Below are 57,671 nucleotides of genomic sequence, written 5' to 3' on the forward strand. Positions count from 1 at the left end.
CTGAATCCACCAAATTTTTGGAGCATCCCAATGTCACCACATTAACTTTGTCTTTCTTTAATCCTTTCGTCTTCAAAATATTCTCCTCTTTAATTTACATCTACAATAAACTGTGTCAAACCATAAATTCAAATGTCCAAGATTAACTAAAATCAGGCGGTCAAAAGAACTTAAAACAGTTATTGTTTCAAGTTGCAAAGTTAATCAAATAATATAGGAATTGTTTCAGATGTGATGAATTACAATCAATTCCTTCATAAGACGTTTAGCTTGTCAGAATATATAATATCTTTGCACCGCCATGGAATCTATTATCAAAAAAAGCATAGTTTTAATTCTTATAGTGAGCATTTTCGCATGCCAAGTGGACAGCAATTGTAATACTTTAAATGTAGATTATGTAACTTTCAATACTGTATCTCTTAATGCGAATGCAGAGGAAATCAACGTTCAAGTAATTTTCGATAGTATTGTGAGCCCGCAAACCGATAGTGTTTTTTTCTTGGAAGATACTTTACAAAACTTTCAACTCCCGCTGAGCCCTGTAGAAAATCAAACTGATTTCTTTTTCTACTATGGCCCCTTTATTGATACTATCAGATTTACCTATGAGAAGAGAAATACTGTTGATTCTCCTGAATGCGGAATCGATATGCAGTATTTTGGCATGGATACTGCTTTCCAAACTTTTGATTCTCTTATTATTGTGAATGACACATTAAAAAGCACTTTAAATGCGCCTAATATTAAGTTGTTTATTTTTTAGTCTTATTAGCTTTTCACTTTTAGGGCAAGTCCCTAACAGTAGTGCTGATATAGATTCTACTGAACAAAGAGTGGTTGAACCAGAAAGACCGAAAGTACCCAAATCATTCTTTATTCCGACAGGAATTAGAATTGGTACAGACCTGGTTGCGCTAGGAGTCAATGCATTTGGCGATAATAGGCAGCGCTATGAAGTGCAAGCTGATATAGATTTTCACAGAATATATTTGATTGGTTCGTATGGGATCAATAAATACCAAACTAAAGGAGAAGGATTTGAATATAGCAATGATGGAAATTACTATAGAGTTGGCATAGAAGCTGATTTTCTAAAATTTGATCCAGATCACAACACGCTAACTTTTGGGCTTAGATACGCTAGAGCTAATTATTCAGAACTATTAACCACCAATCTTGTGAGTCCCATTTACGGGCCTTACCAAGAATCACTAACAAATGAGGCTGTGAGTGCAAGATGGTTTGAAATGACAGCAGGTTTAAGAGTCATGATTCTAAAAAACCTTTATATGGGTTATAGTTTCCGTATTCAACTTAATAGAAGAATATTCAATGCTAATGAATTTCGATCATATGACATTCCAGGGTTCGGAAGGGCTGAATTCGATAACAGATGGACTTTCAACTATTATTTAACCTACAGGCTTGCTTGGAAAGAAAAGAAAGTAATGGAGAGAAGCCGTTAAACCCGCTTAAAAAATGAGTCAACAAATTCCATTTTATTAAATACTTGCAAATCTTCCACTTTTTCACCGACCCCAATATATTTAACTGGGATTTTAAATTCTTCGGAAATTCCAATTACCACACCACCTTTCGCAGTTCCATCCAATTTCGTAATAGCTAAAGAAGTAACTTCCGTGGCTTTGGTAAATTCTCTAGCTTGAATCATCGCATTTTGACCAGTAGATCCATCTAAAACCAATAATACCTCATGCGGAGCTTCAGCAACAAATTTTTGAATGACTCTTTTGATCTTAGATAGCTCATTCATCAAATTCACTTTGGTGTGCAATCTACCTGCAGTATCAATAATTACGATATCCGCTTCATCTGCCACACCTTGTTTTACAGCATCATAAGCTACAGAAGCTGGATCAGTATTCATTCCATGAGAAACGACCGGCACTCCTATTCTATCACCCCACATTTTCAGTTGATCAACAGCAGCAGCTCTAAATGTATCTGCAGCACCTAAAATCACTTTTTTACCTTGCTTTTTGTATTGTGCTGCTAATTTGCCAATGGTAGTCGTTTTACCTACCCCGTTAACACCTACCACCAATAAAACATAAGGCTTCTTTACATTTGCAGGAAGAGAAAAGTCCTTCAAATCTTCTGTATTATTTTCAGACAAGAGCGAGGCAATCTCCTCTCTCAGGATTTTGTCCAATTCACTTGTTCCTAAGTACTTATCGCGAGCTACCCTTTCCTCTATCCTGTCTATAATTTTGACGGTGGTATTTACTCCTAAATCGGAGCTGATTAGAATTTCCTCCAGTTCATCCAAGACATCCTCATCTACTTCAGATTTACCAACTACAGTTCGCCCAAGTTTAGAAAAAAAACTTTCCTTGGTTTTTTCCAGACCTTTATCTAGGGACTCCTTTTTTTCTTTGGAGAAAATCTTAAAAATACTCATTTTTCTATGGTTTTAGAGGTATTGGTAATTGAGGCTTACAATAATACGAAATAAATGGACTAAAGTAATTACAAAATGGAAAGAGGCAGAAGTGTATAAACAAAAAAAGTCCCTGAAGAGGGACTTAAATCAATTTAACCTTAAAAACTACAATTATTTTTTAAGTGCCTCTTTGGCCATATCCAAAGGTACCATTTCCTCACGGAAAGTATATCCTCCGTTTTTTGACTTCACCGCCTTGATTACTTTAGCGTAACCTTTAGCATCTTTATCCTTTAAACTTGCTACTACTTTCTTAGCCATGATTACTTAATTTCTTTGTGAACAGTATTTTTCTTCAAAATCGGGTTGTATTTTTTCAACTCCAATCTTTCTGTAGTGTTTTTTCTGTTTTTAGTCGTGATGTAACGAGATGTACCCGGAGCACCACTTTCTTTGTGTTCAGTGCATTCTAAAATTACCTGAACTCTATTTCCTTTCTTAGCCATTGTGCTTTATATTTTTGAGCAATAGAAACTTATACTAATACATTACCGTTTTGACGTGCTTTCTTCAATACGGAAGTAATACCATTTTTGTTAATGGTTCTTATTGCATTAGCAGATACTTTTAAAGTGATCCACTTGTCTTCCTCAGGAAGATAAAACCTCTTTTTTTGCAAATTTGGTAAAAACCTTCTTCTGGTTTTATTATTTGAGTGAGAAACGTTATTCCCCACTTGAGGTCTTTTTCCGGTAATTTGACAAACTCGTGCCATATCTATCTAATTATTTTTGTTGTCGATTTCAAATTGGTCTGCAAATATCGGCAATATTTTGATAATCACAAACCTTAGCCTAAAAATACATCCTAATTTTTTTGGAATTGCAAGGGATTGCCATCCTCTTTTGTTAGATTTACATTTTAAGAGAGTGCAATTTACTAATTTTTAAACATTAAAGCTATGATTGAAGAAATCAAGAACAGTCAACAAGCCATTGACATGGAAAATAAGCACGGAGCTCATAATTATCATCCGCTACCGGCCGTTTTAGCCAAAGGTGATGGAGTTTTCCTTTGGGATGTAGAAGGAAAAAAATATTATGACTTTTTATCTTCATACAGTGCGGTTAACCAAGGACACAGCCATCCAAGAATCTTAGAAACCCTTAAAAAGCAAGCGGAAACTTTGACTTTGACCTCAAGGGCTTTTTACAATAATATTTTAGGGCCATTTGAAAAGCATATAACCGAGTATTTCGGATTTGATAAAGTATTGGCCATGAATTCTGGTGCTGAGGCTGTTGAGTCTGCTTTAAAAATTGCTAGAAAATGGGCAACTGAGAAAAATGGAGTAGCACCAAATGCTGGGAAAGTGATTGTTGCTGAGCAAAACTTCCATGGTAGAACTACTACAGTTATTTCTTTCTCAAGTGATGAAAATGCAAAGAAAAACTTTGGTCCTTATACTCCTGGTTTCATAAAGATACCTTATAACGATACTGAAGCTTTAGATAAAATTTTACAGGGTGAAGATAATATTGTTGGATTCTTGGTTGAGCCTATTCAAGGAGAAGCAGGAGTTTATAGACCAGACAATGATTACTTGAAGAAATGTAAAGAAATCTGTCAAAAGCATAATGTATTATTTATTGCAGATGAAATCCAGACTGGAATTGCCAGAACGGGAAGTTTACTAGCTGTTTGCGGTGATTGCACTTGCCAAGGACATTGTGAAAAGCAATCGACCTATGTTGAACCTGATATTTTGATATTGGGAAAAGCTCTTTCCGGTGGCTTTTACCCAGTTTCTGCAGTATTAGCCAATGACCACATTATGGAGGTTTTAACACCAGGAACTCATGGTTCTACTTTCGGTGGAAACCCATTAGGGGCTGCCGTTGCACTTACTGCGCTAGAAGTAGTAAAAGATGAGAAGTTAGCACAAAACGCACGAAAGCTAGGACAGCTTTTCAGGGACAGAATGCAGAAATTTGTAGATTCTTCTGATATGGTCAACCTTGTGAGAGGTAAAGGACTTTTAAATGCTATCGTAATTAATGATTCTGAAGATAGCTCAACAGCTTGGGATATATGCATGGCTTTAAAAGAGAATGGTTTATTGGCTAAGCCTACTCACGGAAACATTATCCGATTTGCACCACCATTGGTAATCACAGAAGAGCAAATCAATGAATGCTGTGATATTATAGAGAAAACGATTAGCGGATTTAAGAAAAAGTAAACTCAATTATGGGTGGACTATAAAGAGGCTGTTAGAAAATTTTGCTTTTCTGACAGCCTCTTTTTTTTGGCATCAGTAATTCAATTTCACTTTATCAATGCTAAGCTCTTTCTCTTTTTCATCATACTCTAAAACCACAATATATCCTGCTTCAGAAGGTAAGACTTTAAACCTCTTTTCTTCCTCTGCTTCCATTAGATCAATAGTATCTGTTGAGAGTTTACCATCAGCGATAAAAACATTGCCGAAAACATATTTATCTGATTCCTTCTTTATTTCCAAGTAGTCTTGGTACCCGATACTTATGACATCTTTATCTGTACTACTAGTTGTGAATTCATAGTCATAACCGTTTAAAGCCTTCACTATCATGGCCAACATTTGTGGACTAAACAGGGCAGCATTAGGTACTGATATATTGTTCTCAGCTTTTTCTATGGTTTCTATATTGGTCAAATTAAAATCCTTATCAAATTTAAAAATCATCATGTCTTTCACCACAATATCAAACCCAAGTCCTTTAAATTCTTTGTCATATTGTTCTCCTATGGCGTAGAAGTTGCCCATGTTGTCTTCCACAAAGTCGTGAAAAAACACATATCCAAAATCTTCAAATTCACCTTTTTCATCGACTTTAAAAAACTTTCCAGCATCTTCAGTCCAGGAGATATAATTTTTACTTACTATTTCCCCAGAGTTATTGAGCGTATACTGAAATAGCCCCAAGCTCTTACTGGATATGATATTACTTTCTTTATTATAGTAATATCCTAATAAATGGAAGTTGCCGCTTTCATCAACTCTAAATCCATTAATAGGAGATAATTTATACTTACTATCATCTAGAGATTTTCTAAATAGTGGTTTTCCAGTCTTAGAGTCAAGAACCATTAAATTTAAATTAAAATCTTTGCTTAAAAGTCCATCTTTTTCCATGATAATGTTCATCATGATATCTTCATCTCCATAAAGCATGGTAGGAAAGAGATGAGTTTTCAATTTAGGATCACTACTATAATTCCAATTTTTACCTCCTTGAGATGAATAATAATCTATACTATATCCATAGTTTTTATTTTTCACAGTTCTGAAATCGGCAAAACCAAAATCTTTCAAGGGGAATAAAAAGATTGCCTGAGCACCTTTACTGCTCTGCATCTGGCGGAACTGGGCCTTTTCAATCTTACCTACTTCTCGATCTTCCGCACTTAGTAGCTTAGCTGAATTATCTAACTGTTGCAACATCACTTTATCATTTTTATAATCATAAAGCTTTAGCATAAGCGAATTACCATTATATACAGCATCCATTAGAAAGAGATGTTTTGAACTTTCAACGGTATGTTTACCCACCTCATTCAGATTTTGATCTAGTATCTGTAGTTCATAGTTGTAAGTCTTTCTATTTATTCTGTCAGTTTTATAAAATAGATAATGACCAACTACAATTTCATTATTAATAATTGATCCTGCATTTCTTAACTGAACTTCTACTATATCTTGAATCTTCTTCTCTTGCGCTTTGGCGCTTATCGCAATGATGAAGAAGCATAATGTTGCATAAAGTCTAATTTTCATTTTTTCTGATTTTATTAAAATTAATTACCGGGTTTTTAGTTTGTATTTGTTTAATGTGCTCAAAAAAGCTTCATCTTGGCTCAGGAACCTGCAATTTTCCAAGTGAAAATAATAGATGAGCATTTCCAATTCTGAAAGTCTAATTCTATTCAAAAAAGTTAAAAATTCCTTGTAAGAAGCTTCTTGATGTGGACCAGGAGACGCTACATATTTGTTTAGCTCATGGGATTTCTGAGCTTCGTAAATCTGATCAAACAAATTACTAATTCTCGTCAACAAATGTTTGTTCTCAGGTTGTTCTTGTAATTGCTTCAATGAAAAAAACAGTGCTTTTCCAAAATCATTTTGAGCTTCCCAACTATCAATAAAAGCTAAATCTAGGTCTATCCCGGATTTAAAAGCCAGAAGCTTACTTTGATTGAATAATTCATTGGTAGTATCTGCTTTTTCATCATTGATAAGCTTTAGACGAGCAATTCGTTCAGCTATATCGGGATGAGATTTTAAAGCATCAGTATCTTCCTCAGTGGGACCAGCAGACATTGAAAATATGTCGCTTTTGTCTAAAATCCATTTTTCTTTAAATGGATAATCTTCAAATCCCAGCGTGTTGGGGTAACTGATCGCTGGAAACTTGTATAAATCAATGGAATCTAAAAGATTTAAAGTGCTAAAAGAATACCGATGGTCATAATCGGCATTGATGATCAATTTCAAGGCCAGAGAATCAGCGCTAATCTCTTGTTTTCGACTAAACTTCATTTCTGTTAAATACAGCGTTTTAAGAAAAGTTTCTAACTGTTCCCTTCTATTATATTTCTCTTTATCAATAAGATCAATTACATTTTTAAACTCTTTTGAATCCAACCTTTCTAACGTGCGATAGGAGGATATATCAACGTCCTGTCTGTAGTCATGTCCAATCTCGTGAGCAATAATAAAAGCCAACGCTCCTTGATTCCTGATTTTTCTAAGCATTCCGAGAGTTAGAATTATAGTTCCACCGCCCATAGAATAGGCATTAGCAATAGGAGAATTACTAACGAGAATGGTGTAGTTCTTATCGTCAATTACTTCATTGGATGTGCCGAATTTTTGAAGACAATTGTCTATGCAGTCATAAATTAAGCTGTCATAGACAAATGAACTGTCACGGAAGGCTTTTTCAATATTCTTTTCTCGAATCTTGTAGATTTTTTCATAAATAGAAAAGTCACTATCCTCTAATTTATAATTATTTAATCGCTCTTGGTGTTGGCTTTTTATCTGGCTTATTATACTGTCAGAAAAATGTAAAGACTGTAAATCTTGCCCCTGTGCTATACAAATGAATGCACTGAATGAGAGTATAAAAATATATCTTATATATTTAGCAGGAGAGTTGATTTTGGTAAACTTCAAAAAACTAAAATATTTTGGGTTTATTTAATAACTCTTGTAAACATAGTAATAATATTTTTGAACGGCACGAATAGCAACAATAAGTTTTAAGAGCGATATAAGGGTGGTTTGGGATGTCTTATTTCCCTATTTCTATTAAATGTTTATAGGTTGCCTTCTCAAACATCCCTACAAAATTTAGTATGACAGTAGTAGTCGAGCTTTTCAGTCACTGTTTTATTGAGAGATTATATTTTTCAATACTTTCTGAACCCCTACGAGAAAATTTGATATATAAAGATCAATTTCATTCATTTGGTTATTAAGCTAATATCATCATTTCTTTCTAATGATTCAAGACTAATTTCCAGGTTTCATATGAGGGCCTTTCTCTTCCTTCTTCATCTAACAAACCCGTATCCCTCCAAATTCGTCCCAGATCTTTAACTTCCTCGGGAAATGTTTCCCAAAGTTCATCAAAATCTCTGTGGGCCCACCAAATCACATATTCATAATCGTGGATTTGCGCCTGCGTTAATAATGCCTTCAGATAATCATTTTGTTCGGATTCATTGCCCGCAATAAAAAGATTCACGGCTTCAACTGATAAATCTTCAGCCAAATGGTTTGTTTCTGCTATTGCAATCGGTCTTTCGATCTTTTCATGCACGAAGTCGAATGCTCTCTTAAATTCTTGCTCCGTTTTTAAGCCTTTAAAAAAAGGATAAAAACTAATACTTACTAATTCCATAGTGTTAGCATAATTAGCTATTTCTTCAATAAAACTATCTGAATCGGTAACATCAGGCTGGTAAAAATTATGCAAAGTAATCGACTCTGAAATTTGAAGCGCTGGAAATTCCTCTTGAATTCTTGCCCTAATATTAGCCATTAGCAATTTGTAAGCATCCCATTTTTCAGGGGCATTTTTCAATAGTTCGTTGACCTCTATGGCCAACAATAAATAATCGGGATTTAGTTGCTCAGCGATATATTGTAAATGCTTAAAGTAAGCATCCTCAATTTCTTTATCATTTAAGGCCGCATAGTCCGGAATGCTTCCATCATAATCAAAAGCCAAGTCACTACGTGAACTGTTCAACAAACTTACCGAAACGGTGAGTTTGGCATTGGGTAATTTCTTGGAAGCTCTAGAGGCAATATCATTTGTAAATTCAGACGGTAAAGACAAATCATTGATCCATGCATTCCACGGAATATTAGAATCAATATGTTCCGAATAGATATCAGCATTTTCTCCAATGAAGTCATAAGTATTTTCAATAGATGCTACAGTTGGGGCGTAGGGCCAGGTACTAAAACCCATCTCAAAATTCCTGGAGCCGAATTCACAGAAAAATTCTTCATTCTCACAATCCGCTAATGGATTTTCATCATTATTGCAGGAGAAGCCCAGCATCATGATGATGAGTATCAAAAATAGGGTTCCTTTATAATTCTTCATCCTTCATCGTTTTAAGGCACGTTTAGCTCTAATTCAGTTTCTGAGGCGTATATTTTACCTTTAAGTTATCTATCATCCGCCAGCTAGAGGTATCCAAATCTTGAATCTGCCAAGTAGCGTCTATTGACCCATTTAATTACATTTATATGCTACTCTGTTGCTATAATTCTCTGCTTCTTGTTCAAAAAAGTTACAGTTATGTGTTGGTCCCGCGCCTCTATAGGCCAGAAAAAAAATTGGGCCATTTAAATCGAAGTAAATGTATTTTGAAAGCTTTTTATATATGGTGTTTTTGGATTTTAAATTTTGATCAAAAGAGTATAATAGTGCATTAGCTCCGACCATTCTATCAAATTGAAGGATGTGGGCGACTTCGTGAGCGTAAATACTGTAAAATGTATCATCAGAAAAGTCGCTGCTCATGCCGATTGAGCTTACTTGGCCAGTTGCACCTCCGGTGCCGATTGAAGAAGTAAAGTTTTGATTGGACTCAAAATAGAAAATGCCAGTCTGTAATGATCTTTTTAAGTCTAACTTTGCATTCTTGCCAACAACCAAAATACCATAGATAGAAGAAGTGAAGAGTCTTCCCCTGAATTTATTTTCGTAAGGGTAATATTCTAAGCGAGTAATATAAAGGTTTAGATGCATTCGTTCAAACATTCTTTGGCCTTCAGCAGCGTTTTGTATGATTGAGCTCCCGACAGCGTTAACTAGTCTTGCGGGCCATGCATATGAAATATTGCGTTGTTTTTGTACTTGATGTGTTAATGATAGCCCAACATGACTAACAGCACCTCCAATAGCCCCCTGGTAAAATCCTTTGGTAAATGCTTGAAAGCCAGATTTCTTCCCATTGTTATTAATTAATCCACCGACCCCGCCAATTAGTCCATTAAACCCAATATTGAATGCAGCCAGCTGGGCTCTTTGATTTCTGAATTCCTTGGATTGACTTTGAACAGTGGTTGATGATACCAATAAAAACAATACTAGAGCTGTCCTTTTCATATTTCACTAAGTTACTGTGCATTCGAATGTAATAGGTTTTTGTCCACCTATATCGATTTGGTCAAAAACGGTTCAACGAATAAATTCTGTAGGCCATGGTGTAAAGTAAAGATATGGATTTTTATGATAATCCGAATTCGGCTTATTTTATGGTAATTACTACTGCTTTATCCTATCAAAATAATGTATAAGTGCCTAAAGGTATGCGGTATGTTTATAGATCCTTATCAGCACAAAAGCCCTTATATCATCGCCAAAAGGAATACACTTAAAACGGCTAAGCAATACAATCCAATCAAACTATATAGCCATACTGCTGTCGCTTTTTTCAGTTGTGAAACACCATTTATAGAAATCCCAATAAGTGCAAATAGTTGAAGGCCGTGCATCCCCAAAAAATGGCTAATCCTTAAATCTCCCTGACCAATCTTCCAATCCAATATTGGGATATGGAAAGTTGCTATCGCATCGGGAGAAGCTAAATGACGGTTCAGTCCAATCATGGCACCTCCGATAAGGGAGGAAAATAACAGTAACAACAAGCCAAGGCGTATGAAATTTCGCATATGTAGTGATATGTCCATAGGTTTGCTTTTCTTCTTAAAGTATAATGTTATGATCCAAATAAGAAAAACGGTATTAACGACAATCAATACGCCCATTAATTGAAAAATCACAGCACCTGAAATACTGCTGATATTAAAATGAGATTTAACTCCTCTAGCTCCTTGCATTACGATTAATGCCAATTCTAGTAAGATGACAATCGAAATATTCCGAATTAGCTTGCGCTTCCGTTGATCCTCGATGTTTAATAAATCCACCACCCAAATAATACTCATAAGATAAATCCCCACCGAGAGGCAAAATTTTGCTGGCTTGTACCATGTATTGAGGGCATTTACTTCACGCAGATCAACCAACGGAAATAAGAAGAAAATACCTGCCAGAAGTAAACATAACCAAGATGCCTTCCACCAAATGGGGTATTGAGTTTTCATTGTGGAATGAATCGTGTACAGTTGCTCTCTCATCTTAAAAAAGGCTGAGTTCCTTTTGTTTTTTCTTTGCCGCCAGGTAGATCAACCAATATAATAACACCCCAGCCGGCCCTGCCATAAAAGTTAAGATCAAAGCAGGAATTATCAGTAGGTGATGGATCGAATGCTTTTGTGCGTGATGCACTATCCAGGTTCCTAAGAAAAGATCAAATGCCAAATAATGCACCCATCCTGCCAACAATGATTTGTCATTTTCAAATAGTCTTCTCACTTCCTCCAGTGAGCCAAAACCACCATCTGTTACTCCCCATGAGCTGATCATAAGATAGACATAGAGCACCGCAATCATCAGCATAATAGCAAAGCCGGAAATGTATTTTGTTAATTTCCATTTAGGGACAAAAATGAGTAGGATCCATCCCAGCATGGCCAAATAATTAGCGAAGGGAAATAATAGTTTGGCGGTCATATTGTTTAGGTTTGATAGTTTGATTTAGTAACTAAAGTAGCAATTTATGCTTTCTCGGCAAACTGATACCCTTCATTAATTGCAAAATCTTAGGATAATTCAGCACAATACTTTCCCAGTGCACTATCTTTGGTTGCTAGCTATGAAAAGCAAGCATAAATTACGGGCTATTTTGCAGACACTTTGCTACAGGGTGGTGAGCAAATGGGTTTTTATATTATGTTATGTGTATTTATCGCTTCTTCTTAGGTGGCTTGCAGTCAAAGCAAAAGTTACTGAGTTCTCCAATTTCGTTTTTGACTTTTTGATGTTCAAGGTCTAATAGTTCGGCTTCTCGTCCAAGGTCAGTTGCTTTCAAGACTCTCGCACTTTCAGCATTCATTTCTTCTTGAAGGTTGTCAAATATTGGCTTGAAAAAGTTTGCATTAGAGAAAGTACCCTTTTCTTCATACATTCTTTGTCTGAATTTCCTTGAATAGAGTTCAGTCAAATCAAAACTGTATTGTCCAAATTTTACAAGCTGAAGTGCAGTTGTCGAATCTGGAGCAGTGATTACAGCAGCGCTTCTATTAAAAGTAGTTTTAACTTTTGAATTAAAGTTTTTGGTGAACAGGAATTCAAATGAACTCATTTGAAATGTGAAATCCATGTTCGAGCCAGAGTAGATAGAGTAAGATGTCAAATCCGGACTAATTTCAGTTTGTGGAGATTGAAAATCACTGAGTTGTAGTTGAAATTCAGGTGTCCAATCTTCAATTGTCTGACTAAATCCAGTTGAAAGTGTTATGGCGAAAAATAAAAAAATTGCTAGTTTCATTGAGATGACTTTTGTTACACATAACGCCCCTGTATAAATTCGTGGCTGATTAAAAGTATAAAAATTTCAGTTAACTACCGAGGCAATCCTACGGATTGCCGGGCTGTCTACAAAGAGCTGAAAGAACAATAACCTACTAACAGCCCTGATTTATTACAGAATGTTAACTGCAGATGTTTTTACTGACTCCAATCAAAATTTATTCAAAAGACTGAAAGAAGGTTAAATTAAATAATATAGTTAAAATACTGGCGACAACTAAGGTTACGACTGCCATCCGATTGTCAATTCCGAATAGCTTTCTAAGGTCTACCTTCAGTAGATACCACAAAGTTGCAGAATAAAAAAGTGTGAAGGTTATTAGTAATGGTGCTGAGGTTTGAGGATAATTTTTATCAATATAGGATGTCCCAAATGATCCTAGGTTCAAGTATAAAATGAGAGTCCAAAGCTCAGTAATAGCCAAATACATTAGAAATGAGGAGAACAAAATCCAGCCTATTTTCCACTTTCTCCATAACATTAAAACAGTAACCGGAAGTATGATAAGATTTATATTTACTAATGAACTGAGCTCCCAGTCAACCATATTATACCAACTGTAAATTGTTATCAGTGCATAAAGCACTGTGATTTTTTGTACAGTATTTTCTGGATCGCTCTTTTTGTTATATTGGTCACTTCCTAAATCTTCATTCATATTGTTGAATTGAATTTAAATTTCTTTTTTCTTGATTTACTACTTCCTTATAACCTTTGGATGTCCCCACATTAACAAAATCAGTGTTTGTGTAGTATTTTGCAGGCAACGCCACTGTATAAATTCGTGGCTGATTAAAAGTATAAAAATTTCAGTTAACTACCGAGGCAATCCGCAGGATTGGCTTATTAAATTAACTTTTATAAATAAGTCAATCCTGCGGATTGCCGGGCTATCTACAAAGAGCTAAAGGAACAATAACCTACTAACAGCCATGATTTATTACAGGATGTTACATGGCGTTTCTCACCATTTTCTCAAGTGAGACTGTCGTTAGTTGGCTGTTTACATCAAGCTTTTCGTTAATTCTAAGAAATTCTTTGTTATCAAGATCGTCATACAGGCTAACCCAGAATTTTTTATATGTGTCAGTCCGACCAATCATGTCATTTTCTCCTTCTGTGCTAGAGATTGTCAAGAAGCTGAAACTTGCGTTAGAGGCAAATCCCACTATTTGATTCTCTTTCAGGCTATTTGTTAACCACTGGATTAGAAAATTGTATCCATAAAATCCAGTTTGTGGAACATCAATTACAGTATAAGTGTCAGTTCTTGAGATTCGTAGTTCTACCAAGTTTAATTCTAAACAGCACTCATCAGCTTCCCTTACTTCCTCTTCAATCTGTTCAGATGTTGAATTTATGATTACATATTTTTTGAAATTTTTGAAATTGATATGTTTACGTTCCGTTGTTTGCTTTTTTGTTGATGACGATTCACTATCAATAAATTTGGTAAGATAGTTAACATCAAATTTATGTTCTAAAAAGAGAATGAGGAGCTCAAAAGGGAGTAGTAAAAATCTTATCAGTGTCCATAGGCGTCTAAAAGGAAGTGAGAGCGTTCCAAGAAGACCTTTGCCAATGTCCTTCGGATATTTGATAATTGTTACAATCAGAGCAACAATCCCAATTATGATTAAGCCTTCAAATACGTATTTCATTTGCGATGTGCAGGTATGACATGTAACAAGTGAATATAGTCACCCCCTGGTGACTATATATCTATTATACTATTGTTAAAAACCTAGCGGGAATTTTCAAATGGGAAAATACTCCCTAGGTTTTGATTTAGATTAAAGGTATATAGATTTTATGAGATACTGAAAAGGAAGGATTCGCTTAGTTTTTTTAAAAAAAAACAAAAAACCTGAAAAATCTTGGCGAAGGCTATTGCTAAAACAGCTTTCGCAAGAGTTTTTCAGGTTTAAAATTATATTGTTAATATTATTTATCTACTTCTTCTAATAATACTTCCACCGCTTTCTGAAGCTGGCTGTCTTTACCTTCCACTAATTCACCTGGCATATTTTTTACTTTAACATCAGGCTCAAATTGGAAGTTTTCCATATAATTCCCTTCCATATCAACCACACCAACTTGCGGGATACCAAATACAATATTGGGATTGATTTGTCTTTCCCACCATACCGCAGTTGCCGTCCCCGGTATGGGCATCCCGATTGTTTTGCCTATACCTAGCGCTCTGTAAGTCACTGGAAAGAAATGAGCATCTGAATAATTTCCTTCGCCAATGATTACTGCAGACGGTTTTTGCCATTTATTCTGCGGTTCAGAGCCGATATACTGTCCGCGTGGCATCAGTTTTACATATTGCTCGCCACTTAAAAGTGTAGCAAGGTCGTCATGCAGCCAGCCACCTCCATTAAAGCGCGTATCTACGATTACTGCTTCCTTCTCATTATAGCGACCCAATAGGTCTTCAAAAACTTCTCGATAGCTAGATGAATTCATACCTCTAACGTGCACATAGCCTAATCTTCCATTAGATAGTTGCTCTGTAGCTTCTCTTCTGGATTTCACCCAACGATCGTATAGCAAATTGTATTCTTGTCCTGAGCTGAGCCCCTTTATTTTCACCGTCTTAGTATTGGAGCCGCCAGCATCTGTAACTTCCAGCACGATATCTTTGCCAGCTTTGTGGTTTAGTAGAGGATAATAATTTTGCCCCGCAGCTAGTCGTTCACCATCTATTTTAGTGATAATCATTCCCCCTTTGATGCCTTGTTCAGCCATTGAAAGTGGAGATTTATCCATTACATCCGCAATTTTAATTCCTGCAGCAGTATAGTTCCAGTCTTGATAAATACCCAATGAAGCTGTTTCTGTTCCTTCACTATCGTTAAAATAGTAGCGGCAACCTGTATGCGAGCCATTTAATTCTCCTAGAAGCTCGGACATCATTTCAGCGAAATCACGGTCATTATTAATGTGCGCTAATTTTGGTTGGTATGCAGCTTTCATAGCATCCCATTCCACACCGTGTAAATCCTTTTTGTAGAACTTGCGCAATACTTGTCTCCACATGTGTTCGAATAGATAAGCGCGCTCCGCTTGTGGATCTAAGTACATCTCTGCGGCATAGCTTACCGGCTTGGAAGTGCCACTCTTTGTCTCCACTTTATAGATTGATCCACCCGCCATTACAAACAGATTTTCCCCTTTCTCATCTATGGTAAGAGAAGCTCCCCCACCCTTGAAATTTCCGATCGTTTTCGTTTTTTTCTCACGGATTTCTAATTCCCATAAATCAAAGCTATTGTCTCTACTAGACAGATAATACAACTTTTCGCCATCAGGAGATAGTTTCATGTCCGAAATAAATGAAGAAGAGATAGTTAAGCGATCAACACGATCATCTAAATTATCCCATTCTATTTTGACATCTGCAGATTCTTTCTCCTTCTCTTTACTTTTCTTTTTCTTGTCATCTTTATCCTCATCACTCTCCTCTTCCTTTTGCAGTTCTTTCCAAATCTCATATTCATCCTTGCTCATTTGCGCTTGATCATATGCTTCTTTGGTTAAATAAACTGCATATACATCGCCTGTCGATCCCCAACTTCCATGAGAACGGAAGCCTTGCTTATCAGAATAGTAGGCAATCACTTTTCCTTCATTAATCCACTGACCACCAGCTTCGGTATATCCACTTTCAGTAATATTTTGCACAGATTGTGAACCATCTGCTTTTACCAGTCCAACTTCCGATACCCAGCGTTTTTTGTCAATGAAATCCACGGTAAACCATTTGCCATCCGGAGACCACGCATAGTATTGATCACCGTCAGAATAGGAATAGTTTTTATCGCCAGATAAAACAGTTCGGGTTTGACCCGAAGCCAGATTAATTACCTTTAAAGTTGTTCTGTTACTGAGGTAAGCTACTTCCTTGCCATCTGGAGAGTATTGAGGCTGAAAAGTTTCTTCTTCATTCGCTAGCAACGCTTTTTCGTCTAAAAGTGAAGCAGCATAAAAATAAGGTTCCTTATCATTTTTAATGCTAGTTTCGTACAAATTCCAGCTACCGTTTCGCTCGCCAGCATATACTAATTTCTTCCCGTCAGGATGGAATTGAACAGATCGTTCTTGCTCAGGCGTATTAGTAATTCTTTTGGTTAGCCCGGTTTCTGTACCGGTTACAAAAACTTCACCTCTAACTATAAAAGCAATTTCCTTTCCGTTAGGGGATAGTGCCATTTCACTAGCTCCCGAATTTAAAGTTTTTAGTTTTTCAACGCTTGCTTGTTCATAAGGAATTCTAACTTCTTTTTTTATGGCTTCAGCGCCTTCTTTCTGCGTGTAGATTTCTCCCTGATACGTGTAGCATAAGGTTCCGTCATTAGCTAAGCTTAGGAAGCGAACAGGATGCGTATCAAAATTAGAAATCTTCTCAGGAGCAGCTTCACTTCCCGGCTTTAATTTCCAGACATTAAAGGTACCTGATCTTTCGCTAAGATAGAAAATGCTTTCTTGATCGTTGGCCCAGATGGGATTTCGATCTTCGCCTTCAAAGTCTGTTAATTGCTTATGGCTTTTATCGGCAGCCGTATAGACCCAAACATCACGTGCAATAGAGGAGGTGTGATGTTTCCTCCAGTAGTCTTCATAGCCCTTCAAGTCCATATATAGTAACTGACTACCATCTTTTTTAACATTTACAGCATCTAGCGGAAGTGGGATTTCCATTTTAGGCATTTTTCCTTCAAGGCTCACACTATAGAGCTGTGAAAAGCGTCCATAAGGAAATTGTGCATTTTGCGCATTCATCTTTCGGCCGGAAGTGAATAAAATTGACTTTCCATCAGCTGTAAAACTTTGTGGGATGTCATTGGCCGAATGAAAAGTTAACTGCTTAGTGCTACCATCTTCAGTATTGTATAGGTACACGTCATAATTGCCTTGCCGATCGGAAGCAAAAGCAATATGTTTACTGTCAGGTGACCAAACCGCTTCATATTCGTAGCTGTCATCAATACTTAGTGGTATAGCTAAAGCTTGATCTTTTGCTACATAGTACAAATTGCTCTTATAGCTAAATGCGATTTTTTCACCATTGGGTGCTATTTTGGCATATCGCATCCATTTCGGGGTCGATTGACCCAGAACTGCAAAGCTAGTTCCGAAAAGTAATAGAATTAGTAGTTTTTTCATCTTGTGCTAGTTTTTAGATAATGATAATTGAATATAGTTATTTTTTCAGGTGACTCAGCTGTTTTTTATTGGAAAGGAGAAATGAATACATCAACCTAAGTTATTTGATTTGAAAAAGATGGGAATGCATTGGTTTCCTTTCGGTATTGCACTAATTTTGTTGAAATTTTAGAATCATGTCCGATAGATATAACCAACGCGGAGTTTCTGCCTCCAAAGAAGATGTTCACAATGCCATCAAAAACCTTGATAAAGGACTTTTCCCGCAGGCTTTTTGCAAAATCGTGCCCGATCACCTGACAGGTGATGAGAATTATTGCACCATTATGCATGCTGATGGTGCTGGAACCAAATCCTCTTTGGCTTATATGTATTGGAAAGAAACAGGAGATATTTCTATTTGGAAAGGCATTGCTCAAGATGCCATCATCATGAATATTGATGATTTGCTCTGTGTAGGATGCACTGATAAAATTTTACTTTCTTCTACTATCGGAAGGAACAAAAACCTGATTCCGGGCGAAGTGATTTCTGCTATTATCAACGGCACGGAGGAAGTTTTGCAGATGCTTCGAGATAATGGTATGAACATTATCAGCACCGGAGGCGAAACTGCTGACGTGGGAGATTTAGTGCGTACCATCATAGTAGATTCTACGGTTACTGCTCGAATGAAGAGATCAGAAGTAATTTCCAATGACAATATTAAAGCTGGACATGTGGTAGTAGGCTTGGCTTCTTATGGACAAGCCACTTATGAAAGCGAATATAATGGCGGAATGGGAAGCAATGGTTTAACCTCGGCTCGTCACGATGTCTTCAGCAAGGATTTGATGGCGAAATACCCTGAAAGCTTTGATCCTTCGGTTCCTGATACTTTGATTTATACGGGTTCTAAAAAGTTGACAGATGCTGTGCAAGGTGTTGATTTGGACGCGGGAAAATTAGTATTATCTCCGACCAGAACTTATGCACCAGTAATTAAGAATATATTGGGTGAGATGCCAGGTAAAGTGGCCGGGATGGTGCATTGTAGTGGTGGAGCGCAAACCAAAGTGCTTCATTTTGTAGAAGGATTACATATCATAAAAGATAATTTGTTTCCAACTCCTCCTCTTTTCAGAATGATCCAGGAAGAGTCAGGCACAGATTGGAAAGAAATGTACAAAGTATTCAACATGGGTCACCGTATGGAATTGTATGTGGAGGAGGCCGATGCTCAAAAGATTATTGATATCTCAAAGTCATTCAATATTGATGCTCAAATCATTGGTAGAGTGGAAGCTTCAGAGCAAAAACAGGTGACGGTGAAAAGTGAGCATGGGGAGTTTGTGTATCATTGATTTGCTTCTACTAAAGCAAAAAGAGTTTTCAATAATTAACTTAAAGGCATACCTTTCTCTGGGAACGGTTTTGGCTGACTTGTGAAATTACCTATTGAGGAAAACGATAAAGCCCATGCCAACTTCAAGCAAAAATTGCAGGCTTTTATCTGGGCGATCAATATAGGTTTGATTATCAAAAATATTATGACCGGTTTTTTTGCTCTCCAGCATACGGAGGTATAAATTGAACCTTATGAACTTAAAAAAGCAAGATCATTTGCAGAACTAAATAGAGGAAAGCTTCTCAATGATTACATAATTTAAGTAATAGTACTTGTTGAGTTATTTAACAAAAGAGGTCAAAATCGCTTTTATATTTATGTATTTTTATATATTTTCGAATTATTTCTATTTATTAACAGTAAGTCTTCTTTTCAAATGGGTAAGTTTATCTTAATATCACTTATAGTATTTTTTCATTCTTTTTTTATTATGTGCCACATTGGTTACTCTGAACATAGAATAGATGGGCTGGTAAAAAACACTACTGACCTTTACAGATTATCTTGCGAAGCAGCTACTGAAGCGGTGGCGAATGGCCTCGGTGCTGGAGGAAACATTATCGAGGATGTTCAAATGCAACAAAGCTATTTTTTTAAATATACTTTGCCTTCTGACGGGAGAATAGAAGCCTACTATGTTCAGGCAACAGAGGGCACTCTTAATTTATATACTGATTGTAGTGCTGAGCCAGTTATTAGTAATCCATATGAGTCTATGGAAAGCGATGTTTACCCTGCTGGAACTACTTTGTACCTTGAGTGGATTTTTGGCACTAATGAAGGTGCTTTAGATCCCACTATTGTTGAATGGGATTTGCGTTTTACATCTTTTGAATCTGAAGATCCTATTAACTCTAATTGTGAAGATGCGACAGAAGCGGTGGCGAATGGGCTTGGTGCTGGAGGAAATATTATCGAGGATGTGCAAATGCAGCAAAGCTATTTTTTTAAATATACTTTGCCTTCTGATGGGAAAATAGAAGCCTACTATGTTCAGGCAACAGAGGGCACTCTTAATTTATATTCTGATTGTAATGCTGAGCCAGTTATTAGTAATCCATATGAGTCTATGGAAAGCGATGTTTACCCTGCTGGAACTACTTTGTACCTTGAGTGGATTTTTGGCACTAATGAAGGTGCTTTAGATCCCACTATTGTTGAATGGGATTTGAGTTTTACATCTTCTGAGTATTTTCCTCCTACCGGCTTGTCCTGCGAAGAGAAGATAGAGGCACAAGTAGGAACAAATACAATCACTGATGCGAAGGGAGATTCACCATACTATTACAGGTACGTAATGCAAAATGATGCAAGTGTTACTGTTTCGATGGATAGTAAAACTACCTTGCAAAGTAGCGTGATTTTAGAATCCTGCGAATCTAGCCCTTCTTTTTATTTAGATTCTAGTAATGATTATACTTCCGATCCAATTAAAGCTGGTACAGAAATTTTTATAGTTGTTTATTTTCTGGGAGATGAACCAAGTTTAGACTGGGAATTATCCTTAAATGAACCGGACCAAGTGATTTCCTTTGAAAGCCTAGATGCAAAAATATATGGTGATTCAGATTTCCTGTTAAATGCAGTATCTAGTGAAAACCTTGACGTATCGTATACAAGCTCCAACTCAGAGGTTGCTGAAATTGAAGGCAATATACTAAAGATTGTGGGAGTGGGAACAAGCATTATCACAGCCTATCAACAAGGGAATGAAACGATTTCTGCAGCCGTTCCAGTAAGCAGAGAACTAGAAATTTCTAAAAAATCGCAAATTGTTAATTTTACTTCCTTTGGCGAGGTGATTTACGGTGATTCAAATTTTATGTTAAATGCAGAATCTAGCGAGAATTTAGAAATATCTTATACTAGCTCGAATTCGGAGGTTGCTGAGATAGAGGGTAACATGCTTAAAATTGTTGGGGTGGGGTCTAGTACAATTACAGCCTATCAATATGGAAATGATACGGTTTTTACAGCCGATCCGATAAGCAGAGAGTTGGAAATTTCTAAAAGATCTCAATCAATCTCCCTCATTGAGTTTTCTACAATAGCGTATTCAGATACTGTTATAGTATTACAAAGAAAAACTTCTGCCGGCCTGCCAATAACTTATGAAAGTTCAAATAGTAATGTTGCCGCAATTCACGAGAATAGCATTAAAATTAAAGGAGCTGGTGTTTCTACAATATTGGCTTTTCAAGAAGGTGACTCTAATACGCTTGCCGCCCCGAGCTTGGAGCAAGATTTAAGAGTAGATAAAGCTGACCAAAAGATTAGCATCCAAGAGATTCCTGATAAAAGTATTGGCTCAGATCCTTTTAATGTTAAAGCTTACTCTTCCAGCGAACTAGAATTAGATTATTCTGTTGATGGCCCTGCTAGTATTGATGATAGTACTATTGTACTCTCAGGAGCTGTGGGCGTTGTTACAGTGACGACTATCCAAGCGGGGAATAATAATTACAATTCTGCGGAAGCAAAAGTTAGTTTTGAGGTATTTGATCAATGTCAAGATTTAAAATTTGTAATTTCAGGTATAGAGTCAGTAAAATGCCAGGGTGATTCGACCGGTTCAGTACTGCTAAATATTGAAGGGGGAAGCAGTCCATTTACGTTCTTACTGAACGAACAAAGCATAGTTGAAGAAGACCTATTAAGGCTCCCTGCAGGAGATTATTCCCTTACAATAAGTGACTCTAATTCTTGTGAAAAAAACAAACTTTTTACCATCGAGCAACCAGAATCCCTGGTTATAACAGGTATTATTACAGAATCAAGCTCTCCAGAAGGTAATGGAAGTATAATTGCAAATGTTGAAGGTGGTACTTCTCCCTATCAGTTCAAGTGGAGCACTGGAGCAGAGGGTAGTGAAATTTATGATTTAACTGCTGATACATATACTCTAGTTGTGACTGATGCACAAGGATGTACAAAAACCGAAACTCTTGAAGTGGGCAGTATAACTGGTATGAGCAATCCGGTAAAAAAATCAATTAATATTTATCCAAATCCAACTTCAAACATTGTATACCTTGAAACTCACGAAAATGTTTTAAAGGTAAAATTATTTAATAGTTTCGGACAGCGAATAGACCTACAGGCATCAATGAATAAGCTCTCGAATAATCTATTGGTGCTGGACACAAATTTTCTACAACCAGGAATATATTTTATCAATGTCTCAGGGGAAATGCATAGGTTAATAATTGAAAAATAACTAACTTTTAAACAACATTTCAGATGATATTTGTTGCTTCACTAAAATAAATGTTAGATCGTTACCGTTTTATTATAATTTACCTAACTTGAAAATAAAGAATAAGATCAGGAAATGTTCAATGGACTCAATTATTTAAATAAATACAAAATCTTTGCCAGTTAGGATATCATGGCAATATAGTACTCGCCCCATTGAAATAATGTTAAATTTATTATTGGTTTTGAAAAATTATCCTTCCCATCCCAACATCAAGGAGGAACTCCATACTTTCATCGGGATTATCTACATAGGCTTGGTTGCCAAAAATATTATGCCCAATTTTCTGGAAATTTTCAGCCATTTTAATATTACACAAAGGAGAGTTATTGATTCTAATAATAACAGGAATTTCTTTTGGCGGGAGCAAAATGTTTAAATTACCAGCCCCAACAGACGCTGTCACCCTACTATTCATCTTCCAGTCTTGACCACAATCAATGGAGATAGCACCAAAGCCTACTTCAGCAATAATTTCTTTGGCTAAGGCGTAGTTTAAATCTTTCACCTCTATACTACCAAAATTGACTTTTACAAAAAAAGTATCCATCGCAACGCTATTCATCGATGCATCATTGTAAGATAGTTTGACGTCTGCACTGGCAGATTTAATTTTCAACCGCTGAACCGCTAGTTTACTTAAATCTACATTTGCTTCACCCATCAAATAGTTCAAATTCAGATCAAAAGTCTGATGCTGTGATAAATTAATTTGCCATATATCATGTGGCTGATCAGGAGATGAAAAGAAACTACTAGCAACAGATTCAGTGAAGTTTAATCCCATATGGCTCTTGCAGGTTAATTCTGCATCAACTTTCTGACTGTTGTGTGTTTTCTCGATCTTGAAAGAACTAGCCGCTACGTCATTTTCACTAGCCCCAAAGATTCGAACGGGTATTGCGTCATCTACCGCAGTCAAAAATGATTTTCCTGCTTTAGTAGACACTTTCAATTCAATTCTGTCAATGTCCTTGGATTCAGCAAGTTCGAAATGCTTGTGTAATTGTTGCCCAACAACAGTTGAAGTAATACAAGAAACTGATGCAAAAAATAATAAAATTTGAAAAGCCTTAGCCATAATGGGAGTATTACGATGGCTTTAAGCAATAAGTTGTCTATTAAAATAAAAAAACCACTACTTTTTAGAATAGTGGTTTAGTCAAAAATAGATGTGCAATAATTACAGATTACACTTCAATGTATCTCTTTCAAGTGAACTCAATTAAAAAATTCTTTCACTCTATCAAAAAAGCCCTTATCCGCTTTAGTAGGATTTGGCTTAAAGTTATCAGATGTCCTCATACTTTCTAACATCTCCTTTTCATCGTCAGTGACTTTCTTAGGCGTCCAAACATTCACATGAATTAATTGGTCTCCTCTTCCGTAACCATTTACATCACCAACTCCTTTTCCTCTTAATCTTAAGATCTTGCCGGACTGAGTCCCAGTTTCAATCTTAATCTTCACTTTACCATCAATCGTAGGTACTTCTACAGTAGTTCCTAATACAGCGTCTACGAAGTTTACATATAGATCATAAATGATATTGTTGCCATCACGTTTAAGCACTTCGTGCTCAATTTCTTCAATCAAGATAATCAGGTCTCCTGCAGCTCCACCCATAGGAGCCTCGTTACCTTTACTTGACATCGATAGCTGCATACCATCGGTCACTCCCGCTGGAATTTTCACGCTAATTACCTCTTCTTTTGACTGAAGACCTGTATTGTCTACATGAGGTGGCTTCTTATCAATGAATTTACCAGATCCTTGGCAAGTAGGGCAAGTACTTGCTGAGACCATTTGACCCAACATGGTATTGGTTACTCTTCTAACTTGACCAGAACCTCCACAGGTATCACAAGATTTATAGGTCACACCATCTGCAGAAACCAATCGATTAACCTTGATTTTTTTCTCAGCACCGTGTGCAATTTCTTTTAGATCAAGCTTCAATTTTATTCGAAGGTTGGAACCTCTTCTCCCTCGACTTCTACGGCCTCCACCGCCTCCGCCAAAGAAGCTTTCGAAGCCGCCACCTCCGCCACCTCCGAAGATATCACCAAATTGAGAGAAGATATCATCCATGTTCATACCTCCTCCACCGAAGCCGCCAGCTCCGCCTTTCATGCCTTCATGACCAAATTGATCATAGCGCTGACGTTTTTGCGGGTCTCGCAAGACTTCATATGCTTCCGCTGCTTCCTTAAATTTATCCTCCGCTTCAGGATTATCAGGATTCTTATCGGGATGGAATTTGATGGCTACTTTTCGATAAGCCTTCTTTATCTCCGCTTCTGAAGCTCCTTTGCTAACACCTAATATATCGTAATAATCTCTTTTGGCCATCTTATCTATAATCTAATAACTAAAAACACAAATGTTTCTCATTTGATATTGAATATCGAACAGTTATAAAAATCTGTTATCTAGCTGCCTACTGTATTTACTCTCCAATAACTACTTTTGCGAAACGAATTACCTTATCATTCAATAAGTATCCCTTTTCTACAACATCCACTACCTTACCTTTCAATTTTTCATCGGGAGCAGGTATTTTAGTAATCGCTTCATGAATTTCAGGATCAAATTCAATTCCTGCCTCACTATCCATTGCTTTTAATCCTTTACTGATTAAGGTTTTTTCGAACTTATTTTTAATTAACGTAAATCCTTCCATCAAACCTTCGTTCTCAGCTTGGTCTTCGAATGACTTTTCAGCCCTTTCGAAATCGTCCATTACAGGTAGAAGGTCAGCAATTACTTCCTCAGAAGCTGTTTTTACTAATTCTAATCGTTCTTTAGCATTTCTTCTTCTGAAATTTTCAAACTCAGAATATAACCTTAAGAATTTATCTTTAGACTCTGCCAGTTCTATCTCTAGCTTCTCGAAATCTGACAATTCTTCATCTTTGGCTTCAGCGTCAGCTTCAGCAGCTTTTTCTTCTTCAGATCTTTCGTCCTTGATCTCTTCCTCAGGATTTTGATCTTCTTGTATATCTTCAGAGGTCTCTGCCTCTTTATTCAAATCTTTTTCGTCTAATTCTTCTTTAGCCATAACTGTATTATGTTATCCTATCTAATTTTCAGCATAGTGGAACAAGGAGTTTGCCAAATGCGATGCCACTGACAAGATGACATTACGCATTTAATGTCTTCCAAATCATGTCTTTAAGTTCGTTGATATTGTATTGTGTCAAAGACGAGATGAAAATATTTGGCAAGTCACTAGGCAATTCTTTTCTTAATTCTTGCATTAACTCCTCATCCATCAAGTCTGACTTTGTTATCGCCAATAATCGGTTTTTATCTAGCAATTCAGGATTGTATTCCTTTAGTTCATTAATCAAAATCTCATACTCTTTCTTTACATCTTTACTATCAGCAGGAATCATGAAAAGCAAAATGGAGTTCCTTTCGATATGTCTCAAGAAACGAGTTCCTAAACCTTTCCCTGCCGCTGCCCCCTCTATAATCCCTGGAATATCAGCCATTACAAAAGATCTGTGATCACGATAAGGAATTACTCCCAAATTCGGAGTAAGTGTTGTGAAAGCATAGTCAGCAATTTCAGGTTTGGCCGCTGAAACTACAGACAGTAAAGTGCTTTTTCCAGCATTGGGAAAACCCACTAACCCTACATCTGCTAGCAGTTTAAGCTCTAAAATGATCCATTCTTCTCGGCCATCTTCTCCTGGTTGAGCATAGCGAGGAGTTTGATTGGTAGCAGTTTTAAAATTAGCATTACCTAATCCTCCTCTTCCTCCTTCAGTTAAAATTTGCTCTTCTCCTTCTTCAGTTATTTCAAATCTGATTTTTCCGGTTTCAGCATCTTTAGCAACAGTGCCCAAAGGCACTTCTAGAATAATATCTTTACCATCTGCCCCAGAACTTCTCGCCCCTCCACCATTGTCTCCACCATCAGCAATTACATGCTTTTTGTATTTCAAGTGCAACAGTGTCCACAACTGAGCACTTCCTTTTAAAATGATATTTCCACCACGACCCCCGTTTCCGCCATCTGGGCCACCTTTTGGCACATGCTTTTCTCTACGCATAGAAACAGCACCTGCTCCTCCTTTTCCAGAACGAGAGCAGAATTTGACATAATCAATAAAATTGGGATTGGCCATGGGACTAAACTTTAGGGCGCAAATTTAGTCTAAATAAAGCAGGAAATAAAAAAACCTACCTATTTAGGACCAGACAATATGAAAAACTTAATTTGCCAAATACAAATGGCAATGTTTAGCCTTGCAATTTAGCTTTTCAGTCTACTATCATTTGTATGGTGATTTCTCGTCTTAATTCTTACTAGTATTCCTAGAAGAATTAGATGTGTTTTTAGAGCAAGAGTGGTGCTTTTAACTACAATGTGTTCCTGCGTAAAGTAATAAGTAGTTTAGTGTATCTGATAAGTTGGTATAAGTTATTATTAAAGAGGATTGGATTAAATAAAACTCTTTAGCAAAACTGCGTGATAAAAATCAATTTTTTCCAAAGGAAATCTCATCAGGCAACTCATTCTCATCATCCCTTTTATAAGGAAAGTGCGTTGCTAATTGATCTCCCGCCATCTTGATACCTTCGCTTAGACCTGCTGTTATATTATCCTTTTTGAAATGAGCTAACATGTGTTCCTTAATGTCATCCCAAAAATTTTCCGGAACCTTACTGTTGATACCAGCATCTCCTAGAATAGCAAATTTATGATCTTTAATAGCCATATAAAACAAAACGCCATTACGCAGTTTGGTTTTGTGCATTTTTAAGGTCTTGAAAATATGAGCAGCATGATCTAGCACGTCTTCTTTGCAATGATTCTCTAAATGCACCTGGATTTCACCAGATGTATTGAGCTCTGCTGCTTTAATAGCATTCGTTATTGTCTTTTTCTCTTCCTCGGTAAATGCTTCTTTTGCCATAATGTAAAAATAGTAAATCTTGAGAGGAATACGATTAAGAAAGGCAATAGTTCTTTATCTTGGAAGTTATTGAAACCTAATGCCGTCTGGTTCTATGTGATGTTGCCTTTCTATTTCCTCAAAAGAGGCTTTCCTTACAGAAATTATATTCCCTTTAAAAAATAAATCCTGTCCCGCTAGTGGATGATTGAAATCGACCTTGATGTCTTTTCGACTTTTATCAATGATTTGCCCACTTTGCGACTCCTCGCTATTTTCATAGCGTATAAATGATCCGATTTCTAGGGTCTCTTTAGTGTATCCTTCTTTTTCTGTAAACTCCTGAATCGGTATAGTTTTTATAAGGCTTTCATCTTTCTTACCATAAGCAAAATCTGCAGGAAGTCTGAAGGCAAAAGTTTCATTGTGATTTCGCCCCTTTAATTGTTCTTCAAAGTAAGGAAGCATTTTACCTGTGCCCACAAGAAACCTTAAGGGGTAGGATTGACCGGAAAAGTCTACCAATTCTCCTTCTTCATCCTTCTTTCTTACATGATAGGATAAAGTCACGACTGTGTTATCTTGAATTTCCATATCTTATTAACTTTTGAAGCAGGCGGGATGTTTAGCAAGTTTAAATTCTGATTTTATTCAAAGTAGATAAAGACAGGTTGAAATACTGCGATTACTTTTGATCAGCATACAAATAAAAAGGCTTCTGAAGATGATCCAGAAGCCTTAGTTAAATCAACAATTTCGTTTTTTAATCGAAACTCACTTCCGGAGCATCTTCAGCACCTTGATCAGCTTCAAAATAGCCTTTCTTTTCAAAGCCGTACATTCCTGCTAACATAGTCTGCGGGAACTTTCTGATATAAGTATTATACTCTTGAGTAACCTCATTAAATCTTCTTCTTTCTACTGCGATGCGATTTTCTGTACCTTCTAGTTGGTCTTGTAATTTAATGAAATTCTGATTGGCTTTCAGGTCAGGATATCTTTCTACAACCACCATTAATCTAGATAGCGCAGAACTCAACCCTTGTTGCGCTTGCTGAAACTGCTGGATTTTCTCAGGGCTTAAATCGTCAGTATTTACATTTATACCCGTTGCCTTCGAACGCGCTTCTATCACACCTTGTAAGGTTTCTTGTTCGAAATCAGCATACCCCTTGACAGTATTCACCAAGTTTGGAATCAAATCTGCTCTTCTTTGATAAACATTTTCTACTTGCGACCAAGCACCTGTCACCTGCTCTTCTTTTGTGACCATTTTATTGTAGGAACCTGCAAAAACTCGATACAGTATAAAAACTATAACGACTATTACACCTAGGGTAATTAAAAGTCCTTTTTTCATATTAGTTAAGTTAGATATTATTTTAGTTAGTTCATTAAAATATTGATTACGAAGGTAGCAGAGAAATGTTGATTTCGAAATTGATTTGATATTAATGCTGGTAAATGATTTTTGAAGCCCTATTTTTGCATCCATTACATAAATTCATAGAATACCATGTTGAAAAAAATTGGAGGCTATACGATTCTAGTAGTGATATTTTTAGGAATAATCTACTTTTTCTTACCTAATTATGCCCAAAAGGCATTTCTTCATTTAACGGCCGACATTGATGACTATAAGATCTTTGAGAACAGAACTATTGCAGCTAGCAATCCTAAAGAATGGAAATTGTCCCCTCAATATAATCAATATGAGATGGGCCAGACTTATCAAGATGAGCTAGATTCTTATGAAACCACTGCTTTTTTGATCGTAAAGGATACCGCACTTTATTACCAACAGTATTTTTTAGGATATGATCAAAATGAAATATCTAATTCCTTTTCGGCTGCTAAAAGTATTGTAAGCTTGCTGGTAGGAATAGCTATTGAAGAGGGTAAAATAGAAAGCGTATTTCAGCCAGTGTCAGATTTCCTTGACTCTTTTCAAGAGGGTGAAAAATCTAAAATAGTAATTAAAGACCTATTGACTATGAGTTCAGGAATTGAATGGGATGAAGCTTACATTAGTCCTTTTTCCAAAACTACAGACGCGTATTACGGAGATGATCTAAAGAAAATAGTAAATGATTTAGAAGTTTCAGATGCACCAGCAAAGGAATTTGCCTACAAAAGCATCAATACCCAAATTTTAGCAGAAATACTGGAATCAGCTACGGGTCAATCCATTAGCGACTACGCAGCCAACCGCTTTTGGCGTAAGATTGGAGCGGAATATGATGCTTTGTGGAGTTTAGACAAAGTTGGAGGCATGGAAAAAGCATTTTGCTGCTTCAATAGTACTGCTAGAGATTTCGCAAGGATTGGACAGCTGGTTTTGAATAACGGTAGCTGGAATGATGAGCAAGTGGTGCCTGCTGACTACATTGAAATGGCAACAAAACCCGCTCAACTTACAGGTTCAGAAAAAAGCATTCCACATTATGGATATCAATGGTGGATATTGAATTATAAAGGCAAGCAAATTCCATATGCTAGAGGAATATTGGGCCAGTATATATTTGTGCTTAGAGATGAAAATGCGGTGGTGGTGAGATTAGGAAAAAGCAGAAGTAAGCTTTACACCGATGAACATCCAAACGATGTTTATGTATATGTAGAGGCCGCTTATGAACTTTTAAAATAGACGATAAGATGGAATTAACAAAAATATTAAGAATCCTATACTGGATTTTAGTGGTGATTATGATCATGGTATTCTATTACAGCCTTCGGTACGCTGAAGATCAAGCGATGGAATATACCTTGGTGGCCTTGGCTTTTTGGACCGGTGCTTTTGTTTTAAACCGATATATAAGAAAGTTGAAGTCGAAGGAGTAGTGGCTTGCCTTCAACTCAGCGTCATTCCGAACCTGCCTGTCTGCAGACACTAGAGTCGCGACTGGAGTAATCTAAAGCTTTCTTTTTGCAGTCTGTAGAGGGCTTCACTGCGTTCGCAATGACGCAGGGGAAACACCTAACTTTCCATATTAACCCGAGAACTTGTCAACTTGTACACCTGCTAACTCAATTCATCGAAATCAATCAAAATCCTTTTTATAAATAGCGAGAAGCACTAATTTTGGATATTATATAACAATTTATGGAACATTGGTTTGCCATTTACACAAAATCCAGAATGGAAAAAAAAGTTGCGGATAGGCTTGCCGAGCAGCATATAGAAGTCTATTGCCCAACGCAAACGGTACTAAGGCAGTGGTCTGACCGAAAAAAGAAAGTGACAGTAGCCGTTTTCCCTTCTTACGTTTTTGTTAGGTTTAAAGGTGAAGAAGAGCGACTCAGCATTTTGCAAACTCCTGGAACAGTAAACTTCGTACGTCATTTAGGAGCAGATGCTAAAATACGCCCCAGCGAAATTGAAGCCATACAAGCTTTATTAGGGGAATATGAGGAAGTAAGTGTAGAAGCTATAGAAAAAGGAGATAAAGTGCAAATACAGCACGGGGGTATGAAAGGTCAAGAAGGTAAAGTAATTAAAACGCAAAAAGACAAAGTAATTCTATATATTGAAAGCCTTGGATTAAGCTTAAAAGCAGAAATAAGCCAGGCTAAGGTGAAAAAGCTGGGTTAATATGAATTTCCTGTGAAAGATGGAATTGAAGTGTAGATGAATAGGGTACAATGAAATTATTAGCTTAAATCTTATAGTCTAAGTTTCTTGATGGGACTGAAAGGGCGGAGCTTTACTTCGAAATAAAAGTTAAATACAATGATCGAACAACATATTGAAATTGATAATTGAAAGATATATACGATAACCTTAAAAGAGGATTATTTTCAAAAGGGTCCTTTATTAGGAACTCTACTATTTTTGCTGGCGGATCTTTTTTGGCCTATATCGTGGGTTTTATATTTACTCCGATTATCACAAGAATCTATTTACCTGAGGATTACGGAGCTTTTGCTTTTTTTAATACTATTTTAGCCTTAACTACCTCAATTTCGACATTAAACTATTCGGAGGCACTTTTAATACCTAAGCGAACCAGAGATTTTTATAAATTGGGGGCTTTGGTATTAGTTGTATCAATAATGTTTTCACTGTTGTTTACTTTAGTACTTCTTTTCTTTAGCGAAGGCATACTAATGCATTTTGAAATGTCGAAAATAAGTGGTTTAATTTACTTTATCCCTTTTTTAATTATAATTAGCGCATTTCAAAAACTAGCTGATTTTTATTTAATTAGAAGAAAGAGATTTGCAATTAATTCTAGATCTAGAATTATCTCCGTGACTACTGGTAAAAGTGCTGTTGCAATTTTAGGATTAACTTTAGGGTCTAGTCCTAACGGTTTAGTAGTTGGTGAATTTATTATTAGACTAGTAAATCTAGCTAGCCTGCTTGGTAAAAACATCATACGCTTTCCTTATAAGATCATCCGGTCTATTAGGCAACATGAGCTAATGTCTATTGCCAGAGCATACAAAAATTATCCTAAGTATGTGTTCCCTGCCTCAGTCTTATTGCAAATATCAATTCATATACCTGTGTTTATAATTAGTACTTTTCATTCTAATGAATCTCTCGGGTTTTATTCACTTGCTATAACCCTTTTAGGATTACCAATACAAGTCATAGGTTTTTCAGTTGGAAAAGTCTACTTTCAAAAGGCAAACGAAACGTTCAACCAAAAAGGAATAGATAGCTTAACTAACCAGATTATTTTAGTTTTTTATGGAATACTAATTATTGCTTCGTTAGGCTACGGGGTCTTTTTTGTGTTTTCAGAAGAAATATTCTTGTTTATTGCTGGAGATACTTGGAAAACATCAGGCACTCTCGCTAGGGTATTGTCATTTGCGATGGTTTTTCAATTAATAGAGATAGTTATAAAACCTACTTATTTGATTTTAAACAGACAGAAGAGACAATTAGCGGCAGATCTTCTAGCTTCATTAATTTACATGTTTATCCTGCTAATTGGAGCACAATATATAACAAGCCTTTATGAGCTGATTTTACTTTTAAGCGTTTCAATATTCGTTCGTTATCTTATTAGTATTGTTTCAATTTTGGCTCTTATAAATAGTAATTCGATAAAGCATGCTGTTTTAGGAACTTTTTTAATTATTAGTTTTTTTCTCCTACTTTCTTTAATATTTTAAAATCATGAATATTAAACTGTTACCTGATTTTCTGAAAAATCATTTTCAATACTGGATGAATATAATCTTAAAACAAAAAAGAACTTTTTATAAGGACCAGCATCAACTTACATCTACAACTAAGTATAATCGGTATCCCAAAATTTTTTCTGCTATGCAGGAATATGTGACTCGGCATTGGCCGGAACAAGAAATTAAGATATTGTCTTATGGTTGTTCCGAAGGAGAAGAATGCTTTAGTGTAAATGAATATTTAAAAGAGTCTTCAATACTGGGCGTGGATATTAATAAATCAAACTTATTGAAAGCTAAAAAGAAAAACGATACTAAAAATATAAAATTTGCAGAAAGCACACATTCAAACATTGAGACAGGCGGCAAGTATCACGCTATATTATGCATGTCTGTTCTTTGTAGATGGGAAGATACAAAGGATATGAACAATTGTGAGAAAATCTATCCTTTTAGGAAATTTGAAGAAACAGTATCTTTCCTTTCTGATCAGCTTTTAGAAAATGGTATTCTTATAATTTACAATAGTAATTTTATGTTTGAGCAAACGGAGGTAGGTAAGGAGTTCAAGATCCTTGATGTTAAGGGAGAAGATAATAGTGGTAATGTACATAAGTTTGATAAAAAGAATGAAAGATACACTAGCAGCCACAAAGCTATTATTTATCAAAAACTATAGATGAAAGTTCTATTCATTAGCATAGCAGCGCCACCTAAGACTGGACCAGAGAGTATTCAAGTTTCAAAAGTTTTGGAAGAGCTACTTGCACAAAATGTCGAAGTTAAGTTTTTGACGGAAAAAATCGGTTATAATTCATGGTCCACCAATGTCAGTAGTAAGATGGTAGAGGACTCAAGTCTAGAGGTGCATGAGATTCCAACTCATAATTCTTTGGTCAATAAGCTTTCAAATAAGCCGCTTTTCAAAGAAATTTTTTATCCAGATAATAAATTTCTGTTTCACAGACGAATTCTTAGTCAGAATCTATTTAAAGATATAGACGGTCGCTTCCATTATCAAGTGCAATTGCTGCTTACAAAATAAAAAAGCTGACCAATCGACCTTGGATAATGCACTTAAGTGATCCTTGGACTATCAATAAGGTCAATACTGTGCGTAAAAAGGATCACCTTTGGGAGAAGAGATGCTTGGAATTAGCAGATATAGTAACTTTTACAAACCAAGAAATAATTACAGCATATTCAAAAATTTATCCGCAATTCACAGACAAGTTCAAGTTATTTACAAATGCTTATAAAAATGGAGAAGAAGCAATTAAATATAGAATTGCAGACTCTTTTACTATAGTTCATACAGGCAACTTGTACAAACCTAAAGATCCTAAAATATTTTTGACTGCTTATAAAGCATTCTTAGAGTCTCTTGATAAAACAGCTAGAAAGCACGTAAATTGCATTTTTGTGGGACATGTGGATGAAGAGATAAAAAAAAATACCCTAGGATTTGGCGAAAATCTCGAATTAAGATCTCAAATTTCCTTTGAAGAGGCTTTGGAATTACAAAAAAATGCTGACTTACTATTAAATGTCGGTGTGAATTTGCCGAATCGAACCGATGATCTATTCTTTCAGTCGAAGTTAGTAGATTATATGACTGCTCGAAGACCCATCCTGGCTATAACGGGTATTGATAGTCCCACTTACAAATTTGTTAATAGTGGCTATGGGAAAGCCTTTTCATTTTCTGATTTCGATGGAATACTAAAATTCTTGAAGGCGATCTACAATAAAAAAGATTTTGAATTAGCTCCAGTGGATCCTACCTATTCGGTTGCCAATAATGTGGAAAACCTGATATCTTGGTTTAATGTGCTGAAAAATGAGTGAAATAGAAAAAACTATTCTAGAGTTAAACCTTCTCGGGTCTTCAATCAATATTGATGATCCGTTCAGAAAACAATTTCTTGATACTTATGAAGCTAACCTATTGGAAAAATTTGATGCTTTTGAGACTGAAAAAGAAATTGATTTTGTAAAACTTGAAAAGGTACTTACAGAAGCTATACTTCCTAAAATTAAGAATAAAGTCCCTGTTGTTTTCCTCAGTGGAGGGATAGATAGTACAGTTATTGCTCATGTTTTATATAAAAACAATATTCCCTTTCAAGCATGCTCATTTTTTGACTCTGAAGAAGACCCTTCCATCGCATACGTTGAGTATTTAGAGAAAAAATATAACATTGTCAGCGAGAAATATTTCTTGGACTATGATAAACTGAGAGCAAATTATCAGCAATACTTTACTCATTATCAATCTCCAAATCTTGACTATGCTTTTCTTAGTATGTGTAGTTTAGTGAATGATTTCTGTGGGAAATCCAATAGTAATGGGGATCTCATCTTTTTAGATGGAATTGAGGGAGATAACCTGTTTGGCTATAAAAACAATTCTAAATTGTTTTTTCAATCTTTCATAAGAGGTGTAACATCTTACCAGCTGTCAAATAGCAAAATATATGACAACAGACGTTTAAATATTTACTCATCCTCGCTTATAGATGATTACTCTCTTAATTCCCTGTATCAAAATTTTATTTTCCCTAAACTACTTACTAAAAAACAAGCTGCGGTTGCAAAGACTGATCTAAATAATCGACTGATCGAGATTGCTCCAAACCTAAGTTTTCATTCTAAAAATATGTTAGGGATGCTTTATTATATGGGCAGAAGAGTAGCATATAAAAACTTCTTACCGATTAAGAACTTTGGAAACGAGGTGCTGTATCCTTTCATTGATAAGGAAGTTCTAAAATTTGGTTTTAGATTAGATAATAAGATTAAAATTAAGCCGGTTATAAAGTACCCTTTAAAAGCATTTTTGGAAAAGGAAGGATATAGCAAATGGTTTGTTTTTTCTGAGAAAAGAGGCATGGGGTTTGATATTTTTAATGTGATTAGTTTTGATGATATCGAGCAAGGCTTAAAAAATATTTCGCAACATTTTGATTTAAAAGAGTACACTACATGCCACAATTACTTATATAATCTGTATTCAAAACGAGATAAGGCGGTGGATCATTTTTTATTTGGCATTGCTATGAGTTCAAAATATTTAGAACATCATTATGGCTAAAATTATTTTGCGGGGCTATTATGGATTTGGAAATTTAGGAGATGACATTTTGATGATAACGTCCTATCAGATTATTAAAGGTGTCTTTCCATCACCAAAGGTGCATATTTCTTCTGAAAGTGCGACCAGTGAATACATTTCGAAACTGGTAGACGTAGAGTCAGTAATTTCTTCATCAACAAAATTTAAAGCGGATTGGATAGTACATGGAGGTGGAGGTATATACTTCGATTTCAAGGAAGGGAGTTCTTTTTACAAGTTGCTCAACTTATTAATAAGAAAGACTGGATTTAAGTGGTATTCCTTTTTCTATAATGTTCTATTGAAAATCTTTGGAAAGAATCATTTAGAATACAGACATAGATTAGGTTTAGGTATTGGAGTTGGAAGGTTTACTTACAGTTCCAAAAAGTTTCATAAGTCAATACTGAGCTTGTCTTCATACGACTTTTTGTTGGTAAGAGATCAGCAAAGTTTTGATAATTTAGAAAAATACAATTTTGATTATCCAGTCTTTAAGTCCACTGATCTCGTTTTTAATAGGAAAGCATGGTTACAAAATTTCACTATATCGAATGCAAAATCCACGGATATAGCCATAATTCTTAGAGACTGGAGCTTTGATAATCACTTTCATGTTGAAAGATTTCTCTCTTCTATTAAAGAATTGAAAGATAAAGGCTACAGTCTAAAATTTTTTTCTTTTGATGCAAAGGCTGATGAACACTATATACAATCTATCAAGCAACTTTCTATATCAATAATGATCTGGTCTCCAGATAAAATGAGTCTCAACGATTTTATAGGACAGTTAAATGAGTGTAGATTTACAATTACAAGCAGAGCCCATGGCGCGATAATATCTGCTTGTTTAGGCATTCCAGGGCTATGCATAGAAATTGAGCCCAAGCTAAGAACAGTACAAGCAATGCTGGGGACATCTTATTCTTTGGTTCCCAATGATTTTACTACATCTTTACTAGCGAAGAAGGTTGAGGAATCATTTGATAAACTAGACGAACTGAAAAATAATACTATAAAAGATGTAGAATTTAACGAGAAAAGAATAAAGTCTGATTTAGTAATGGTTAAAGAGCATTTAAGTAAATATGAACAGAAAGATTAAAATTGCCATTGTAGCAGGAACAAGGCCAGAAGTTATCAAACTTTTTCCTTTACTAAATGAATTCGATAATCATGATGTATTTGAAACTTTCTGGATCTCAACAGGTCAGCATAAAGAAATGCTAGAGGGCCTATATTCTTATTTTAACTTCAAGCCAGATTATAGTATGGATTTGATGATACCAAATCAAACATTATCCTCTCTGGCTTCAAAAATTATTGACGAATGTGCTTCATTATTTAGTAAAATTGCCCCAGATTATATCATTGTTCAAGGAGATACTACAACAGCAATGTCAGCAGCTTTAGCAGGCTATTACAATAGGATTAAAGTGATTCATATAGAAGCTGGCTTAAGATCTTTTGATAATAACTCACCTTATCCTGAAGAAGGCAATAGAAAAATTATCAGTGCCATTAGTGATTTGAATTTTGCACCTACGAATTTATCAGCCTCTAATCTTAAAAAGGAGAATGCACAAGGAAAGATTTCTGTCAGCGGAAACACTGTAATAGATGCTCTTTTTTTTACAATAAATAAAATTAAGAGCGCTCCTAAAAGCCAAGCATGTTTAGAAATTGATTCAATTATAGACGGATACGAGAGGCTGATCTTAATTACAGGGCATAGAAGAGAAAATTTTGGAGAAGGGATTGAGAACATCTGTACGGCCTTGCAGTCCTTAGCAATGAAATTCCCAAACACTATATTTTTATATCCTGTGCACTTGAATCCAAATGTTTCAGAGCCAGTTCACAGAATGCTCAAGAACTACTCCAATATACGATTGATTAATCCTTTATCTTATGAGGTGATGATCTATACCTTGTCAAAAACCTTTTTGGTCATTACTGATTCTGGCGGCATTCAAGAAGAGGCGCCAAGTTTAAAAATACCTGTTCTTGTTACAAGAGATACAACGGAACGGCAAGAAGGAATAGCAACAGGCTGTGCTAAATTAATTGGAACAGAATCCAAAGACATTCAGAATGAAACTGAAAAGCTACTAACGGACAAAAATTATTATCAATCTTTTGCACAAAGTGAAAATCCCTACGGTGATGGTTTGGCTTCAAAAAGAATAGTGGATTATCTGATTGAATTGGAAAACCTAAATTAGTAGCATTGAAAACAATTCTGATGATTATTCCTGAATTTGGCTTTGGAGGAGCAGAAAAGTCATTCTGCTCCTTAAGTGTAGAGCTCAGTAAAAGGTATGATCTAACAGTAGTAGTGTTCAACTTACAAAGAAAGCCTGCATATCCAGTGGGTGGTAAAATAGTTTCCCTTGATGTTGACTATGGGTTAGGTACTATTAAAAAGCTTTTAAATTTTAAAAGTAGGATAAAGAAATTAAAAAGGATCAAAAATCTAATTAGGCCACAAGTAAGTATCAGTTTTTTAGAAGGAGCAGACTATATAAATACCTTGTCAAGAATCTCAGGAGAAAAGATTGTCTTAAGCATACGTGGATCAAAAATACATGATCAGAATATAAGTGGCTTACTCGGTTATATTCGACATAAATTACTAATCCCTTTTATTTATAGAAGAGCAGATGAAATAATAGCCCTGAATCATGGCATTAAAAATGAGTTACTGAATTTTTATAAAATTAATAAACCTGTCCAAGTGATCCATAATTGGATAGAGACCGAGAAAATTAAAATATCTACCGAAGAGAAACTAGAGCCAAGATTAGAGGCAATCTTTGAGGGAGGTGATATTTTAATTAGCCATGGCCGACTAGCTAAGGAAAAAGGCTATGAATATGTGCTTGATATACTTTTCATACTCCTCAAAGAACATCCTAATGCAACCTATGTTATTATTGGAGAAGGAGAAGAAATATCTTCCTTGATTAATAAGTGCAAAAATATGGGATTAAGCTATTGGGTTAATGATGGCAAGAGTCAACCTCTGAAAAAAAACGTCTACTTTCTAGGCTATCAGTCAAATCCAATGGCCTTCCTCGTGAAATCAGATCTTTATATTCTATCTTCACTTCATGAGGGGTTTGGTAATTCATTAGTAGAGGCGATGGCTTGTTCTCTTCCTGTAGTCGCATCAGATTGTCCTTACGGACCAGCTGAAATATTAGTTAAAAATCAGGGCGGAGCTGAGTACGGAGTATTACTTGATATCCCAAATAATAGGAAAGCTATTGAATTATGGAGTAATAGAATATCGGAGCTATTGCAAAGTGATTTATTGAGAAAGAATTTAAGCGTTAAGAGCTTGGAAAGAGCTAAGCAATTCAACAAAAAAGAGATTGTAGACAACTGGCAGAAAATAGTTGAAGATTGATAAAGCTATAACTATTAATCCATTTAAAGGTGTTTTTACTATGGACCTTTTATTAGGTATTGGGCAATCTATTATGATTTGTGAAGGCCTTCATATTAAAAAAGACGAATACTTTTCTAAAAATTCAGTGCAACAAAAAAGAATACTAATAGTCGATAATTCTACGGAGATTACTGGAGCCTATAATTCTATCTTAACCTTTAGTAATGCGTTAAAAGAGGAGGTTAGTTTTCATTTTGCGATTTCCTCCAAAAAACATTTTGATGAATTGAATTCAAAAGGATTCACTCCCCACCTTGTTGATTTTCTTGAAATACAGAAGAGTTGGAAGGTAATGTTTTATTTGCCTGTTTTACTGTGGAACTCATATAAGATTCTAAAAATAGTTAGAAAGCACCATATCGACTTAATTCATGTAAATGATCTCTACAATTTGACAGGGGTCATATTAAAGATATTTAAATTTCAAATACCTGTAGTCTATCACGTCAGATTACTACCAAATTCGTACATCCGGAAGATTTTTAAGTTACTATCCAAATTAGTGATGAGGTATAGTGATAAAGTAATATGTGTATCAAAAACAGTTTTCAAGGCATTGCCAGAATCTTCTAAAAAAATAATTATCCATGATGCAGTTTTAGTAACCAGAAACCAACTGCAAAGCAATAAAGACAATACTTTTTCATTTCTTTTCCCCGCCAATTTCATTCGTGGCAAAGGACAGAATTACGCACTTAAAGCATTTTATGAAGAATTTAAGAAATCAGAGAAGGTAAAACTACTATTTGCTGGTGGAAATATGGGGTTAGAAGCAAATAGATTGTACAAAGCAGAATTGCAGAAGTTTGTTAAAGAAAATAATCGATCACATCAGATAGAATTTTTGGATTTTGTAAGCAACATGCCTGAAATGTATTGTAAATCGGATGTTTCACTAGTATTTTCCGATTCAGAATCATTTTCAATGGTTACCTTAGAAAGTATGGTTCATGGAACTCCTGTGATAGCCACCAAATGCGGTGGCCCAGAGGAGATTATAACGCATAACTATAATAGTATATTAGTTAATAAAGCGGATATTGAACAAATGAGGTTTCAGATGAGAAACTTATATGAAAACAAGGATGTTTTAAATGAACTTGGAGGAAGATCAAAACTAATAACTGAGCAATTTAAAATTGAGAATACAATCGGAAAATTATCACAGCTATACTCAAGTATATGTTAAGTAGAAAAGCGATTTTTATCTTTTTGCTGATAAACTTTATCTCAGCGAATTTTATTTATTCTCAATGTCCGGTTCCGTCCTTTGATATTGCTTCTAATGCATGCATAGGGGAGAATATATACGTGCTCAATAATTCCTCGAATGCGGATTCATATAGTTGGGATTTTTGTACTGATGACTTGACGCAATTGCCTGAAGGCAATACGATGCTTAATAATAGTGACTTTTTTAGAGCAAGAACAGTTAAGTTAATTAAGGAAAATGCCAATTGGTATGGTTTTGCAGTTAGCCAAACTTCTAATAACCTGATAAAGTTAAATTTCGGTGGTGCTTTAGATAATATTCCTACCTTTGAAGATTTAGGAAATCCTGGCAACCGATTGCAAGGAGCATTTGACTTAGATGCAATATACATCAATGGAGTCTGGAATTTGGTAGTTGCAAATACGAATGGAGGAAATTTGATAAATATTGAATTTGTAAATGGGCTTGAGAGTGATCCAATTATCTCGGATTTGGGCGATTTTGGAGCTTTAAGTAATCCGTCACATGTGTTAGCTCTCGCAGACCAAGATCAATACTTCCTATTTGTATCAAATACAGACAAACTAGTAAAGTTGAAATTTGATAATTCATTGTTAGAGCCAAATCCTGTAGTGGAGGTTGTAACTGTAACTGGCAGTTCAACCTTAAGAGGACTATCACTAATAAAAAATTGTAATATATGGTCTGGTATCTTATTATCATACAACAATAGACTTTTTTCCCTGGATTTCGGTAACTCTTTAGGAAATACTCCTTCATACTCGCAAATCAACACTAGCGGAATGGGTATTAGCTTTCCTGCAAATGTCGCATTGGTTAAGGAGGGCGGATTATTTCGTGGTTTTGTTCAAGGAGCTCTAGGAGCATTTCATAGACTGGATTTTACAGGAGATATTTCTGACTTTAATTTTACAGCTACTCAATTGACTATCCCTGAATTTACTTCAAACAGTAATTTTGCTTTGGACTTAGTGCAGGAAAAGAGTAAGACTCATGTTTTTAATTTCAACCTTGATCAAAGAAACCTGATACGAGTTAGTTTCCTAAATGATTGTGGATCGGATCAACCAATATCTAATGATAAAAATCCAGTTTTTTCATATAGTGCCCCTGGGTTTTATGATATAACTCTAACAGCTATTGATCAGAACGGTAATAATGAATCAATTACAAAGCAAATAGAAATCACCAACAACCAAGCACCTGACATCACCTTTTCAACAGGAGCAAATTTATGCATAGCTAACCCAATTGAATTTGATAGTGAAAGCTCTTCTACCATTAGCAGCTATAATTGGGATTTCGGAGATAGCAATTCAAGCACAGACGCAAATCCAAGCCACACTTATGCAACTGCCGGGAAGTATGCAGTAAAGCTTACAGTTGGCGCTGCAAATGGCTGCAATAATTCATTCATAGATTCTGTTTCAGTATTTGAAGAACCAGTCCCAGATTTTCAAGCTACCGCTCAAGGAAGTATTTGCACGAGAAAGCCCATCGTCTTTGAAAACCTCACCGACTTACCCACCGAAGCCACCTTCTCTTGGGATTTGGGAGATGGCACCACCAGCACCGATGAAGAGCCTGAGCATGTCTATGCAGAGGCAGGAGAATATACAGTGATTCAAAGTATCAATATGGCTGGTTGTACGGTAGAAAAAACCAAAACCATTACTGTTAATCCAGGGCCTTTGGTGGATTTTCAAACGGTCAACAATTGCTTGGGGGAAATACTGCAATTTGAAAATATGAGTGAAGGAGACTTCCTTGATACTTATCAATGGGATTTTGGAGACGGCACGCTGTCTACTCAAGCCAACCCTAGCCATCTTTATGATACAGCAGGCGTTTATACCGTCCAACTTTCGGCTTTCACCACCAATGGATGTGATTTCACTATTTCGCAAGAAGTAGAAATTCAGGCACTGGCTGAAATTGACTTTCAATCGGAAGTAGCTTGTGTTGGACAGCCAACTCAGTTCAGCGAGCAAGTAAGCATTACTCAAGCCAATATCACAGACTACTTTTGGGATTTTGGAGTTTTGGGAACTCAATCGGACGTTTCTACTGAAGCGAGTCCGCAGTTTGCATATCCTGTTTCAGGAACCTATAATGTCACCTTGCAGGTCACCACTTCTGATGGTTGTACCAGCAGCGGATCCCAGGCTATTACCGTAAAAAGTTCTCCGCAAGCTATTTTTGAATCTGAAGAAACATGCTTAGATCAAATGCGGCTTTTCATTCCATTGGATACCACCGAAATCATCACCCATTTCTGGGAATTGCAAAACAGCGAAGGAGAGATCATGGAGACTAGTTTGGATTCTACTTTTTCGTATCTGTTTCCTCAAGCAGGTGCTTATCAATTGACCTATAGACAAGAAAATGAAAATCTCTGTAGTCAATCCACAACACAAACATTTTCTATCAACGAACAGCCCAGTCCGGATTTTACATGGGGCACAGCATGCGCAGGCCAGACAATACAATTAGAAAACTTGACAGATTTAAAAGGGAATACTTTAAAAAGCTATAGCTGGAGTATTAATGAAGGGGAAGAGGTAATCTCTTCTGAGTTCAATCCTCAATATACCTTTGAGGAAGGTGGAGAGTATCTTCTTACTCTTGAGGTGGAAACAATTGGTGGTTGTGTACAAAGCCTCAGCAAGCAAATCAGTATTTCGTCAGCACCAACAGCCTTCTTTGAACTTAGTCAGACAATCGGTGCTTATCCCTTCACCCTCAACCTAAGTGCTCAATCACAAGATCAATCGACTGCCAATCCGGCCAATCAACCTACTGATAATAGCACAACTATTACCTCCCTTGTGGAGAATAAAGGACTTTTGGAAAAGGAGGTGCTGTGGACACTCAACTCTGATACGATCTCCCGTTCTTCAGAATTAAATTATACCATAGAAGATCCAGGCACCTACTTACTAGGCCTTTTCATCACCAATGAAGCAGGATGTACAGCTGAGTACTTTGAGCAAATTCGAGTTCGGGAGCCTAGTTTAGATATTTCTTTGAGCAACTTGCGAATTAACCAAGATGGTGAATTCACTTCCTTTTTACTCAATATCAGTAATAAGGGATCACTAGTGCCTGAAAGAATTGATTTAGCTATTGATTTAGGCTCTTATGCAGTCACAGAAAGTGTGATGACTCCCCTTTACCCTGAAGAAAATAGTAATTTCTCATTGAGTTTAAAGCTGACGGAAGATCAGATTCGGGGCTTATCCAAAATATGCATAAGTGCAACTCCACGAGTAGGAGATCAAGCAGACAGCAATATCCAAAACAATAGGGTTTGTACCAATTTGGAGAGTGGTTTCAAAGTAATGGACATCTACCCAAATCCTGCTATCAATCAATTTATAATACCCTTAATTACCCCAGAAAATGGGCAGCTCACCATAAGTATGGAAGACAGCAATGGCCGACAAGTAAAAGTATTCAACTACGACATTGAAGCAGGCTATAATGAACTTAGAATAGAAAGGGAGAGCCTTAGTCCTGGTATCTACTTCCTTCGCTTCCGCTATCAAGGCCAAGAAAAAGTCAAAAAGATTATTCTTCAGTAGTAATGGTTTAGACAAGCCAAAGGCTTGAGGTGATTCTCGCAAAGGCGCAGAGACGCAACGACCTAGCAAAAGAATTAAGGGTTTGAACCAATTTTCTTGAGAATATTGAACAGAATAGTATTTTCAGCAAGATAATATTACAATTAATGTTGCGTAAAGTCTGCGTCTCCCCGTCTTGGCATGAAATTTAAAAGTGTAGGAGAGAATAGAATACATTTAACACAACCAAAACAATGAACCTAAGCGAAAACGAAATCAGCTCAATAATACTTGATTGTTGCTTTAAAATTCATAGTCAATTGGGGCCAGGAATATTCGAATCCGTTTATGAAGAAGTGTTAAGCTACGAAATCCGAAAAGAAGGGCTTGATGTCAAAAGACAATTTCCAATTGCAGTACAATGGGATAATCAAACTATGGGAATGGGCTTTAGGGCTGATTTAATAGTTGAAGACAAAGTCATTATAGAACTTAAATCAGTGGAATCATTGCAAGCCGTTCATAAAAAGCAATTATTGACTTATCTGAAATTAAGTAATATTAAATTGGGATTATTGATAAACTTCAATGAAAACTTGCTGAAAAACGGCATTAAAAGAATAGTCAACGGCTTATAATTTCTCACAAAGTATCCTTTCGCCTAAAGCCAAAAAACTACAACAAGCCAAAGACTTGAAGTTACTCTCGCAAAGGTATTGAGTATTTAAACAGTATTCTTGTGAATGATAGATTGAGCAGCGTAATTTTTTTCAGTATAATAATATTATCATTAACGTTGCGTAAAACTTTGCGCCTCTGCGTCTTAGCGAGGTGATAAAAAAAGCCTCAGGCTTTCTATACATTTCCCGCCTTATTTCCCTATTTTTGAATTCCTTTCCAAGATCTCCGCACGAGGAATCTGACAAATTTCAAAATCATTTAAATTTCTTATTCATGCAAAAGTGGAAAAAGCTATCTCAGCAAGAGATTAGAAAAAGGATATTTTCTGCACTTTCAGAAAATGTAGATTATTATACTGAAAACATTATTGGGTTACCAGCTTCTCATTTGGACGATAAGGTGTTCTACCAGAATGCTCCTTTTCTGGAAGATGCACCCTATCTGTCAACATTAATCCACAATCCGAATCATATCGGTTGTCATACTTTGGGGGAATCCGAAAGCTTTTTTAAAGGGACTCAGGAACTCGAAAAAGAAGTGATTAAGATTTGAGCAGAGGATATTTTGTATTGTGATACTGACTATGATGGCTATGTAGCATCAGGTGGGACAGAAGCCAATATGCAAGCAGTTTGGATCTACAGAAACTACTATAAGCAAGAACATCAAGCAAAACTGGATGAGATCGCGTTAATCAGCTCAGCAGATGCCCATTATTCTTCAGCAAAAGCATCCAATGTGCTCCAAATTGATTTCTACAAAGTAGCGGTGGATGAAAATGATCGATCGATCAGCAAGCAAGCTTTAGAAAATACGTTGGCCCAAGCGCAGCAAGATGGGAAGAAATACTTCATCATTATGGCGAATATGATGACTACTATGTTTGGATCAGTAGATGACGTCAACATCTACACTGATGTTCTTACCGATAAAGGCTTGGATTTCAAGTTACATGTTGACGGTGCTTATGGAGGATTTTTCTATCCATTTGCCAAGCCTAAGAATGCGTTGAATTTCAGCAATTCGCACGTTAATTCAGTCACTTTAGATGCCCATAAAATGTTGCAAGCACCTTATGGCACCGGGATATTTCTAATTCGAAAGAATTGGATGCACTATGCCAATACCCAAGAAGCAAGCTATGTCGAAGGTCAAGATTTCACACTGATTGGTTCTCGTTCTGGGGCGAATGCAATTGCCATCTGGATGATATTGATGACCTATGGGCCTAATGGATGGTTTGAGAAAACCTTGGTACTAAACCACCGAACAGAATGGTTATGCAAGGCACTGAAAGCTAAAAGTATTGCGTACTATCGATATCCTGAAGCAAATATCGTCACCATAAAAGCCGAATTCTTAAATAAAGAAGTTTGTAAAAAATATGGACTTATACCCGATAGTCATCAGAATCCAATGTGGTATAAAATAGTGGTGATGGATCATGTCACGATCGAAAAATTAGAGCAATTCCTAGAAGAGGTTTGAAGTCTGAATTGCGGAAATAAAGGGAGGGGCTTCGGTGATATTTGCCGTACTACTAGCTATAGGGTATAATCTCAATTGGCAATCTGCAAAGATTGGCGAAGTCTTCTCCAATTTCCATCATGTCATCATCTGCTTCTCTGTAAAACCACTTTATTTTTACTTCTCTGCCATTTTCATCTGTTAATGATTCCATTTTATGGATCATATCTAGCATAAGCTTTGAAGTACTTGTATTAAAGTAATCTAGGCGAAAATGAAGTTCAGTAAGCGGCAATGGGTTCTCCATATATCGGTTTAAATGATCGAAAATAGGAGTAAAAACATCCATCGGATTCTCCGGAATAGAAGAACCTGAAATTTCAAAAAAACCCTTTTCAATATCTATTACAACAGTGGGTCGCTGATGAGTGCCTGACATTCTAAACATATACTGCCAAATATGAGAACAAATTACGTTAACTTCAAAATCTTGTTCTAAATTTCGATAACTATACCCATTTTTACTTTAAATCATAAAATTTAAAGTCTAGTTTAAAGATAATGATTTAGTTGAACGGGAACCTACTTTGGTTTCTTTAATTTAGTCTTTATTTTAATTTTGGTAAAATTAAGAGTTCTAAAGGGATTTTAAAATACGATCTAATCTGTAAAAATGAAAAAAATAACTTTAATACTTTTACTACTAGCTGGCATGTTTTCGTGCAATGACAAAAAGGATATGAAAAGCAAGAGAATTACTACTGACAATTTCACAACAAACGATCCGCATTCTTTTGCACGGCCTCATGAGGCAGTAATAAAACATTTACGCTGGGATGCAACTATCGATTTTGATACCAAAAGCATTTACGCTACCGCACTATATACCATCCGAAATTATCCGGATGCTAAAGAGATTATCTTTGATACTAAAGATTTAACAATTGAAAAGGTTTGGGAAAACGAAAGCGATACGCTCAACTTTGAACTAAAAGATGAACACGAAGTATTGGGTCAAGCTTTACATATACCAATCTCAAAGAATACGAAATCTATTACTATTCAATATAAAACCCCTCCTAATGCTGAAGCCTTGCAATGGTTAAGTGCTCAGCAAACCAAAGGCGATGCTCCATTTTTGTTTACCCAATCTCAGGCTATTCTCTGCCGCTCTTGGATTCCCATTCAAGATTCTCCTGGAATCAGGTTTACCTATGAGGCGAACGTTAAGGTGCCGGCGGGTAATCTAGCACTGATGAGTGCTGAAAACCCACAAGAAATTGACTCAACAGGGAACTATAGCTTTAAAATGGAGCAAGCAATTCCTGCATATCTAATGGCCTTAGCTGTCGGTAATCTGGAATATCATAAAACGGGTCCTGAAACGGGCATTTACGCTGAACCTGAAACCATGACCAAAGCCATTTCTGATTTAGAGGATCTACAATCTTTTTTAGAAATAGCGGAGAAACTATATGGAAAGTATCGATGGGAGCAATTTGATGTATTGGTTTTGCCACCAAGCTTCCCTTTTGGCGGAATGGAAAATCCCCGCTTAACGTTTGCCACTCCTACTATTTTATCAGGCGATAAATCATTGATTTCTTTAATCGCACATGAATTAGCCCATAGCTGGTCAGGAAATTTGGTGACCAATGCGACATGGGATGATTTTTGGCTAAATGAAGGGTTTACAGTCTATTTCGAATATCGTATTATGGAGGAACTTTACGGAAAAGATTATTCAGAAATGCTCGCCTCTATTTCTTACAAAGAATTAAAGCAAGAATCTAAAGAGTTAATAGATAATGGAAACAGCAAAGACACGCATCTAAAATTAGACCTACAAGGAAGAAATCCTGATGTGGGGATGACAGCAATCGCATATGATAAAGGCTACTATTTTTTAAGATTTTTAGAAGGTTTAGTGGGTAGAGAAAATTTTGATGCATTTTTACAGCAATATTTTGCCGAATATGCTTTTAGAAGTATCAACACAGAACTTTTTTTGTTGTACATGGAGCAATATTTATTCGCTAAAAATGAAATCGAGCTACCGAAAGATTTGTTTTCCAATTGGGTTTATGGTGCAGGGCTGCCAGAGAATTTACCAAAAGCCAATTCTGATCGTTTTAAGAAAGTAGAGGAGTCTATTGATAAATGGCTGAATACAGGAAACATTGATACCTTAAAAACTGCCAATTGGAGTACACACGAATATTTACATTTCTTTCATGAATTGCCCGATTCTACCGATTTTAATCAAGTCCAGGAATTGGATAATAAGTTCAATTTCTCCGAAAATGGGAACGCAGAGATTTTGACTGAGTGGTTTTTACTAGCCGTTAAAAATGAGTACAAGCCTGCATACTATAGAATGGAAGATTTTTTAATTAATACAGGACGTAAAAAATTCTTGATGCCAATTTATAGCGAATTAATTAAAACAGAAACCGGGAATACTATAGCCCTCAATATTTATAAAAAAGCAAGACAAAATTACCACTATGTAAGCTATAATTCGTTAGATAAATTATTAAATTACCAAACTGACTGAATTTTTTAAAAAACTAGATTGAAAAATGTATAAAATAGAACGACTTTTAATTGCCCTAGACTTAACTGAAATGGATGAAATACTGATTCGGTATACATCTCATTTAGCTAAATTTTTGAAAAGTGAAAAAGTGTATTTTGTCCATGTAGCAAAAGATTTAGAATTGCCTGAGGATTTAAGAAAAAACTATCCCGACTTACTGGCCCCAAGTGATGAGTCAATGGCTGATTCCATAAATAAAGTAATTGAAAAAGCATGGGACAGTGGTTTTGATTGTGAAAAAGTAATAGAAATAAAAGAAGGAGATCCATCTGACCAAATACTGAAGTGGGTGAATATCAAAGACATTGATATGATGGTGATGGGAAGAAAGCGACAGTTGAAAGGCGGAGGAATTGTGCCTCAGAAAATTGCTAAGGTGGCGCAGACTTCTCTTATGTTGGTACCTGAAGATTTCAAATTTAAACTTGATAAGATGGTAGTTTCAGTCGACTTCTCAAAACATGCGAAGCTTGCTGTAGAAGAAGCTTTGGCAATATCAAAAGGTAAAAATATCAGTTTGACTTTAGTCAATGTTTTTAAGGTACCCTCAGGTTATCACAAAACCGGCAAAAATTATGATGAATTTGCCACTATAATGAAAGGTCATGCTAAGATCGATTTCAATGATTTCGTGAAGAAAAATGATTTCCCTAAAGAGCTTGATTGCCAATTCGTCTTGGATAATGATGATTCTCCAGCAGATAAAATCTTTGGTTTCGCCTCTGATCAGAAAGCTGACATGATTGTGATGGGATCAAAAGGAAGAACAGGCTTAGCTTCTATTTTATTGGGAAGTGTAGCTGAAAAGGTAATAAAATTTGACAGTGATATCCCATTAATGATCGTGAAAGAAAAAGGCGAAAACATGGGCTTTTTGAAGGCTTTACTAAAAATGTAATCAGACAAGAACGAGATGAAAAACTTTTAAAACTGTCAGATTTATTAAACAATAATAGACAGTTTTAAAAATTAACATAGTCTTAGTCCACCGTCTGCTTGTTATAAATTTCAGCTACAGCATCAACTGCACTGTCAATGTCTTTCGAAGTATTGTATTTACAAAACGAAAATCTCACATTAGGCCGTTCAGCAGCTTTTCCTAATTCAGCTATAACATGTGAACCCACATCACTTCCACTGCTACAGGCAGAACCTCCGCTTGCTGAAATGCCTTTTATGTCCAGATTAAACAATAACATATCGCTCATATCAGAAGGCGGTAAACATACATTCAATACTGTATAAAGACTTTGATCTTGATCTGCGCTTAATCCATTAAATGCAACGCCTTCCACTTTAGCTTTCAATTTTTGAATCATTCGATCCTTTAAACCCTGAATATGGTTCTGGTGCTCTTCCATATCGCGGTAGGCTATTTCCATAGCTTTAGCTAAACCTACTATGCCGTAAACATTTTCAGTTCCTCCTCGCATATTTCGTTCTTGCGCTCCACCATGAATAAAGGGCTGAATTTTATGCTCATTATTGATATACAAAAAGCCTACTCCCTTAGGGCCATGAAACTTATGGGCTGCCCCAACTATATGTTGGGCTTTAATTTCTTGTAAATCATGATTGTAGTGCGCCATTGTTTGCACGGTATCAGAATGAAATATCGCTCCATACTGCTTACATAGCCAGCTGACTTCTTCGATATCAAGGATATTTCCAATTTCATTATTCCCATGCATTAAAGAAACTAAACTATCGGGATTAGTACTTAGCCAATCTTTTAAAGCATCCATTTCAACCATACCCTTCTCATCCAAAGGGACATAATCTAAAGTGATTTGACCCGTTTTTTCCAAATGTTGTAAAGTATGTAAAACTGCATGATGCTCAATTTTGGAGGTCAAAACCTTCTTGATTCCCTTCTGCTCAATGCTACATCTTAGAGCCATATTGTCGGCTTCAGTTCCTCCAGAAGTAAAAAATATCTCAGAAGGTGAGGTGTTCAGCAATTCAGCCACGGCTCTTCTTGATTTCTCAATAGCAGCACGAACTTCCCTTCCATGCGAATGAATAGAGGAAGGGTTCCCGTAATGGTTCAACATGAACGGCTTCATGGCTTCAAAAACTTCAGGGTCTAAAGCTGTGGTTGCTGCATTATCTAAATAAATCCCTGCCATAATATTAATCCTCTTTATATGAAATAATTTCCTTGATATCCGAAATCATTTTTTGAGCTAAATGCTCTGCTTTAGACTCCGAATCGGATTCAGAATAGATTCTGATAATAGGTTCAGTATTTGACTTGCGTAAATGAACCCATTCTTTATCAAATTCAACTTTTACACCATCAATAGTATTAATAGGTTGATTTTTATAACGCTCTTGAATAGCCTCCAAAATACCATCCACATCGATTTCAGGAGTTAATTCGATTTTATTCTTCGAAATATGATAACTCGGAAAAGAAGCCCTAAGCTGCGAGCAAGATTTTTCAAATTTTGCTAAGTAGGTTAAAAACAAAGCAATACCTACTAAAGCATCTCTTCCATAATGCAATTCAGGATAAATGATTCCTCCATTTCCTTCTCCACCAATAATAGCATTCGTTTCTTTCATTTTGGTCACGACATTAACCTCCCCAACAGCTGAAGCTTCGTATTTTCCACCTCTCTTCTCTGTTACATCTCTTAATGCGCGAGTACTAGAGAGATTCGAAACCGTATTGCCTTTTTGTTGACTCAATATGTAATCTGCCACCGCCACTAATGTATACTCCTCGCCAAAAGGAGTTCCATCTTCATTAACAATAGCTAATCTATCTACATCGGGATCCACAACGAAACCTACGTCATATTGACCATTCGCCAATTCATTGCTTATATGCGTAATATTTTCTGGTAATGGCTCAGGATTATGTGGAAAATTACCATCAGGATAGCAGTAAAGTTCTCTTACTTCAGCTACCCCCAAAGATTTTAAAAGCTTTGGAATAGCGATGCCTCCGGTGCTATTCACTGCGTCCACTACCACTTTAAACTTTCTTTCTCGAATTGCCGCAACATCAACAAGTGGCAAATCAATCACCATATCAATGTGCTTTTGAATGTAATGATCTTGAGTAGTATATTTTCCTATTTTTTTAACTTCACTAAAACTATAATCAGCGCTTTCAGCTAAATCCAAAATAGTTTGCCCGTCTTCTCCCGAGATAAATTCACCCTTATGATTTAGAAGTTTCAAAGCATTCCATTGAACTGGATTGTGGCTTGCGGTAAGTATTATTCCTCCCGCAGCTTTTTCCAATACGACCGCTATTTCTACAGTTGGAGTAGTAGATAATCCAAGATCAACCACATTCATGCCCATTCCCTGCAGTGTCGCTGCTACTATTTTCGAAACCATTTCACCCGTAGGTCTGGCATCTCTTCCAATTATTACTTTGTTGTTGTTACCCTTAGTTTTTAACCATGCTGCATAAGCACTGCTAAATTTTACGATATCAACAGGCGTCAATCCTTCTCCTGTCTTTCCTCCTATGGTTCCTCTAATGCCGGAAATTGATTTAATTAAGGTCACTTAAATAGTTGTTTGTTTCAATCGGCAAAGGTACTAAAAAATGGAAGGCCATTAAACAAAAATCCTATTTCAAAGAAAGAAATGTCTTCTTGATCGTAATTTTCTGAAAAAACCAACTTTATTTTTTAATTTGAGTTAAACTTGGGCTTAAGCAAAAAGATTTGAGGCGATATCTAGAAAATTGGACTAATGCAGGGATTCATTCAAATATGGATGATGATGAAAGACGTAAAGTTTTTCTTACTAATGCGATGTCCTTATTTTTGGCAGCAGTAATGATCATAGTGCTGTTGAATGATATTTTCAACACAGGAAATTATTTGGCTGCCTATCGGCGAGCAGCAGTTCTTGTTCTGATGCCCTTAATCCCATTTTTAAATGCAAAGCGCCTGTCGATATTATCCAAAAGCATTTTCCTTTTTATTCCCGGATGTATTCTTCTAGGGGTTCCTATTATTATCGGAGACTTCTACCCGGGTCAGTTTATTTGGTTTCAGTATGCAGGGGCAATATTTTGCTCGATTCCTGTTATATTATTTAACCAGGATAAGGAGAGGCTCTACATTGTTATTTTCTTTGTTTTTTACCTTGCAGTTACTCTATTTATTGATAAGGTGTTACTTTACTACGCTGAACCACCAGAGGCTATGAAAGAGTTGGTGACCAATTTTACTGATTTTAAACTACCCCCATTATTTGTGGCATTTTTCTCTACCACTACCCTTCTATGGTATAATAGAACTAATTTTAGATATGAGAGACGCTTGAAAAGCACAAATAAAGAGTTGCAGGAAACCCAAGAAGAGCTGATTGCTAAAAATGAAGAGTATGAAGCTATTAATCGGAATCTAGAAGTGCTTGTAAAGGAGAGAACCAAAGTGATTGATTCAAAAAACAAGCAAATCATAGATTACGCGAATTTAAACGCCCATAAAGTAAGAGGACCATTAGCCAGAATAATGGGACTTATTAATATTTCTGATTATTCTAAAAATCCGGAAGAACTGAAGCATATTTTTGAGAAACTAAGATCTCCTTCACAAGAACTCAATATTATTATAGAAGAAATTAATAAAACCTTGGAAGAAGGTAGTTCAGACGTTAATGAAAACCAATAAAACAATATTACTTATTAATATATTCAGCAACTCACTCGCTATTCTCTTTGGGTTTGGTCAATAACAAAGTAGCAATACCACCGAGAGCAGCAATTAAAGATGCCAATAAGATACTGATCTTCGAAATTTTTTCTAATCCAGGATCGCCAAAAGCGAGATTTGTAATAAATAAAGACATTGTAAAACCTATCCCTGCAATTAAGCCAATTCCGATAATATGTTGCCACCTTAATGAAGTATGTAGTTCTGCAATGCCCATCTTTTCACCAATAAAAGCAAAAATACTGATTCCCAACACCTTGCCGATAGCCAAACCTAGTAATATACCAAGTCCTAAGCTAGTAGATGCAACTTCCAAAAGACTTACATCTAATCTTACGCCAGCATTAGCGATAGCAAAAATGGGAAGGATAAAAAATGCATTAAAGTTAATAAGCGAATTCTCTAATTTGAGCAAAGGGGGTCTAGAGTTCTGAGCATCTTTCTTCATGGATTTGAGTATATTTCTCTGGCGAATATCTTGCATAGGATCTCGAGTTTCAATATCAGTTTTTTCCAATTCAGCCAAATTTTTGTCTGTGCGATCTTTCAATAATTTGCTATCCAGTTTTGGTTTGACTGGAATCGTAATGGCAAAAAGTACTCCCGCAATCGTAGGATGAACGCCAGAGTTAAGAAAATAATACCATAATACGATGCCACCTAAAACATACCAGTGAAGACCTTTTACACCTTTTCTGTTGATTAACAATAAGATAATAAATACTGCCGCTCCTGATCCCAGATATAGCCAGCTTATTTCATTACTGTAAAAAATCGCAATAACTAAAATAGCTCCTAAATCATCGGCTATGGCCAAGGCGACCAAGAAAACTTTGAGCTGTGCGGGTATCCTTTTCCCCAATAGACCAATGATCCCTAAGGAATATGCTATATCTGTTGCCATCGGTATTCCCCAGCCGCTTGCAGTTTCCGTACCCGCATTGAAGCTCGCAAAAATAACTGCAGGAACAATCATCCCTCCCAGTGCTGCCATTATTGGCATTGAGGCTTTCCGAAAAGATGACAGCTCCCCTACCATAATTTCCCGTTTCAGTTCCATCCCAGCTACTAAAAAAAATACGGCCATTAGACCGTCATTAATCCACTCTTCAATAGTGAGCCCAAAAGAAAAATACTCAGAAAATTTAATGAGAATTTCATCCATCAGAAAATGATGATAGTTGTTTGCCCATTGTGAATTACCAATGATAAGAGCTACAATAGTTGCCACAATTAGAAGCAGCCCTCCAGCCGTCTCTCTATCGAGAAACTTCTTTGCAGTTTGTTGAATGTAATTTAAAGTAGATTGATTATTTGCTGAACTATGCATACTTAAGTTTATTCTTTTTATGATATTAATAGACCTATGGCATCTCGTTACCCTCGAAAGGGAAATCTACAAATAGCTAGTAATTTAACAGACCGATAAAAATGATGGGGCAGCTCAAGAAGGCATAACATAGAATTTTCCCTCTAAAAACTCCTGAAACAATATCGCCAAAATCGCTTAAAAATACAGATAGAAGGCACATTTTCATGCTTTATCAATTAATGTGCGATTTGAAATTAAAAGTTTAAATAAGTACTCTTAATTCGAAACAAAAAAAATTCAGCCGGTTAAGGCATAATATGTACACGCTTTAACTTTCACTATTGTTGCACCCTTGCAATTTCTAAGCTCTCCAGCAACTCTTGGCTATTAAAAAAATAAACATAGTTTTAAAATTTGCGTAAAATTAAATATATCGTAATATTGCAATATAATAGTAGAAGAAAATGGGAGTTACTAAATCAGACTTATTTACAAAAGAGCAAAACGACTTGGCAAATGTCGCAAAAGCCTTTGCACATCCAGCTCGTATTGCCATCATTCAATACCTATTGAAATCCAATGCATGCATTAATGGACATTTAGTTGTGGAATTGGGTTTGGCTCAGGCTACGATAAGTCAGCATTTAAGAGCATTGAAAGATATTGGGATTATTCAAGGTGCCATTGAGGGCGTATCAGTAAGTTACTGCATAAATCCCAAGCGATGGGAGGAAGTGAAAAATCACTTTAGTAATATTTTTGAGTTATATAAAAATCCTAATCAGCAGAACTGCTGCTAATATTTTTTTGGCCATAATCATCGTAATATTACAATAAAAAGCTAGCTATTAAGACAGAAAATACTAAAAAGAAAAATTATGAAACTTTCAGAAATCAAATCAAGGTTAGAAAACTTAAGCGAAGTTAAATTTCAATTACCAAATGGTGAATTTGTTCCTCAACATTTTCACATAACAGAAGTAGGTATCATATCCCGTCATTTTATCGATTGTGGTGGAACTATGAGAGACGAAAAAACTGTGAATTTTCAATTATGGGAAGATCGAGATTATGACCATAGACTAGGAGCGAAAAAGCTTCATGATATCATCACTTTATCAGAAACCAAATTAGGGATTGATGATAATCTGGAAATAGAAGTTGAATATCAGGGGTCTACTATTGGCAAATATCATTTGGACTTCATGGATGATCACTTTGTACTACTAAATACTCAAACAGATTGTCTGGCAAAGGATAAATGCGGAATTCCTGCTTCAAAGCCAAAAGTACAGTTAGCGGATGTTTCTGGCACTAGCTCTAATTCATGTGAGCCTGGCGGTGGATGTTGCTAATAATTCTAAATAGACCTGTTGGTTAATACTTATTTAAAATGCTTCTGAAACTCACTGATTACATCGGAAAATTAGACCCCAATTCCATTCCAGCAAATAGAAAGGAAGTATTGGGGCCTTTTATTGATTATCTACAGGGAAAGATCAATTCGGGGAGCTATATAACACTGAATTTTATTTGCACCCACAACTCTCGGAGAAGCCATCTTTCTCAAATATGGACTCAAGCGATTGCGCACCATTTTAAAATGAACCAAGTTGCCTGCTATTCTGGAGGTACTGCCGAAACAGCTGTATATCCAATGATTCTACAAGTTTTGGAGGAAGCAGGATTTGAATCTGTTCAGCTCTCAAAAGGCGATAATCCCATATCCGCCATTAAATATAGCTCAGATAGTCATCCAGTCATTGCTTTTTCAAAGACATACGATCATCCATTTAATCCGTCCATTGGTTTTGCTGCCTTGATGACTTGTTCGGAGGCAGATGAAAATTGCCCGTTTATTCCCGGAACTGAAAAAAGAATAGCTCTTAATTATGAAGACCCAAAAGCTTTTGATGACAGTCCGCTTCAAAAAAGTAAATATGAAGAAAGAAGTCGTCAAATTGCCACAGAATTATTTTTCGTATTCTCAAAAATAAAACAATCATGAGCGAATCAACAGGAAAGAAGCAAATTGCATTTTTTGAACGCTATTTAAGCGTTTGGGTAGCTTTATGTATAGGAGTAGGAATTTTAATTGGCTATTTAGCAGGAGATGATATCTCTTTTTTAAGTGATTTGGAGGTTTATAAAGTCAATCTGCCTATTGCCATTTTAATTTGGATGATGATATATCCTATGATGTTGCAAATCGATTTCTCAAGTATCAAAGGAGTTGGCAAAGCTCCGAAAGGTCTGATTATGACGGTTATCATCAATTGGCTCATTAAACCCTTCACTATGGCATTTTTTGCCTGGATCTTCTTTGAACATTTATATTCAGCGTTTATTGATCCTGAAATGGCTGGAGAATATATCGCAGGAGCTATTTTATTAGGCGCAGCACCTTGTACGGCCATGGTTTTCGTTTGGTCTTATTTAACGGATGGCGATCCAAATTATACATTAGTGCAGGTTTCCGTTAATGATTTGATTATTTTAGTAGCTTTTATTCCTTTGGTTGGCTTTCTTTTGGGTATAACTGATATTACAATTCCATATGGGACACTAGCAGCGAGCATCATTATTTTTGTTGTCATCCCTCTAGCGGCTGGTGTGATTACCAATAAAATCTTAGTAGCCCAAAAAGGTAAGAAATGGTTTCAGAAAGTGTTTTTACCAAAATTTAAACCTCTTAGTATTATTGCTCTGCTATTGACACTAATCCTGTTATTTGCTTTCCAAGGTCCTAATATCTTAGATAATCCAATAATCATTTTACTGATAGCTGTTCCACTTATCATTCAAACATATTTTATATTTTTCATAGCTTGGTTTGCAGGCAGAAAGTTAAAGCTTTCTCATGCTGTTTGCTCCCCAGCAGCTATGATAGGTGCCAGCAATTTCTTTGAATTAGCCGTGGCCGTAGCAATCGCACTATTTGGTTTACAAAGCCCAGCAGCATTAGTCACTGTGGTAGGAGTTTTGGTTGAAGTCCCTGTGATGTTATCATTGGTGACATTGGCTAACAAATGGAAATACTAGAAACTTCATCTACTTCTGGAAAAGTTAAGATCAAGTGAGTATAGTCTTATGTCCCTAAAAGTTGAGGAAATTACTAAGAAAAACATAAATCTTATTTCATGTCTAAAAAACACATTTACGATGTTTTAGTAATCGGAGCAGGACAGAGCGGCCTCGCATGTGGCTATTATCTCCGAAGAACAGATCTTGATTACCTCATTGTAGACAATCAAGAAAAATGCGGGGGTGCTTGGAACAAAGCAT

The 57,671-nt window shown here is 36.1% G+C and carries 55 protein-coding genes (2 of these 55 cut by a window edge); 29 read left to right on the plus strand and 26 right to left on the minus strand.

The genetic code is table 11. The features are described from left to right. Positions 1–76 carry the beginning of a 30S ribosomal protein S12 methylthiotransferase RimO gene (gene rimO, locus B9Y84_RS13945; protein ID WP_085518010.1) on the minus strand. The gene continues 1,235 nt to the left of window position 1, outside the view, so only the first 76 of its 1,311 coding nucleotides appear in the window; its start codon is at positions 74–76; its stop codon lies off the left edge, out of view. A 225-nt stretch (positions 77–301) separates the two neighbouring features. Here rimO and B9Y84_RS13950 point away from each other — a divergent pair, with 225 nt between their 5' ends. Together B9Y84_RS13950 and B9Y84_RS13955 are read left to right on the plus strand one after the other, a co-directional pair. Further along, the gene (locus B9Y84_RS13950; protein WP_085518011.1) at positions 302–766 is read left to right on the plus strand and encodes a DUF6452 family protein; all 465 of its coding nucleotides are present in this window, start codon (positions 302–304) and stop codon (positions 764–766) included. Continuing rightward, complete coding sequence (locus B9Y84_RS13955) at positions 735–1,469, plus strand: DUF6048 family protein (protein ID WP_085518012.1); 735 nt, start codon at positions 735–737, stop codon at positions 1,467–1,469. Before B9Y84_RS13950 ends, B9Y84_RS13955 begins: the two co-directional genes overlap by 32 nt. Here the strand turns inward: B9Y84_RS13955 and ftsY are convergent. The 4 genes from ftsY to rpmB all read right to left on the minus strand — a co-directional run bounded on the left by ftsY (position 1,466) and on the right by rpmB (position 3,182). Next, the gene (gene ftsY, locus B9Y84_RS13960) at positions 1,466–2,425 is read right to left on the minus strand and encodes a signal recognition particle-docking protein FtsY (RefSeq protein ID WP_085518013.1); all 960 of its coding nucleotides are present in this window, start codon (positions 2,423–2,425) and stop codon (positions 1,466–1,468) included. The two genes, B9Y84_RS13955 and ftsY, sit on opposite strands and share 4 nt — an antisense overlap. A 153-nt stretch (positions 2,426–2,578) precedes the next feature. Then, complete coding sequence (locus tag B9Y84_RS13965; RefSeq protein WP_013454144.1) at positions 2,579–2,728, minus strand: DUF4295 domain-containing protein; 150 nt, start codon at positions 2,726–2,728, stop codon at positions 2,579–2,581. A 2-nt stretch (positions 2,729–2,730) separates the two neighbouring features. Continuing rightward, on the minus strand, positions 2,731–2,913 hold the full coding sequence (gene rpmG, locus B9Y84_RS13970; protein WP_085518014.1) for a 50S ribosomal protein L33: 183 nt from the start codon (positions 2,911–2,913) through the stop codon (positions 2,731–2,733). Positions 2,914–2,942: 29 nt separating this feature from the next. Next, the gene (rpmB, locus tag B9Y84_RS13975; protein ID WP_085518015.1) at positions 2,943–3,182 is read right to left on the minus strand and encodes a 50S ribosomal protein L28; all 240 of its coding nucleotides are present in this window, start codon (positions 3,180–3,182) and stop codon (positions 2,943–2,945) included. Between the two features lie 186 nt (positions 3,183–3,368). Between rpmB and rocD the strand changes: the two genes are divergently transcribed. Then, positions 3,369–4,649: an ornithine--oxo-acid transaminase gene (gene rocD / locus B9Y84_RS13980; protein WP_085518016.1), complete on the plus strand. Its 1,281-nt coding sequence runs from the start codon at positions 3,369–3,371 to the stop codon at positions 4,647–4,649. A gap of 72 nt (positions 4,650–4,721) precedes the next feature. Here the strand turns inward: rocD and B9Y84_RS13985 are convergent, their stop codons facing one another. From B9Y84_RS13985 to B9Y84_RS14030, 10 genes are all read right to left on the minus strand, one after another. Then, a complete protein-coding gene (locus tag B9Y84_RS13985; protein WP_085518017.1) occupies positions 4,722–6,227 on the minus strand; it encodes a DUF6770 family protein in 1,506 nt (501 codons plus the stop codon). 24 nt (positions 6,228–6,251) lie between these two features. Next, entirely contained in the window at positions 6,252–7,628 is a 1,377-nt protein-coding gene (locus tag B9Y84_RS13990; protein ID WP_176223805.1) for a M48 family metalloprotease, read from the minus strand. Between the two features lie 325 nt (positions 7,629–7,953). Beyond that, on the minus strand, positions 7,954–9,072 hold the full coding sequence (locus B9Y84_RS13995) for a glycosyl hydrolase 53 family protein (RefSeq protein ID WP_221406432.1): 1,119 nt from the start codon (positions 9,070–9,072) through the stop codon (positions 7,954–7,956). Between the two features lie 132 nt (positions 9,073–9,204). Next, positions 9,205–10,083 carry a hypothetical protein gene (locus B9Y84_RS14000; protein ID WP_085518019.1) on the minus strand — a complete coding sequence of 293 codons (879 nt, stop codon included), beginning with the start codon at positions 10,081–10,083 and terminating at the stop codon, positions 9,205–9,207. 242 nt (positions 10,084–10,325) lie between these two features. Further along, a complete protein-coding gene (locus tag B9Y84_RS14005) occupies positions 10,326–11,084 on the minus strand; it encodes a hypothetical protein (protein ID WP_176223806.1) in 759 nt (252 codons plus the stop codon). 34 nt (positions 11,085–11,118) lie between these two features. After that, positions 11,119–11,553 (minus strand): ABA4-like family protein, encoded by a 435-nt coding sequence (locus B9Y84_RS14010; protein WP_085518021.1) that lies wholly within the window; start codon positions 11,551–11,553, stop codon positions 11,119–11,121. Positions 11,554–11,785: 232 nt separating this feature from the next. Beyond that, positions 11,786–12,370 (minus strand): hypothetical protein, encoded by a 585-nt coding sequence (locus tag B9Y84_RS14015; RefSeq protein ID WP_085518022.1) that lies wholly within the window; start codon positions 12,368–12,370, stop codon positions 11,786–11,788. 199 nt (positions 12,371–12,569) lie between these two features. Continuing rightward, the gene (locus B9Y84_RS14020; protein ID WP_085518023.1) at positions 12,570–13,070 is read right to left on the minus strand and encodes a hypothetical protein; all 501 of its coding nucleotides are present in this window, start codon (positions 13,068–13,070) and stop codon (positions 12,570–12,572) included. A 292-nt stretch (positions 13,071–13,362) separates the two neighbouring features. Further along, positions 13,363–14,073 (minus strand): hypothetical protein, encoded by a 711-nt coding sequence (locus tag B9Y84_RS14025; protein WP_085518024.1) that lies wholly within the window; start codon positions 14,071–14,073, stop codon positions 13,363–13,365. 283 nt (positions 14,074–14,356) lie between these two features. Continuing rightward, entirely contained in the window at positions 14,357–17,584 is a 3,228-nt protein-coding gene (locus tag B9Y84_RS14030; protein ID WP_085518025.1) for a S41 family peptidase, read from the minus strand. 176 nt (positions 17,585–17,760) lie between these two features. Here B9Y84_RS14030 and B9Y84_RS14035 point away from each other — a divergent pair, with 176 nt between their 5' ends. Together B9Y84_RS14035 and B9Y84_RS14040 are read left to right on the plus strand one after the other, a co-directional pair. Then, on the plus strand, positions 17,761–18,927 hold the full coding sequence (locus B9Y84_RS14035; RefSeq protein ID WP_085518026.1) for an AIR synthase related protein: 1,167 nt from the start codon (positions 17,761–17,763) through the stop codon (positions 18,925–18,927). A gap of 474 nt (positions 18,928–19,401) precedes the next feature. Then, positions 19,402–22,188 (plus strand): T9SS type A sorting domain-containing protein, encoded by a 2,787-nt coding sequence (locus tag B9Y84_RS14040; RefSeq protein ID WP_176223807.1) that lies wholly within the window; start codon positions 19,402–19,404, stop codon positions 22,186–22,188. Positions 22,189–22,402: 214 nt separating this feature from the next. Here the strand turns inward: B9Y84_RS14040 and B9Y84_RS14045 are convergent, their stop codons facing one another. The 7 genes from B9Y84_RS14045 to B9Y84_RS14075 all read right to left on the minus strand — a co-directional run bounded on the left by B9Y84_RS14045 (position 22,403) and on the right by B9Y84_RS14075 (position 28,494). After that, complete coding sequence (locus tag B9Y84_RS14045) at positions 22,403–23,308, minus strand: hypothetical protein (RefSeq protein ID WP_085518028.1); 906 nt, start codon at positions 23,306–23,308, stop codon at positions 22,403–22,405. Between the two features lie 140 nt (positions 23,309–23,448). After that, on the minus strand, positions 23,449–24,579 hold the full coding sequence (dnaJ, locus tag B9Y84_RS14050; RefSeq protein ID WP_085518029.1) for a molecular chaperone DnaJ: 1,131 nt from the start codon (positions 24,577–24,579) through the stop codon (positions 23,449–23,451). Positions 24,580–24,676: 97 nt separating this feature from the next. Beyond that, positions 24,677–25,288, minus strand: coding sequence for a nucleotide exchange factor GrpE (locus tag B9Y84_RS14055; RefSeq protein ID WP_085518030.1), 612 nt, complete (start codon positions 25,286–25,288; stop codon positions 24,677–24,679). An 82-nt stretch (positions 25,289–25,370) separates the two neighbouring features. Next, positions 25,371–26,363 carry a GTPase ObgE gene (gene obgE, locus B9Y84_RS14060; protein ID WP_085518031.1) on the minus strand — a complete coding sequence of 331 codons (993 nt, stop codon included), beginning with the start codon at positions 26,361–26,363 and terminating at the stop codon, positions 25,371–25,373. 354 nt (positions 26,364–26,717) lie between these two features. Further along, entirely contained in the window at positions 26,718–27,155 is a 438-nt protein-coding gene (locus B9Y84_RS14065) for a TPM domain-containing protein (RefSeq protein WP_085518032.1), read from the minus strand. Between the two features lie 66 nt (positions 27,156–27,221). Further along, positions 27,222–27,728 (minus strand): FKBP-type peptidyl-prolyl cis-trans isomerase, encoded by a 507-nt coding sequence (locus B9Y84_RS14070; protein WP_085518033.1) that lies wholly within the window; start codon positions 27,726–27,728, stop codon positions 27,222–27,224. A 169-nt stretch (positions 27,729–27,897) separates the two neighbouring features. Then, positions 27,898–28,494 (minus strand): LemA family protein, encoded by a 597-nt coding sequence (locus tag B9Y84_RS14075; RefSeq protein ID WP_085518260.1) that lies wholly within the window; start codon positions 28,492–28,494, stop codon positions 27,898–27,900. Between the two features lie 156 nt (positions 28,495–28,650). On the opposite strand from B9Y84_RS14075, the gene B9Y84_RS14080 reads away from it, so the two are divergent. The 16 genes from B9Y84_RS14080 to B9Y84_RS14150 all read left to right on the plus strand — a co-directional run bounded on the left by B9Y84_RS14080 (position 28,651) and on the right by B9Y84_RS14150 (position 45,808). After that, positions 28,651–29,781, plus strand: a complete 1,131-nt coding sequence (locus tag B9Y84_RS14080) for a serine hydrolase domain-containing protein (protein ID WP_085518034.1) — start codon at positions 28,651–28,653, stop codon at positions 29,779–29,781. An 8-nt stretch (positions 29,782–29,789) separates the two neighbouring features. Further along, a complete protein-coding gene (locus B9Y84_RS14085; RefSeq protein WP_085518035.1) occupies positions 29,790–29,975 on the plus strand; it encodes a hypothetical protein in 186 nt (61 codons plus the stop codon). A gap of 262 nt (positions 29,976–30,237) precedes the next feature. Then, a complete protein-coding gene (locus tag B9Y84_RS14090; RefSeq protein ID WP_085518036.1) occupies positions 30,238–30,726 on the plus strand; it encodes a UpxY family transcription antiterminator in 489 nt (162 codons plus the stop codon). Positions 30,727–30,893: 167 nt separating this feature from the next. Next, positions 30,894–32,261: a lipopolysaccharide biosynthesis protein gene (locus tag B9Y84_RS14095; RefSeq protein WP_085518037.1), complete on the plus strand. Its 1,368-nt coding sequence runs from the start codon at positions 30,894–30,896 to the stop codon at positions 32,259–32,261. Between the two features lie 4 nt (positions 32,262–32,265). After that, complete coding sequence (locus B9Y84_RS14100) at positions 32,266–32,952, plus strand: methyltransferase domain-containing protein (RefSeq protein WP_085518038.1); 687 nt, start codon at positions 32,266–32,268, stop codon at positions 32,950–32,952. Beyond that, a complete protein-coding gene (locus B9Y84_RS14105) occupies positions 32,953–33,318 on the plus strand; it encodes a hypothetical protein (protein ID WP_085518039.1) in 366 nt (121 codons plus the stop codon). A 26-nt stretch (positions 33,319–33,344) separates the two neighbouring features. Further along, positions 33,345–34,121, plus strand: coding sequence for a glycosyltransferase family protein (locus B9Y84_RS14110; RefSeq protein WP_085518040.1), 777 nt, complete (start codon positions 33,345–33,347; stop codon positions 34,119–34,121). After that, complete coding sequence (locus B9Y84_RS14115) at positions 34,114–35,367, plus strand: asparagine synthase-related protein (RefSeq protein ID WP_085518041.1); 1,254 nt, start codon at positions 34,114–34,116, stop codon at positions 35,365–35,367. Before B9Y84_RS14110 ends, B9Y84_RS14115 begins: the two co-directional genes overlap by 8 nt. Continuing rightward, positions 35,360–36,493 carry a polysaccharide pyruvyl transferase family protein gene (locus B9Y84_RS14120; RefSeq protein WP_085518042.1) on the plus strand — a complete coding sequence of 378 codons (1,134 nt, stop codon included), beginning with the start codon at positions 35,360–35,362 and terminating at the stop codon, positions 36,491–36,493. The genes B9Y84_RS14115 and B9Y84_RS14120 overlap by 8 nt, the downstream gene beginning before the upstream one ends. Beyond that, positions 36,477–37,613, plus strand: coding sequence for a non-hydrolyzing UDP-N-acetylglucosamine 2-epimerase (wecB, locus tag B9Y84_RS14125; RefSeq protein WP_085518043.1), 1,137 nt, complete (start codon positions 36,477–36,479; stop codon positions 37,611–37,613). Before B9Y84_RS14120 ends, wecB begins: the two co-directional genes overlap by 17 nt. 5 nt (positions 37,614–37,618) lie before the next feature. Continuing rightward, positions 37,619–38,800 carry a glycosyltransferase gene (locus B9Y84_RS14130; RefSeq protein WP_139828042.1) on the plus strand — a complete coding sequence of 394 codons (1,182 nt, stop codon included), beginning with the start codon at positions 37,619–37,621 and terminating at the stop codon, positions 38,798–38,800. 40 nt (positions 38,801–38,840) lie between these two features. Next, positions 38,841–40,031, plus strand: a complete 1,191-nt coding sequence (locus B9Y84_RS14135) for a glycosyltransferase (RefSeq protein ID WP_139828043.1) — start codon at positions 38,841–38,843, stop codon at positions 40,029–40,031. Next, positions 40,025–43,660 carry a T9SS type A sorting domain-containing protein gene (locus B9Y84_RS14140; protein WP_085518046.1) on the plus strand — a complete coding sequence of 1,212 codons (3,636 nt, stop codon included), beginning with the start codon at positions 40,025–40,027 and terminating at the stop codon, positions 43,658–43,660. Before B9Y84_RS14135 ends, B9Y84_RS14140 begins: the two co-directional genes overlap by 7 nt. A 233-nt stretch (positions 43,661–43,893) precedes the next feature. Then, on the plus strand, positions 43,894–44,277 hold the full coding sequence (locus B9Y84_RS14145; protein ID WP_085518047.1) for a GxxExxY protein: 384 nt from the start codon (positions 43,894–43,896) through the stop codon (positions 44,275–44,277). Between the two features lie 316 nt (positions 44,278–44,593). After that, a complete protein-coding gene (locus B9Y84_RS20995; protein ID WP_317043243.1) occupies positions 44,594–44,872 on the plus strand; it encodes a hypothetical protein in 279 nt (92 codons plus the stop codon). A gap of 12 nt (positions 44,873–44,884) precedes the next feature. Further along, a complete protein-coding gene (locus B9Y84_RS14150; RefSeq protein ID WP_317043245.1) occupies positions 44,885–45,808 on the plus strand; it encodes a pyridoxal phosphate-dependent decarboxylase family protein in 924 nt (307 codons plus the stop codon). A 52-nt stretch (positions 45,809–45,860) separates the two neighbouring features. On the opposite strand, the gene B9Y84_RS14155 is transcribed toward B9Y84_RS14150, so the two are convergent. After that, positions 45,861–46,226, minus strand: coding sequence for a DUF1987 domain-containing protein (locus tag B9Y84_RS14155; protein ID WP_176223809.1), 366 nt, complete (start codon positions 46,224–46,226; stop codon positions 45,861–45,863). Positions 46,227–46,460: 234 nt separating this feature from the next. Here B9Y84_RS14155 and B9Y84_RS14160 point away from each other — a divergent pair, with 234 nt between their 5' ends. Both B9Y84_RS14160 and B9Y84_RS14165 read left to right on the plus strand, forming a co-directional pair. Then, entirely contained in the window at positions 46,461–48,344 is a 1,884-nt protein-coding gene (locus B9Y84_RS14160) for a M1 family metallopeptidase (RefSeq protein WP_085518049.1), read from the plus strand. Between the two features lie 25 nt (positions 48,345–48,369). Beyond that, on the plus strand, positions 48,370–49,284 hold the full coding sequence (locus tag B9Y84_RS14165) for a universal stress protein (RefSeq protein ID WP_085518050.1): 915 nt from the start codon (positions 48,370–48,372) through the stop codon (positions 49,282–49,284). A gap of 82 nt (positions 49,285–49,366) precedes the next feature. Here B9Y84_RS14165 and B9Y84_RS14170 read toward each other — a convergent pair whose 3' ends face one another. Together B9Y84_RS14170 and glmM are read right to left on the minus strand one after the other, a co-directional pair. Further along, positions 49,367–50,515 carry a cysteine desulfurase family protein gene (locus B9Y84_RS14170; protein ID WP_085518051.1) on the minus strand — a complete coding sequence of 383 codons (1,149 nt, stop codon included), beginning with the start codon at positions 50,513–50,515 and terminating at the stop codon, positions 49,367–49,369. Positions 50,516–50,519: 4 nt separating this feature from the next. Further along, on the minus strand, positions 50,520–51,914 hold the full coding sequence (gene glmM / locus B9Y84_RS14175) for a phosphoglucosamine mutase (protein ID WP_085518052.1): 1,395 nt from the start codon (positions 51,912–51,914) through the stop codon (positions 50,520–50,522). A 161-nt stretch (positions 51,915–52,075) separates the two neighbouring features. Here glmM and B9Y84_RS14180 point away from each other — a divergent pair, with 161 nt between their 5' ends. Next, positions 52,076–53,032: a hypothetical protein gene (locus tag B9Y84_RS14180; RefSeq protein WP_085518053.1), complete on the plus strand. Its 957-nt coding sequence runs from the start codon at positions 52,076–52,078 to the stop codon at positions 53,030–53,032. A 31-nt stretch (positions 53,033–53,063) separates the two neighbouring features. On the opposite strand, the gene nhaA is transcribed toward B9Y84_RS14180, so the two are convergent. Beyond that, positions 53,064–54,404, minus strand: a complete 1,341-nt coding sequence (nhaA, locus tag B9Y84_RS14185) for a Na+/H+ antiporter NhaA (RefSeq protein ID WP_085518054.1) — start codon at positions 54,402–54,404, stop codon at positions 53,064–53,066. Positions 54,405–54,850: 446 nt separating this feature from the next. Here nhaA and B9Y84_RS14190 point away from each other — a divergent pair, with 446 nt between their 5' ends. The 5 genes from B9Y84_RS14190 to B9Y84_RS14210 all read left to right on the plus strand — a co-directional run. Further along, positions 54,851–55,186, plus strand: coding sequence for an ArsR/SmtB family transcription factor (locus B9Y84_RS14190; protein WP_085518055.1), 336 nt, complete (start codon positions 54,851–54,853; stop codon positions 55,184–55,186). Between the two features lie 78 nt (positions 55,187–55,264). Beyond that, a complete protein-coding gene (locus B9Y84_RS14195; protein ID WP_085518056.1) occupies positions 55,265–55,741 on the plus strand; it encodes a DUF6428 family protein in 477 nt (158 codons plus the stop codon). Between the two features lie 38 nt (positions 55,742–55,779). Further along, on the plus strand, positions 55,780–56,394 hold the full coding sequence (locus B9Y84_RS14200; RefSeq protein ID WP_085518057.1) for a low molecular weight phosphatase family protein: 615 nt from the start codon (positions 55,780–55,782) through the stop codon (positions 56,392–56,394). Further along, positions 56,391–57,428, plus strand: a complete 1,038-nt coding sequence (gene arsB / locus B9Y84_RS14205; RefSeq protein ID WP_085518058.1) for an ACR3 family arsenite efflux transporter — start codon at positions 56,391–56,393, stop codon at positions 57,426–57,428. The genes B9Y84_RS14200 and arsB overlap by 4 nt, the downstream gene beginning before the upstream one ends. A 98-nt stretch (positions 57,429–57,526) precedes the next feature. Further along, positions 57,527–57,671, plus strand: the 5' end (the start) of a protein-coding gene (locus B9Y84_RS14210; protein WP_085518059.1) for an ArsO family NAD(P)H-dependent flavin-containing monooxygenase. Its footprint extends 923 nt past the window's final position; the window shows 145 of its 1,068 coding nt (coding positions 1–145); its start codon is at positions 57,527–57,529; the stop codon falls past the right edge of the window.

Source organism: Marivirga sericea (assembly GCF_900177665.1).
Taxonomy (GTDB): domain Bacteria; phylum Bacteroidota; class Bacteroidia; order Cytophagales; family Cyclobacteriaceae; genus Marivirga; species Marivirga sericea.

What these genes read in the sequence shown, in the direction of transcription:
- B9Y84_RS13985 (WP_085518017.1), bottom strand. Translation starts at nt 6,227, where the DNA reads ATGAAAATTAGACTTTATGCAACATTATGCTTCTTCATCATTGCGATA.
- B9Y84_RS13950 (WP_085518011.1), top strand. Translation starts at nt 302, where the DNA reads ATGGAATCTATTATCAAAAAAAGCATAGTTTTAATTCTTATAGTGAGC.
- dnaJ (WP_085518029.1), bottom strand. Translation starts at nt 24,579, where the DNA reads ATGGCCAAAAGAGATTATTACGATATATTAGGTGTTAGCAAAGGAGCT.
- B9Y84_RS14120 (WP_085518042.1), top strand. Translation starts at nt 35,360, where the DNA reads ATGGCTAAAATTATTTTGCGGGGCTATTATGGATTTGGAAATTTAGGA.
- B9Y84_RS14140 (WP_085518046.1), top strand. Translation starts at nt 40,025, where the DNA reads ATGTTAAGTAGAAAAGCGATTTTTATCTTTTTGCTGATAAACTTTATC.
- B9Y84_RS14155 (WP_176223809.1), bottom strand. Translation starts at nt 46,226, where the DNA reads ATGTCAGGCACTCATCAGCGACCCACTGTTGTAATAGATATTGAAAAG.
- nhaA (WP_085518054.1), bottom strand. Translation starts at nt 54,404, where the DNA reads ATGCATAGTTCAGCAAATAATCAATCTACTTTAAATTACATTCAACAA.
- rpmG (WP_085518014.1), bottom strand. Translation starts at nt 2,913, where the DNA reads ATGGCTAAGAAAGGAAATAGAGTTCAGGTAATTTTAGAATGCACTGAA.
- B9Y84_RS14160 (WP_085518049.1), top strand. Translation starts at nt 46,461, where the DNA reads ATGAAAAAAATAACTTTAATACTTTTACTACTAGCTGGCATGTTTTCG.
- B9Y84_RS14100 (WP_085518038.1), top strand. Translation starts at nt 32,266, where the DNA reads ATGAATATTAAACTGTTACCTGATTTTCTGAAAAATCATTTTCAATAC.
- B9Y84_RS14170 (WP_085518051.1), bottom strand. Translation starts at nt 50,515, where the DNA reads ATGGCAGGGATTTATTTAGATAATGCAGCAACCACAGCTTTAGACCCT.
- arsB (WP_085518058.1), top strand. Translation starts at nt 56,391, where the DNA reads ATGAGCGAATCAACAGGAAAGAAGCAAATTGCATTTTTTGAACGCTAT.
- B9Y84_RS14090 (WP_085518036.1), top strand. Translation starts at nt 30,238, where the DNA reads ATGGAACATTGGTTTGCCATTTACACAAAATCCAGAATGGAAAAAAAA.
- B9Y84_RS14065 (WP_085518032.1), bottom strand. Translation starts at nt 27,155, where the DNA reads ATGGCAAAAGAAGCATTTACCGAGGAAGAGAAAAAGACAATAACGAAT.
- B9Y84_RS14135 (WP_139828043.1), top strand. Translation starts at nt 38,841, where the DNA reads ATGGACCTTTTATTAGGTATTGGGCAATCTATTATGATTTGTGAAGGC.
- B9Y84_RS14035 (WP_085518026.1), top strand. Translation starts at nt 17,761, where the DNA reads ATGTCCGATAGATATAACCAACGCGGAGTTTCTGCCTCCAAAGAAGAT.
- obgE (WP_085518031.1), bottom strand. Translation starts at nt 26,363, where the DNA reads ATGGCCAATCCCAATTTTATTGATTATGTCAAATTCTGCTCTCGTTCT.
- B9Y84_RS14030 (WP_085518025.1), bottom strand. Translation starts at nt 17,584, where the DNA reads ATGAAAAAACTACTAATTCTATTACTTTTCGGAACTAGCTTTGCAGTT.
- B9Y84_RS14200 (WP_085518057.1), top strand. Translation starts at nt 55,780, where the DNA reads ATGCTTCTGAAACTCACTGATTACATCGGAAAATTAGACCCCAATTCC.
- B9Y84_RS14010 (WP_085518021.1), bottom strand. Translation starts at nt 11,553, where the DNA reads ATGACCGCCAAACTATTATTTCCCTTCGCTAATTATTTGGCCATGCTG.
- rpmB (WP_085518015.1), bottom strand. Translation starts at nt 3,182, where the DNA reads ATGGCACGAGTTTGTCAAATTACCGGAAAAAGACCTCAAGTGGGGAAT.
- B9Y84_RS14045 (WP_085518028.1), bottom strand. Translation starts at nt 23,308, where the DNA reads ATGGCTAAGGCTTTTCAAATTTTATTATTTTTTGCATCAGTTTCTTGT.
- B9Y84_RS14115 (WP_085518041.1), top strand. Translation starts at nt 34,114, where the DNA reads ATGAGTGAAATAGAAAAAACTATTCTAGAGTTAAACCTTCTCGGGTCT.
- B9Y84_RS14145 (WP_085518047.1), top strand. Translation starts at nt 43,894, where the DNA reads ATGAACCTAAGCGAAAACGAAATCAGCTCAATAATACTTGATTGTTGC.
- B9Y84_RS14070 (WP_085518033.1), bottom strand. Translation starts at nt 27,728, where the DNA reads ATGGAAATTCAAGATAACACAGTCGTGACTTTATCCTATCATGTAAGA.
- B9Y84_RS14085 (WP_085518035.1), top strand. Translation starts at nt 29,790, where the DNA reads ATGGAATTAACAAAAATATTAAGAATCCTATACTGGATTTTAGTGGTG.
- B9Y84_RS14025 (WP_085518024.1), bottom strand. Translation starts at nt 14,073, where the DNA reads ATGAAATACGTATTTGAAGGCTTAATCATAATTGGGATTGTTGCTCTG.
- B9Y84_RS13965 (WP_013454144.1), bottom strand. Translation starts at nt 2,728, where the DNA reads ATGGCTAAGAAAGTAGTAGCAAGTTTAAAGGATAAAGATGCTAAAGGT.
- B9Y84_RS14105 (WP_085518039.1), top strand. Translation starts at nt 32,953, where the DNA reads ATGAAAGTTCTATTCATTAGCATAGCAGCGCCACCTAAGACTGGACCA.
- B9Y84_RS14000 (WP_085518019.1), bottom strand. Translation starts at nt 10,083, where the DNA reads ATGAAAAGGACAGCTCTAGTATTGTTTTTATTGGTATCATCAACCACT.
- B9Y84_RS14040 (WP_176223807.1), top strand. Translation starts at nt 19,402, where the DNA reads ATGTGCCACATTGGTTACTCTGAACATAGAATAGATGGGCTGGTAAAA.
- B9Y84_RS14055 (WP_085518030.1), bottom strand. Translation starts at nt 25,288, where the DNA reads ATGGCTAAAGAAGAATTAGACGAAAAAGATTTGAATAAAGAGGCAGAG.
- B9Y84_RS14190 (WP_085518055.1), top strand. Translation starts at nt 54,851, where the DNA reads ATGGGAGTTACTAAATCAGACTTATTTACAAAAGAGCAAAACGACTTG.
- B9Y84_RS13955 (WP_085518012.1), top strand. Translation starts at nt 735, where the DNA reads ATGCGCCTAATATTAAGTTGTTTATTTTTTAGTCTTATTAGCTTTTCA.
- B9Y84_RS14020 (WP_085518023.1), bottom strand. Translation starts at nt 13,070, where the DNA reads ATGAATGAAGATTTAGGAAGTGACCAATATAACAAAAAGAGCGATCCA.
- B9Y84_RS14195 (WP_085518056.1), top strand. Translation starts at nt 55,265, where the DNA reads ATGAAACTTTCAGAAATCAAATCAAGGTTAGAAAACTTAAGCGAAGTT.
- ftsY (WP_085518013.1), bottom strand. Translation starts at nt 2,425, where the DNA reads ATGAGTATTTTTAAGATTTTCTCCAAAGAAAAAAAGGAGTCCCTAGAT.
- B9Y84_RS14080 (WP_085518034.1), top strand. Translation starts at nt 28,651, where the DNA reads ATGTTGAAAAAAATTGGAGGCTATACGATTCTAGTAGTGATATTTTTA.
- B9Y84_RS14015 (WP_085518022.1), bottom strand. Translation starts at nt 12,370, where the DNA reads ATGAAACTAGCAATTTTTTTATTTTTCGCCATAACACTTTCAACTGGA.
- B9Y84_RS13995 (WP_221406432.1), bottom strand. Translation starts at nt 9,072, where the DNA reads ATGAAGAATTATAAAGGAACCCTATTTTTGATACTCATCATCATGATG.
- wecB (WP_085518043.1), top strand. Translation starts at nt 36,477, where the DNA reads ATGAACAGAAAGATTAAAATTGCCATTGTAGCAGGAACAAGGCCAGAA.
- B9Y84_RS14075 (WP_085518260.1), bottom strand. Translation starts at nt 28,494, where the DNA reads ATGAAAAAAGGACTTTTAATTACCCTAGGTGTAATAGTCGTTATAGTT.
- B9Y84_RS14165 (WP_085518050.1), top strand. Translation starts at nt 48,370, where the DNA reads ATGTATAAAATAGAACGACTTTTAATTGCCCTAGACTTAACTGAAATG.
- B9Y84_RS20995 (WP_317043243.1), top strand. Translation starts at nt 44,594, where the DNA reads ATGCAAAAGTGGAAAAAGCTATCTCAGCAAGAGATTAGAAAAAGGATA.
- B9Y84_RS14005 (WP_176223806.1), bottom strand. Translation starts at nt 11,084, where the DNA reads ATGAAAACTCAATACCCCATTTGGTGGAAGGCATCTTGGTTATGTTTA.
- rocD (WP_085518016.1), top strand. Translation starts at nt 3,369, where the DNA reads ATGATTGAAGAAATCAAGAACAGTCAACAAGCCATTGACATGGAAAAT.
- B9Y84_RS14110 (WP_085518040.1), top strand. Translation starts at nt 33,345, where the DNA reads ATGCACTTAAGTGATCCTTGGACTATCAATAAGGTCAATACTGTGCGT.